This window comes from Pseudomaricurvus alcaniphilus (genome assembly GCF_011440395.1).
GTDB classification, from domain to species: Bacteria; Pseudomonadota; Gammaproteobacteria; order Pseudomonadales; family Cellvibrionaceae; genus Pseudomaricurvus; species Pseudomaricurvus alcaniphilus.
In genome coordinates this window covers 1,220,073-1,277,743 of the sequence record NZ_JAAOIX010000001.1, presented here as the reverse complement: position 1 = coordinate 1,277,743, position 57,671 = coordinate 1,220,073, and the positions used below count along the sequence as shown (strand labels likewise).

The 57,671-nt window shown below is 51.5% G+C and carries 48 protein-coding genes (2 of these 48 cut by a window edge); 42 read left to right on the top strand and 6 right to left on the bottom strand.

Annotation, left to right across the window (positions count from 1 at the left end):
* The 8 genes from G8764_RS22890 to G8764_RS05380 form a co-directional block, all read left to right on the top strand.
* A protein-coding gene (locus G8764_RS22890) for a phosphotransferase (RefSeq protein ID WP_166162592.1) crosses the window boundary here: on the top strand, positions 1-1,458 show its 3' portion. 144 nt of this gene lie to the left of the window's left edge; the window shows 1,458 of its 1,602 coding nt (coding positions 145-1,602); its start codon lies beyond the left edge, outside the window; its stop codon occupies positions 1,456-1,458.
* Between the two features lie 91 nt (positions 1,459-1,549).
* Entirely contained in the window at positions 1,550-2,737 is a 1,188-nt protein-coding gene (locus G8764_RS05410; protein WP_166162590.1) for a glycosyltransferase, read from the top strand.
* 25 nt (positions 2,738-2,762) lie between these two features.
* Positions 2,763-3,674 (top strand): glycosyltransferase family 2 protein, encoded by a 912-nt coding sequence (locus tag G8764_RS05405; RefSeq protein ID WP_166162587.1) that lies wholly within the window; start codon positions 2,763-2,765, stop codon positions 3,672-3,674.
* Between the two features lie 50 nt (positions 3,675-3,724).
* Positions 3,725-5,767, top strand: a complete 2,043-nt coding sequence (locus tag G8764_RS05400; protein WP_166162585.1) for an acyltransferase family protein — start codon at positions 3,725-3,727, stop codon at positions 5,765-5,767.
* 81 nt (positions 5,768-5,848) lie between these two features.
* The gene (locus G8764_RS05395) at positions 5,849-6,478 is read left to right on the top strand and encodes a class I SAM-dependent methyltransferase (protein ID WP_166162583.1); all 630 of its coding nucleotides are present in this window, start codon (positions 5,849-5,851) and stop codon (positions 6,476-6,478) included.
* A 138-nt stretch (positions 6,479-6,616) separates the two neighbouring features.
* The gene (locus G8764_RS05390; protein ID WP_243748548.1) at positions 6,617-7,243 is read left to right on the top strand and encodes a hypothetical protein; all 627 of its coding nucleotides are present in this window, start codon (positions 6,617-6,619) and stop codon (positions 7,241-7,243) included.
* A gap of 342 nt (positions 7,244-7,585) precedes the next feature.
* Positions 7,586-8,737, top strand: coding sequence for a glycosyltransferase family 4 protein (locus tag G8764_RS05385; RefSeq protein ID WP_166162579.1), 1,152 nt, complete (start codon positions 7,586-7,588; stop codon positions 8,735-8,737).
* Between the two features lie 322 nt (positions 8,738-9,059).
* The gene (locus tag G8764_RS05380; RefSeq protein ID WP_166162577.1) at positions 9,060-9,974 is read left to right on the top strand and encodes a sulfotransferase family protein; all 915 of its coding nucleotides are present in this window, start codon (positions 9,060-9,062) and stop codon (positions 9,972-9,974) included.
* A 125-nt stretch (positions 9,975-10,099) separates the two neighbouring features.
* On the opposite strand, the gene G8764_RS05375 is transcribed toward G8764_RS05380, so the two are convergent.
* On the bottom strand, positions 10,100-11,251 hold the full coding sequence (locus tag G8764_RS05375; protein WP_166162575.1) for a glycosyltransferase family 4 protein: 1,152 nt from the start codon (positions 11,249-11,251) through the stop codon (positions 10,100-10,102).
* Between the two features lie 184 nt (positions 11,252-11,435).
* Between G8764_RS05375 and G8764_RS05370 the strand changes: the two genes are divergently transcribed.
* The 5 genes from G8764_RS05370 (at position 11,436) to G8764_RS05350 (ending at position 19,245) form a co-directional block, all read left to right on the top strand.
* The gene (locus G8764_RS05370; protein ID WP_166162573.1) at positions 11,436-13,442 is read left to right on the top strand and encodes an acyltransferase family protein; all 2,007 of its coding nucleotides are present in this window, start codon (positions 11,436-11,438) and stop codon (positions 13,440-13,442) included.
* A gap of 95 nt (positions 13,443-13,537) precedes the next feature.
* Complete coding sequence (locus tag G8764_RS05365; protein WP_166162571.1) at positions 13,538-14,563, top strand: hypothetical protein; 1,026 nt, start codon at positions 13,538-13,540, stop codon at positions 14,561-14,563.
* Between the two features lie 106 nt (positions 14,564-14,669).
* On the top strand, positions 14,670-16,583 hold the full coding sequence (asnB, locus tag G8764_RS05360; protein ID WP_166162569.1) for an asparagine synthase (glutamine-hydrolyzing): 1,914 nt from the start codon (positions 14,670-14,672) through the stop codon (positions 16,581-16,583).
* A gap of 34 nt (positions 16,584-16,617) precedes the next feature.
* Entirely contained in the window at positions 16,618-17,733 is a 1,116-nt protein-coding gene (locus G8764_RS05355) for a glycosyltransferase family 2 protein (RefSeq protein ID WP_166162567.1), read from the top strand.
* A gap of 3 nt (positions 17,734-17,736) precedes the next feature.
* Positions 17,737-19,245, top strand: coding sequence for a pectate lyase family protein (locus G8764_RS05350; protein WP_166162565.1), 1,509 nt, complete (start codon positions 17,737-17,739; stop codon positions 19,243-19,245).
* 24 nt (positions 19,246-19,269) lie between these two features.
* Here the strand turns inward: G8764_RS05350 and G8764_RS05345 are convergent, their stop codons facing one another.
* On the bottom strand, positions 19,270-20,031 hold the full coding sequence (locus tag G8764_RS05345) for a hypothetical protein (RefSeq protein ID WP_166162563.1): 762 nt from the start codon (positions 20,029-20,031) through the stop codon (positions 19,270-19,272).
* On the bottom strand, positions 20,028-21,752 hold the full coding sequence (locus G8764_RS05340; RefSeq protein WP_166162561.1) for an arsenate reductase/protein-tyrosine-phosphatase family protein: 1,725 nt from the start codon (positions 21,750-21,752) through the stop codon (positions 20,028-20,030). Before G8764_RS05340 ends, G8764_RS05345 begins: the two co-directional genes overlap by 4 nt.
* Before the next feature lie 191 nt (positions 21,753-21,943).
* On the opposite strand from G8764_RS05340, the gene G8764_RS05335 reads away from it, so the two are divergent.
* The 6 genes from G8764_RS05335 to G8764_RS05310 all read left to right on the top strand — a co-directional run bounded on the left by G8764_RS05335 (position 21,944) and on the right by G8764_RS05310 (position 28,731).
* Positions 21,944-23,317, top strand: a complete 1,374-nt coding sequence (locus G8764_RS05335; protein WP_166162559.1) for a glycosyltransferase — start codon at positions 21,944-21,946, stop codon at positions 23,315-23,317.
* 1 nt (position 23,318) lies between these two features.
* On the top strand, positions 23,319-24,104 hold the full coding sequence (locus tag G8764_RS05330) for a polysaccharide lyase family 20 protein (RefSeq protein ID WP_166162557.1): 786 nt from the start codon (positions 23,319-23,321) through the stop codon (positions 24,102-24,104).
* Between the two features lie 82 nt (positions 24,105-24,186).
* Entirely contained in the window at positions 24,187-25,206 is a 1,020-nt protein-coding gene (locus tag G8764_RS05325) for a dienelactone hydrolase family protein (protein ID WP_166162555.1), read from the top strand.
* Complete coding sequence (locus G8764_RS05320) at positions 25,206-26,486, top strand: glycosyltransferase (protein ID WP_166162553.1); 1,281 nt, start codon at positions 25,206-25,208, stop codon at positions 26,484-26,486. The genes G8764_RS05325 and G8764_RS05320 overlap by 1 nt, the downstream gene beginning before the upstream one ends.
* On the top strand, positions 26,479-27,441 hold the full coding sequence (locus tag G8764_RS05315; RefSeq protein ID WP_166162551.1) for a transglutaminase-like domain-containing protein: 963 nt from the start codon (positions 26,479-26,481) through the stop codon (positions 27,439-27,441). Before G8764_RS05320 ends, G8764_RS05315 begins: the two co-directional genes overlap by 8 nt.
* A 27-nt stretch (positions 27,442-27,468) precedes the next feature.
* On the top strand, positions 27,469-28,731 hold the full coding sequence (locus G8764_RS05310) for a glycosyltransferase family 4 protein (RefSeq protein WP_166162549.1): 1,263 nt from the start codon (positions 27,469-27,471) through the stop codon (positions 28,729-28,731).
* Positions 28,732-28,773: 42 nt separating this feature from the next.
* Here G8764_RS05310 and G8764_RS05305 read toward each other — a convergent pair whose 3' ends face one another.
* Positions 28,774-30,003 carry a right-handed parallel beta-helix repeat-containing protein gene (locus G8764_RS05305; RefSeq protein WP_166162547.1) on the bottom strand — a complete coding sequence of 410 codons (1,230 nt, stop codon included), beginning with the start codon at positions 30,001-30,003 and terminating at the stop codon, positions 28,774-28,776.
* A gap of 171 nt (positions 30,004-30,174) precedes the next feature.
* Between G8764_RS05305 and G8764_RS05300 the strand changes: the two genes are divergently transcribed.
* From G8764_RS05300 to G8764_RS05245, 12 genes are all read left to right on the top strand, one after another.
* Positions 30,175-31,488, top strand: a complete 1,314-nt coding sequence (locus G8764_RS05300; protein ID WP_166162545.1) for a nucleotide sugar dehydrogenase — start codon at positions 30,175-30,177, stop codon at positions 31,486-31,488.
* A 5-nt stretch (positions 31,489-31,493) separates the two neighbouring features.
* Entirely contained in the window at positions 31,494-32,600 is a 1,107-nt protein-coding gene (locus G8764_RS05295) for a TIGR03088 family PEP-CTERM/XrtA system glycosyltransferase (protein ID WP_166162543.1), read from the top strand.
* A gap of 146 nt (positions 32,601-32,746) precedes the next feature.
* Positions 32,747-34,636: an XrtA/PEP-CTERM system amidotransferase gene (locus G8764_RS05290; protein WP_166162541.1), complete on the top strand. Its 1,890-nt coding sequence runs from the start codon at positions 32,747-32,749 to the stop codon at positions 34,634-34,636.
* A complete protein-coding gene (locus tag G8764_RS05285) occupies positions 34,633-35,814 on the top strand; it encodes a glycosyltransferase family 4 protein (RefSeq protein ID WP_166162539.1) in 1,182 nt (393 codons plus the stop codon). The genes G8764_RS05290 and G8764_RS05285 overlap by 4 nt, the downstream gene beginning before the upstream one ends.
* Before the next feature lie 451 nt (positions 35,815-36,265).
* Positions 36,266-37,084, top strand: a complete 819-nt coding sequence (locus G8764_RS05280) for a GNAT family N-acetyltransferase (protein WP_166162537.1) — start codon at positions 36,266-36,268, stop codon at positions 37,082-37,084.
* A gap of 14 nt (positions 37,085-37,098) precedes the next feature.
* A complete protein-coding gene (locus tag G8764_RS05275) occupies positions 37,099-37,353 on the top strand; it encodes an acyl carrier protein (protein ID WP_207951669.1) in 255 nt (84 codons plus the stop codon).
* A complete protein-coding gene (locus G8764_RS05270; protein ID WP_166162533.1) occupies positions 37,350-38,135 on the top strand; it encodes an alpha/beta hydrolase family protein in 786 nt (261 codons plus the stop codon). The genes G8764_RS05275 and G8764_RS05270 overlap by 4 nt, the downstream gene beginning before the upstream one ends.
* A complete protein-coding gene (locus tag G8764_RS05265) occupies positions 38,128-38,967 on the top strand; it encodes a hydrolase 1, exosortase A system-associated (RefSeq protein ID WP_279538400.1) in 840 nt (279 codons plus the stop codon). The genes G8764_RS05270 and G8764_RS05265 overlap by 8 nt, the downstream gene beginning before the upstream one ends.
* Positions 38,964-40,502, top strand: coding sequence for an AMP-binding protein (locus tag G8764_RS05260; protein WP_166162529.1), 1,539 nt, complete (start codon positions 38,964-38,966; stop codon positions 40,500-40,502). Before G8764_RS05265 ends, G8764_RS05260 begins: the two co-directional genes overlap by 4 nt.
* Complete coding sequence (locus G8764_RS05255) at positions 40,499-41,758, top strand: pyridoxal-dependent decarboxylase, exosortase A system-associated (RefSeq protein ID WP_207951668.1); 1,260 nt, start codon at positions 40,499-40,501, stop codon at positions 41,756-41,758. Before G8764_RS05260 ends, G8764_RS05255 begins: the two co-directional genes overlap by 4 nt.
* Positions 41,746-42,762, top strand: a complete 1,017-nt coding sequence (locus G8764_RS05250; RefSeq protein ID WP_207951667.1) for a polysaccharide deacetylase family protein — start codon at positions 41,746-41,748, stop codon at positions 42,760-42,762. The genes G8764_RS05255 and G8764_RS05250 overlap by 13 nt, the downstream gene beginning before the upstream one ends.
* 17 nt (positions 42,763-42,779) lie before the next feature.
* A complete protein-coding gene (locus tag G8764_RS05245) occupies positions 42,780-43,550 on the top strand; it encodes a sulfotransferase family 2 domain-containing protein (RefSeq protein WP_166162527.1) in 771 nt (256 codons plus the stop codon).
* Here the strand turns inward: G8764_RS05245 and G8764_RS05240 are convergent.
* Complete coding sequence (locus G8764_RS05240; RefSeq protein WP_166162525.1) at positions 43,547-44,365, bottom strand: hypothetical protein; 819 nt, start codon at positions 44,363-44,365, stop codon at positions 43,547-43,549. The genes G8764_RS05245 and G8764_RS05240 overlap by 4 nt on opposite strands.
* A gap of 13 nt (positions 44,366-44,378) precedes the next feature.
* Positions 44,379-45,440, bottom strand: coding sequence for a FemAB family XrtA/PEP-CTERM system-associated protein (locus G8764_RS05235; RefSeq protein ID WP_166162523.1), 1,062 nt, complete (start codon positions 45,438-45,440; stop codon positions 44,379-44,381).
* 504 nt (positions 45,441-45,944) lie between these two features.
* Between G8764_RS05235 and G8764_RS05230 the strand changes: the two genes are divergently transcribed.
* The 11 genes from G8764_RS05230 to gspH form a co-directional block, all read left to right on the top strand.
* The gene (locus G8764_RS05230) at positions 45,945-46,700 is read left to right on the top strand and encodes a hypothetical protein (RefSeq protein WP_166162521.1); all 756 of its coding nucleotides are present in this window, start codon (positions 45,945-45,947) and stop codon (positions 46,698-46,700) included.
* 66 nt (positions 46,701-46,766) lie between these two features.
* The gene (locus G8764_RS05225; RefSeq protein WP_166162519.1) at positions 46,767-47,057 is read left to right on the top strand and encodes a hypothetical protein; all 291 of its coding nucleotides are present in this window, start codon (positions 46,767-46,769) and stop codon (positions 47,055-47,057) included.
* Positions 47,054-47,977: an HprK-related kinase A gene (locus G8764_RS05220; protein WP_166162517.1), complete on the top strand. Its 924-nt coding sequence runs from the start codon at positions 47,054-47,056 to the stop codon at positions 47,975-47,977. The genes G8764_RS05225 and G8764_RS05220 overlap by 4 nt, the downstream gene beginning before the upstream one ends.
* The gene (locus G8764_RS05215; protein WP_166162515.1) at positions 47,940-49,088 is read left to right on the top strand and encodes a nucleotidyltransferase family protein; all 1,149 of its coding nucleotides are present in this window, start codon (positions 47,940-47,942) and stop codon (positions 49,086-49,088) included. The genes G8764_RS05220 and G8764_RS05215 overlap by 38 nt, the downstream gene beginning before the upstream one ends.
* A gap of 161 nt (positions 49,089-49,249) precedes the next feature.
* Positions 49,250-50,785 (top strand): hypothetical protein, encoded by a 1,536-nt coding sequence (locus G8764_RS05210; protein ID WP_166162513.1) that lies wholly within the window; start codon positions 49,250-49,252, stop codon positions 50,783-50,785.
* A 340-nt stretch (positions 50,786-51,125) separates the two neighbouring features.
* Positions 51,126-52,067, top strand: coding sequence for a type II secretion system protein GspC (gspC, locus tag G8764_RS05205; protein WP_166162511.1), 942 nt, complete (start codon positions 51,126-51,128; stop codon positions 52,065-52,067).
* 9 nt (positions 52,068-52,076) lie between these two features.
* Complete coding sequence (gspD, locus tag G8764_RS05200) at positions 52,077-54,080, top strand: type II secretion system secretin GspD (RefSeq protein WP_166162509.1); 2,004 nt, start codon at positions 52,077-52,079, stop codon at positions 54,078-54,080.
* Positions 54,077-55,624, top strand: coding sequence for a type II secretion system ATPase GspE (gene gspE / locus G8764_RS05195; protein WP_166162507.1), 1,548 nt, complete (start codon positions 54,077-54,079; stop codon positions 55,622-55,624). The genes gspD and gspE overlap by 4 nt, the downstream gene beginning before the upstream one ends.
* A gap of 10 nt (positions 55,625-55,634) precedes the next feature.
* Positions 55,635-56,861: a type II secretion system inner membrane protein GspF gene (gspF, locus tag G8764_RS05190; RefSeq protein WP_166162505.1), complete on the top strand. Its 1,227-nt coding sequence runs from the start codon at positions 55,635-55,637 to the stop codon at positions 56,859-56,861.
* A 26-nt stretch (positions 56,862-56,887) separates the two neighbouring features.
* The gene (gene gspG / locus G8764_RS05185; RefSeq protein ID WP_166162503.1) at positions 56,888-57,322 is read left to right on the top strand and encodes a type II secretion system major pseudopilin GspG; all 435 of its coding nucleotides are present in this window, start codon (positions 56,888-56,890) and stop codon (positions 57,320-57,322) included.
* A gap of 70 nt (positions 57,323-57,392) precedes the next feature.
* On the top strand, positions 57,393-57,671 hold the 5' portion of the coding sequence (gene gspH / locus G8764_RS05180; RefSeq protein ID WP_166162501.1) for a type II secretion system minor pseudopilin GspH. Its footprint extends 303 nt past the window's final position; 279 of the gene's 582 nt are visible here — the first part of the coding sequence; its start codon is at positions 57,393-57,395; its stop codon lies off the right edge, out of view.

Below are 57,671 nucleotides of genomic sequence, written 5' to 3'. Positions count from 1 at the left end.
AATATTCGAGTGTATTCTTGGGCTAAATTAGAGTGTTTAGACTATAAGGAAAATTACAACACACTTATTGTTGAAAATTCTCTGATGTCATTCGGTGTGGTACGAACACGAAAATTGTCTGAAAAAATTAAAGTAAACTGTCGTGACTTTCGGCAAGTGGTAATAATTTCAAGAAACCCGTTTGGTTTAGGAGTCCTTCGTGAAAGGTTGCGTCCAAAATTAGTTCATAAGCATAAAGTATATGCAAATGATGAAGGTGCATCGTGGAAAGCTATTTATAATTTATTGAGTTCTACTGGAGCAACTTCTATTTGTCGTTACGAAATGTATCCTAACGCAACTGTGCCTAGGGAAATTCTTGGGCCTTGGAGTTCAACACCTCTTAATCGGCAAGGTTTCGTTTCCTTTGTGCTTGCCAAGCTTGGGATAATGCAGAGGTTACATAATGGTTACCTCTACTTGGGGTTAATTAACTCAGGTCTATCAAATACCTACCTGGATGAAGTGTTAGACCAAATCTCGAAGAAATGGGGGGGGAATAAATGGCCGAAAGTAGTATGGTTCAGGTGCCTGGAAACCGGCTCGGTAATTTTAGAATTATGTAATCAGTTTGACGAGCGGGCAATTCTAAAAGTTACGCTATCCGCCGGTTCTGCCGGAAGCGTTGATAAACAAAAAGCATCATTAGGTGAATTTGTAGTTAATTATCCATGGGCGTCTCATTTGGTTCCCGAACAAATAGTCCAAGGAGATTGTTTAGGTGTCGGCTATTCCTTGGTTAGCAGAATGCAAGGCTTTTCTGGTAGCGAACTCTTGCATTCAGATGAATCTGTTCAGTCTATGAGTATGGCAGTTACCGGATTTCTTAGGAAATTAAAAAGTAAACACTATAAATTGACCACAGTCGATCAAACCTATTTTGATAATCATGTCGGAAATTTATTTGCCAGGATCCAGGCTTCGCCATTAGGCCGAGACAAAATAATGCGAGAGTTAGAAACCATGCTTAAAGAAAGCCTAGTTGGGAAAATTATTCCTACTGGCTTTGCACATGGTGATCTAAATGCAAAAAATGTACTTTTCGATGAAAAAGATTATCAGTTAACAGGAGTTATAGACTGGGATAGTGTAACTTATGACGAGCTACCGCTAAGAGATCTAATTCATTTTCTAGTTAGCATCTATCGTTACAGAGATGAAATTAGCTATGGCGCCGCAATAGTTAGTCTTATTGCAGGTGAAGAAAAGTTCGAAAGTGCATTGATCCTCTCTCATGCTGCAGATATGGGAGTTCCCCGAGAGTTTATTAATTCAATGCTAACTATATGCTGGTTAAGATATTTGGCTGATACGCTTACTTTTAACCAGAATGCGATAGACGATAATAGAAAAGTGAATAAACTTTTTTGGACTGCTAGTGAGCTAGTCGACAATTTGAGAGGCGAATTACCTGCCTAGTTGTAGGCTATTGTGATGGGGAAGGCACTTATTTAGAACAATCTTTTCCTTGATCTAACGAGCTCGATTTACTTCATGGGCGTATATTTACATGAAAATTCTCTTTATCGCGCCGGAAATTCCGTGGCCTTTAAACAAGGGTACCTGCCAGCGTACCTATGCCATGCTGAAAACGTTATCTTTGCATCACCAGATTACATTTTCGGCGCCAGTAGAAGACGATTACCAAAAAAAATTATTGGGGATTTCCGAACTGATAGATTCATTTGTTCCTGTTTCGGTAGATGCGATTCAGCGTAAGTCGATCCCTAAAGCTGGCGGACGTATACGGCGATTCTGTAATTTCATTAAATCACTTATTAGGTCTGAGCCTCCATTTAATTTCCAAATGCAAAATAGCTTATGGCATGACCAGTTGTATAGCGAAATACAAAAGCATGATTTGTTTTTTTGTCGTTACAGCTATTTGCATTCAGTGTTTAAAAATGTTCCAAGTTCAAAATTACTCATTGATATCGATGATCTTCAGTATCTCGCACTTTGGCGTAAAGCAGTAAGCTGGAACGCGGGCATGGAGTCTTTTCTGATTGCTGTTGAGTCGATTCGAACCCGTTTCTACGAGCGTAAACTGGTAAACCTTTGCCGGCAAGCGTTTGTTTGCTCTGAATTAGATAAGACCAGGTTTCGTAGTGAAAATGTAACTGTTGTCCGCAATGGCGTGAGTTTGTCGGGAGCAGCTAAGTTGGATGTTGAGCCTAATCCAAATACTTTACTGTTTATCGGTGCCTTTACTTATGCCCCTAACCTTGAGGGATTAAAGTGGTTTTGCCGTGAAGTATGGCCTTTAGTTAAGCGCAGAAACTCTGAAGCCGTATTGAGAGTAGCTGGATATGGAATGGATAAAGAGCAAATGAGTTTTGCACATATTGACGGGGTTATGCTAATAGGCGAGGTAGATGATTCCTCTATAGCCATCAGACAAGCAATGTTAATGATTGTGCCACTACTCTATGGAACGGGCACTCGTGTAAAAATTGCTGAGGCGTTGGGGTATGGGAGGCCAGTAGTCTCAACTATTATTGGGGCTGAAGGTTACGATGATTTTACCGAAACGGAAGGGCTGTTTAGAGTAGCAACTAATGAACAAATGGCACAGCGAATTCTGGAGCTTCTGGCAGATTCGGGCTTTTGTTTGGAGTTGGGGAATCATGCCCGACAAACTGCTATTGAACGGCTTGATTGGATTCATACAACGAAGCCAATACTATCTTTTATGTAACTCTTATACAAAGAGGCCAAGTAACATGCTCACGGTACTGTTCGCGACTTACAACGGTTCAAAAACTCTGCAGCGGTCTCTACAGAGCTTTACGGAACTAGAGAAGCCTCGAGGTGGATACAAGCTTGTTGTTGTTGATAACGCCAGCACAGACAGTACGCCGGAAATTCTTTCTAAATTCGAAGATAAACTGCCTTTGACAGTACTTCGCACTGAGCGGCGAGGAAAGAATATAGCATTGAATCTGGGATTGGAATATGTTGATGGTGATTTGGTGGTGTTTACCGATGATGATACCCAGCCCAATAAAGACTGGTTAGTTCAACATCGTTCTTTTGCAGACCAACACCATGACGTGGCTATGTGGGGCGGAGTGATTGAGCCGATCTGGCCTAGCCCCCCCCCGTCCTGGATTCTGGATCAGGTACCTTTGGGCGCCGTATTCGCGCTGACTGATCCTGACCAGACAACTGGGCCCATTAGTCCCAATATGGTTTGGGGAGGGCATATGGCTGTCAGATCTGAAGTCTTTGCTTCTGGCCACCGTTTTGATGAAAAGATTGGGCCGGCCGCCGGGCAATATACTATGGGCAGCGAAGTTGAGTTTACTTGTCGTATTGCTGAGGCGGGATATAAAAGCTGGTATCTAAAAGAGGCTGTAGTTGGCCATATCATCCGCCCCAATCAGATTAAGCGGGGTTGGGTAGTCAAACGTGCTTACAGGTTTGGCAGGCTTGCTTATTTACGAAAGCAACAAGAGGAAGGATATAACAAAAACCTGATTAAAGGTGTACCACGCTGGAAGTATGGCGCTGTTATGTATAGCACCATTAAAAGTTTTTATTTTAGAATGATTGGAAATCAGGCTGCATGTTTCCAAGCTGACTGGGACCGTCAATATCACCTGGGTTATATATCTGCAGCATGGGATAGATAGCGTAAAAGTTTAGGCCTGAATTTTTTATGAGTGAGGATTAGATAAACTAAATGGGAGTTTCACGTTATCGCCCAGAATTAGACGGATTGAGAGCTATAGCAGTTTTGGCGGTAATAATCTTCCATGCCGGTGTTGACGATTTGGCCGGTGGGTTTATTGGGGTAGATATATTTTTTGTGATATCTGGGTATCTAATAACAACAATTATCATAGGAGCACTTGAAAAAAATTCATTCAGTTTATCGACGTTCTATATACGACGAGTAAAGAGGTTGCTTCCAGCTGCGCTAGTAATGGTGCTACTCACGGTTATATTGGGCTTCTTTTTTCTAACGCCAGACAATTACACAAAGCTATCAAACAGCGCCATCTTTTCGAATCTATTCATGGCCAATATATGGTTTATGAATAACTCCGGATATTTTGACCAGCCAACACAGATATCACCACTGGTTCACATGTGGTCATTGTCAGTCGAGGAGCAGTTTTATCTTATTTTTCCAGTGCTTTTGCTCTTTACCTATCGTTATTTTAACTTCAAAGGCACAAAGTATTTGGTTTTCCTTATCACTGGTGTATCTCTCGCACTTTGTATTCTATTAAGTCCAATAAACATTAATTTTTCCTTTTACATGCTTCCAGCTAGAGCCTGGGAACTAGGCATGGGTGCTTCTCTGGCTTTGTTGCCATTGAAACATATTGAAAACCGAATGATTGCCAATTTGCTTTCTTATCTTGGGCTTTTACTGATCACTTTCAGTTTGTTCTACCTTGACCATAACGATATTTACCCTGGTCATTTGGCTCTACTCCCCACAATTGGAACTGCACTAATAATATTTACATTGATCAATAATGACAATTTCATTAAATACATCCTGTCTTCGCGGCCTTTTCGGTTAGTGGGGAAAATTTCTTATTCGGCTTACCTATGGCATTGGCCTATAGTTGTTTATTACAGGGTATATGTAAGCCAGAGGGAATTTTTTCTTCATGAAGTCGTTTTGCTGGTACTAGCCAGTATAGGTGTTGGGTATCTCTCATGGAGATATATTGAAGAGAGATACCGTTATAAAGACTATTCATATAAAAAGGTGGTTTTGGCGTCTTCGTTTTCAACGCTGCTGCTTGTAGGCCTATCGGGAATGGTTTCAATTTCGCAAGGGTTCCCTGGCCGTATTTCACCAGCAGTTGCAGCTATTACAGATACAAACTTAATGTGGGATTTCAAGTGTACGGAACGAATTGCGATTTTAGACGGTATTAATGAAGAATATTGTGTTGTTGGGTTACCTTGGGCTGATGCAGAAAATAAAGCTTTAATTTGGGGAGACAGTCATTCATTACACTGGGCGCCTTTGCTCCATCGAGAAGCTCTGCGTAATAGGGCATCAATGGTTATTGCACCAACAAAGTGTCCACCATACCTCGATTCGAGGTATGTAAAATCAAACTATCCTAAGTTTCCGAAATTTACTGAGGATTGCACCAAGAGAAATATAGCTACTCTGCGCTGGCTGCAAAACACGGTTGATGTAAATGTTGTAATTATGGCTGCAGCATGGTCCGGACATGTGAGAATGCTCTATAGCGATGATATTCCTTTTGATAACTTAGATCGACAGAAAATTAATAACCCAACGGAAATCGGTGCTCACTTAAGTGAGTATGCGTTGAAAGCGCTGTTATCAAAGATTCAAAATAAAAAGACCTTAATATTGGGTGACGTTCCTAGGCCTAATAGGGTGCTCAACGAGTGTGCTTCAGCCTCAGAAATGAGTGCGCTGTTGCGGGGAACGTGCGAGCCTTCACGTTTTGAATACCTTGTTGCGAGTGACGTACACTCTTGGCACAAGGATAGTGACGCGGTTCTGAAATTGCTTTCTGCACAATTTAAGAATACACAGGTAATTATACCGAGTGAATTCCTTTGTGATAGCAAATACTGTAAGACCTATATAAACAAGGAGTTAATATATAAAGACAATAACCATATTAGAAGAAATCTTGAAGTGAAAACCGTAGATATGATGTCCGAGGCATTAGGGATTCGTGACGCTCTTAGAAATATCTGGGAAGTGAATTCTGGCTGAATTGGGCCGATCAGAAGCAAAGCTAAAAAGAACTTAGCTAAATTGAAATTTTAATAATAAATATTTAAGGATAAAATCGTGATGAAAAATATACTATCGAATACGGCAAAGCGACTATTGGGGCATGTTGAGAAAAAATATGACCCATTTAGCTATTGGAATTCGAGGCGCGACCCTAATTCGGCTGAAGGTTTGGAAGCTGAAAGAGTAAGGTTTGACACCGATTATATACGAAAACAAGTTTCTTCTGGAATGAGTGTTTTAGAGTTGGGCCCGGGTGTTGGTCGAACTTTTCATGCTTATGAGAAGGGCACTTTAATCGAAACTATCGATATTTCCAGGCTGTATGAGAAAAAGTTGACCGAAGCAGCTAAGGCGGTCGATTTGAAGCTTAAGCAGCATTTTTTAAGTGACGACTGGCTAAAATTTCCATTTTCGGATCAGCAATTTGATGTTGCTGTATGTTTTCAGGTCTTTATACACCAACCGCCGGAAGTGTTTCACAGAAGCTTTACAGAATTCTCTAGAGTATGTAAAAAAGGTGTGATAAGTGTTGGCTTGCATGCAAATACAAAGCAATCAAACCCAGCCGAAGGAGCTCATGTATTCAGGCACGACTACCTCCACGAGGCGTCTAATAATCACAAGGTAATTAACAACCTTATTCTGCGTAATAATGTGCTCTACTTTACTATAGAAAATATTGACTAATCGTGAGAAGTGCGGCGCATGATTGAAACTAAAATGCATTTCTAAAAAGCATTTAATTAAGTGGAGTTACTGGTTGTGATAGTTTGTCATTCTCGTAAGTTCATATTTATTAAGACTCAGAAAACCGCGGGTACTTCGATGGAGATTGCGTTAAGTGAGCTCTGCAATGAAGGTGACGTAATCACACCCATTACAAAGTCTGATGAGAACATCAGGCAAGCATTGGGTTTTTTAGGTCCTCAGAATTTTTCACTAGCTCTTAGCAAATATTCAAAAAGTGACCTTCTGGATCTGGTGTTTTCGGCTAAACTTAAAAGGTTTTATAATCATATTTCTTGCGACGAGGTTAAAAGTATAATTGGGAAAGAAGTATATAACAGTTATTACAAGTTTTGCTTTGAAAGAAACCCTTATGATAAAGCAATTTCTCTATTCTATCATGAGGGAGGTGTTAAAAAGTGGGGGGCGATAGAAAATTTTATTTGTTCAGGTGGTTTAGACATTGTCAGGGGATATGATCAATATACAATTAAAAAAGTACTAGCGGTAGATGATGTTTTTAGATACGAGGAAATGGCTCAGGCATTACAGTCTATATCTTCAAGTTTGGGATTAGGGAAATGTCTGTCTTTACCGGAAAAAAAGGCTAAATCGGAATTTAGAAAAGACAAGAGGCATTATTCAGAAGTCTTATCTTCGAAAGAAAAAGAGTTAATTGATGTTATTTGGGCTAGAGAAAAGAAACTAATGAGTTATGAGTTTTGAGTTTTCTATGTCGAGAATAGTCGTTGTTTGGATTAAATTTAATTGATGCTTCAGATTAACCCTAAGCGATGATCTTAGCTCCTGGACAATTGATAAGGCAAAAAGGTATTTTAACTCGACATCATGGAACCGCTTGCTGGGTATTTATTGCCCTGTAATTGTAAGCTTGCTATCTACCAATGGTTCAGTTCGTAAGGGCCAAAATTGTATGTGTGAGCAATTCAAATGGTAAAGTCCTTCGCAGCCAAATTCCAATATTTTATTTTTCGCGTGTACATGTACCTCGATGGATCTAATTGCTGTTATTGATATAAGAACGCTCAATGTTCCGGATAAGAAAATATGAAAATCGCTTACATCGTACAAAATTATCAAGCAGCTACAGAATTATGGCTTCAGAGGCAGATTGAAATATTGCAGGAAGATATTGTTTTTATAGCTGCTACAGATAATAAAGAGCGATTTTGGAATAATAGAATACCAATCGTTAATTTATATTCGGAATACCCTTTTATAAAGAAGCTAGCTATAAAGCTGAAAATATTGAGGAAGAGAACCTCAAGAGAAAGAAATAACGAAATTCTTTTGAAAAAATCGCGCCACAAAGTTGACGTTTTATTTATCAACTATCTAACAATGGCGTATCGTTTGAGAGACGCATTAAGTCAGATTGATGTACCTATTATTATACATACGCATGGTTATGATATCACTTGGGATCTGGTGTCTGTGGATTCGGGAGAGCGCATGTATGATGAGGAATACTTAAATTTTGTAAGAGAAATTTCAAGTAGAGCGTTAATGGTTGCTAATTCAAATGAAAGTAAAAAAAGGTTGATTGCGCTTGGGGTGCCGGATTCAAGAATAGTAATTAAGTACTTTGGTGTTTCCTTAGAAATCAATGATATTGCAGCTAAGGATGTAAACTTTGTAAGAATTTTATACATTGGAAGGTTGGTAGATTGTAAGGCGCCGGACTTAGTAATACAGGCGTTTGAACAGGCGTGTGATAAAGGCTTACGAGGTGAGCTTATTATTGCTGGTGATGGTCCGCTAGCAATAACATGCAGATTGCTACAGAAGCGTTCCAAGTATAGTGATCGTATCAAGTTGCTTGGTTTGGTGAGCGCTGAAGACGGGCGGAAGTTACGTAAAGAATGTGACATTTTTACAGCTCATAATTGCAGAGGACCATTAACAAATCAGCTAGAGGCCTTTGGTGTATCTATTATAGAGGCAATGGCAGCGGGATTGCCTGTAGTTACGGGACGAAGTGGCGGTGTAATCGATTCTGTTGTTGATGGTGAGACTGGTTTTTTGTTTACTCCTGGAGATATATCTGAGCATGCAGATATGCTGTTACAGCTTGCGTTAAATGCCGAATTACGAAGGAGTATGGGTGATAAAGGTCGTAGTCGGGTGAAAAATAAATTTTCCATAGAGCTGGAAAAAGAATCTTTAATAAATCTATTGAAAATGACTGAAGGTGATTAACATACACTGCTGGTGTTATCCCTTGAATCTAAATGCTTATTTAATTGATTGTAGAACAATTTGTAGTGGTGCCTTATTCGGTTTGCAAAGTCCCAATTTTTTGTTACAAAACCCGAACCGTTATTTGAAACTAATGGAGCGATACGAATACCACTTGTATTTGGTCTCACTTGCCCGGTTGGATAAAGCATTTTCAAGGGGGGCGTTACATTTTCGAAAGTCAGTCGTTGATGGCTGTATTGTTTGTGATTAGAAAAGTTTCCAGAGGAAATAATCGGAATCACATATTGTTCAGGGCGTTACTTTGTTTCAGAGGTAGTTGATGTCTTCTAAAGTTAAAAAGTTTGTGCGCATGGCTGGTTTCGGTTCTTCCGAACGATATCCGGTTTCTCGTGGAGAGGTCGTTTCTCCTGTTTTTATCATTGGATCTGGTAGATCTGGAAATACTTTATTGCGCCGTATTCTTACGTCTACACCCGAATTGTATATACCGCCAGAGACCTATGTATTGGGCGCTTTGATAAAAAGTTTTCCCGCATATAGAAACCTAAAGTGGGAGCAAATATGTTTATTGGTCTTAGGTTCGTTTGCAACTAGCGAAGATTTTGAAAGTTTTCCTAGCCCTTACCTCCGAAAAATATATTTGGAATTGATTGCTTTACCTAAGGATGAGAGGTCTCTTGATCGGATTTTGATAGCTTTTTATGAATTTATGGCCAAACATGCGAAGCCATCTGCGGTACGATGGGGTGATAAGACGCCTATGAATTCAGATTTTCTAGACGATATAGATTTAGTGTTTCCAAGAGCTCAATATGTTCATATCGTGCGGAATGGCTTTGATGTTGTAGCGTCTTATCTAAAGATGGGCCGATACACTGATCCAGTCGAAGCTGCTGATCGATGGGTTCGCGCGACTAAGGCTTGCCACACATTTGCAAAGAAAAATAGCGATAGAGTAATTGAAGTATCTTATGAAGACCTTGTCAGCAGCCCTCATGGAATAGTTCCCTTTATCTGTAAGTTCTTGGGACTGCGCTATTCGATTGATATGATAGATGGTCCGGTTCACGTCTCTGAATTGGGAGATATTGATTCAAGACCGCACTATAAAAATGTGCAAAAGCCTATCGGCACAGAATCAATTAACAAGGGACGGAAAGAGTTGGGTCAGAAGCTCGTTGACCGGTTAAGCCCGTTGCTTGCAGAACAGATGGGGGTGTTTGGTTACGAGTAGAGCAGTGACTGTAAATTGAGTATGCTCCTATTTTTTTAGTTATTTTTAAGCATAGCCGGCTGACAGTTTTTTGCTAAAAAGTAATGCGCTGAGGAAGAGTTTTCATTTTTTATTATGGTGGCTATTTAGTTTTTAGGATTTAATGCTAAATCCCTGTATTTGTCGTCAACCCGGCTCCAGTTTATTGCCGCATTGAAATCCTGACGGGCTCTTACAAGGCATGCATCTCCCATTGTTTTCCGTTTATGGGCTGAGTTCACTAATTCCAATAGCGCAAGAGATAGTTCTTGTGGGTCATTGCAGTTGACAACAAGGCCTTCTATACCTTGTCGAATCATATAGGGTAACTCTCCGACACGGGTAACTACCATGGGTAATCCTGTTGCCATCGCTTCTAACGCAGCGTAAGGCAGGCCTTCTGAGTCTGAGCATACAACATAGATGTCACCAGTTCTTAGAAATGATGGGATGTCTCTAATATGGCCTTTCAGGAATACTTTATCACTTAGCTCCAGCTGTTTTATTTGCTGTGTTAATTTATCGCGCTCAACCCCCTCACCTGCAATCTCAATTTGAAAATTAAGCTGTTTCATCTGTATAGCTGCCAAAATCAATAGATCGAAGCGCTTTTGCTTGGTTAGCCCCCCACAGGAAATAATCTTGATTTGGGAGTTTTTATCTTTCTGACGGATGGTTGGGGGGTGAAACTCTTCAATATCGACGCCATTTGGGATTACGGTGAAGAATTTCTGTGAGATACCGACTAAACTATTAATGTCATTGGCGTGATATTGGCTCACGCTTAGTCCAGAATCAAATAACTTTAAAAAGGCTTTTCGCTCATGAATACCCGTTCGTGCGTGAGAGAGGGGAATGTGTCGCTTCCAGCTGCGTAAGGAGCTGCGGTCAGTCACAATAGGCAAGTGCATCGTGAAAAGTTTATGGGCGGTCGTGTCTTTAAATCTATTGGAGTTAAGGGCCAGTTGCCGCAAGCTTTTGGCTGCGGCTTCAAAGTCGATTACGTCCGGACTGATGTCTTGAATAAGCTGATCCATTACCTGGCCTAATTCGGCGCTTCCAAGTCGGTCATAATCGATTGGGTGTATTTGAACGCCTTTGTTCGCTTGAGCTTGGACCAACTCACCTATGTCGGGATTGGGGTTAATCGCCAGGTGTATATCCCATCCGCTGGCGGCCAAGCGGTCAATCAGTCCTGTAAGGTATTTATGCGCGCCCCCAAAGGCTGCGATCAAACGATGGACGATTAGTATTTTCATGAAGCTCTGTGTTTGATATGCATCGGTCTACTATAGACTAATAAGTCAACATCAGCCTGTGAACAATGTTTAATTAGTGGAATTGATAATTCAGTAAGTAAAAGTGTATATCAAAATCCATTGATTGTGAGCTAAACTTTGCATCTAGTTATTGATTCTGTCCATCTTCCAGAAGGTTTTTCGTTTGTCTACTGAACTATCAGTCGCTAAGTCTGCTTTTAGAGCAGATATTAACGGTTTACGTGGCTATGCCGTGTTAACGGTAGTGCTTTTCCATTTTGGTGTCGCCGGGTTCGACGGAGGCTTTGTTGGCGTAGACATATTTTTCGTCATATCAGGCTTTTTAATGACGTCCATTATTGTTGGGAGGCTGAATCAGCAGCGTTTTTCGCTGCTTGGTTTCTATCTGTCACGCGCCCAGCGAATTCTACCAGCCTTGATTGTACTCTGTGGGTTATTGATATTCCTCGGCTGGTACATTCTACCGGCTCCTGAGTATGAAAGGTTGGCTGCCCATGTAGCATACAGCCTGACTTTTCTTTCAAATATCGAGTATTACCTGGAAGCAGGCTATTTCGATGTTGAATCTGAGCAGAAATGGTTGTTGCATACCTGGTCGCTGTCGTTGGAGTGGCAGTTTTATATGCTCCTGCCATTGATTCTCTGGGGGTTGAGTGCTCTAAGGTTATCACGTTGGACTTTGATCGGTATATTTGTACTTGGCACGTTGGCCTCGTTGTGTGCATCGGTTTTTTTGACTGATAAAAATCCCAGTATGGCTTTTTATCTTCTTCATACCAGGGCTTGGGAGTTGTTGTTTGGCGGGCTGCTGGTGTTCGCGCCACGGATTCGTGAGATCGAAGCGCGTTGGCTGGAGTGGTTTGGTTTCGCATTAATGGGTTATGCGGTGCTATTTATGGATGAAAACTCTTCCTGGCCGGGCTGGCGAGCGCTATTTCCTGTGGTGGGCGCGTCCTGCGTTCTGGTGGCCCGTCGTCAGCAGTCGCTGCTGACAAATAATGTGTTGATGCAATGGCTCGGTGGTTCATCCTACTCCATTTATTTATACCACTGGCCGGTCGTAGTATTTTTAGGATACCTGACAGTACTTGAGGTTCATCTCTGGTTGTGGCTAGGGGTTGTAACATCTGTATTGCTGGGGTGGCTCTCCTTTAACTTGGTGGAGAATACCTCGCGGCGTTGGTTGTCTCACCGACGGTTAATTAGCTCTTTCGTTAAGCTGGCGGTACCCGCTGCTGTAGTATTGGCTGCTGCAGTTTGCGTGCATCGACTGCAGGGAGCGAATTGGCGTTTGCCTGACGCAGTAGAACTTATAGCAGCAGAGGCTGAAAATGGAAATCCAAGAAATGAGTGTCATGTAAATAGGGGAGCCTCTTCGCCATCTTGCAGGTATGGCGGTGACCAGATCGGTGCTGTAATAGTCGGAGATAGTCATGCAGATGCAGTGGTTAATGCGTTAGCAGTAGCAGCTCCGGAGGGGACTGGCGTTATCCAGTGGACCTATTCCGCATGCAAAACTATGGAGGGAGTGGTGATGACATCACACCCTCATGATCCTTCAACCTACGATTGTAAGGCATTTAATCATTGGGTTATGAATGAAGTGAAAGCACAGGGGGTAACAAATGTACCCCTTGTCATTGTAAATCGTTCAACTTCAGGCCTCGGTAGACCGGGCGATATATTGCGGGGACTTGATGCACGTAAGCCGGGCTTTCATTTTGGTGAGCCCTACAATACGGCGGATATGGCTTTTCTAAAAGATGTCCAAGAGAAGATGGTTGAGACCTCGTGTAAATTTGCTCAATTTCGACCGCTGTATCTAATGAGGCCTATCCCGGAGATGCCTGCAAATGTTCCGATCACGATGTCGCGCTGGTTGGCTATGGGAAAGAAAGGTGAAATCAGCCTAGATCTGGATGCTTATCGACAACATCACGCGTTTATTTGGTCGGTACAGGATGAAATTGCTGCACGATGTGGCGCGAAAATCTTAGATCCATTACCTTACCTTTGCGACGCCGAACGTTGCTATGGATCTAAAAATGATATTCCTCTCTATTTTGACGATGATCATTTAAGTGAGTATGGTAATCGTTTGTTGGTGGAGATGTTTCGGGAAGTATTTGCCCCGGCGGTAAGCCATAAGCAACTCTCACAATTCGAATGATCTGTATCTTGTCCTAGTGTGATACTCTACATAACCGTTTTACATTTGCGCTCAGAACCCGGCCTGTACGGGAGGGCCTATTTTTCTGGAGATAAATGAAGAAGTCGTTTTTTGCTGTTCTGGGTTTGCTTATGCTGCTCGCCTGGGCTCATCAGAGAGGTGATGAAAAGCCTGAACCTGCACTAGAAGAGATGCTTGCAGACGAGGATTTCTCTCGTCTTGATCCGCGTTTTGCCAAGCTATTGAAATTCCCCAATCTGCACGCGTACCTCTCCATGAATAATTCCAAGCATGTGTGTAATTACACGCGTGTTTGTGTAAACAAAGGCCAAGCCAACCGGCATTTTAGCTATGATCCAGAAGAGAACGCGTTCAAGCTTGATACTTTAGGTGACTCGGATATTAGCGCGAAGTGGCAGATTCGAAAGTATTTTCCGGAGCTGAATAAGTCTAATTCAACCAAAGTCAGCTTTCAGTGGGAATTTAAGTATGGTAGTGGGTATTTGGAAACGGGGTTGCTGAAAAATTACAAAGCGTATCAGTTAAGTAATTCGGCTGAAGGGCTGATGTTTGAATACCAGCACCGCTTTAGTAAAACTGATGGTTCGGCGGTGGCGCTGCCAACAAATCGTTATTACCCAAAAATTACTTATTCGGAATCTACAGACAGGGATCCACTTTCATCCAGGGGTCCACAAAAATCACAGGTTTCTGGCAAGATGATTGACAATTGGCAACCGGGCGGAGACACGGCAGCCGGAAGAAGAGACTCTCCCTTTACCTCCGCGGACCACATGAGCACCGCTACAGGCAAGCACTCGCCCTTTGTTATTCGTGCGAACATCTGGACTCGGGTAACCACAGAGTTTCAATTCGAGAACAACCAAATGCGCGTTTGTATCTGGATGAGTGATGAAGAAACTCCCCCCGCCTTAGTGTTGGCTTCCGTAAAGGAACCGGGGAAATGCTTTTTACTCAGTAATGACCTGGAGGCACACTCCCTCAGTTTCCAGAATTGGTGGCTTGAAATGAACAGCTCCCAGGATGGTAAAGTCCCGGGGCTGGTGTCCTGGCACAAGAATTTTATCGTGTATAAAGACGCTAGTATCCCGCTTGAGTGACGCTGGTCGGCGCTGATGGAACGGGGAGGGGCCAGGCGCCAGCTAGTGGTAATTATCCCCCCCCTGAACTATCCTTTCAGCATTCTTTGTCTAAAGCTTTTAACCTATGTGCGGAATTGCCGGTCTTCTATACAAAGACCCTCAGGCCACTGTTGCCGAATCAACCATACAAGCCATGTGCGCTGCCATTGTCCACCGGGGGCCGGATGATGAAGGCATTTTTGTCTCCGGGCCGGTGGGCATGGGCATGCGTCGCCTGTCTATTATTGACCTGGAGGGCGGGCATCAGCCCATGTTCAGTGCCGGCGGCAAGCTCGCCCTCGTATTTAACGGTGAAATCTACAACTACCGGGAAATTCGCGCCGAATTGCAGCAGTTGGGCTATGAATTTCAGACCTTGTCGGATACCGAAGTGCTGGTGCACGGCTACGACGCCTGGGGCGAGGACCTTTGCCAGCGCCTGAATGGCATGTTTGCCTTCTCCGTCTGGGATGAGCGTACCTGCACCCTGGCTATTGTGCGTGACCACATAGGTATTAAGCCGCTCTACCTCTACGAAGATGCCCATATTATTGCCTGGGCTTCGGAGGTTAAATCCCTACTGGTGTTGCCCCAGGTTAAGCGCGCGGTGGATAAGACTGCCTTGTGTGAGTATTTGCGCTTTGGCTATGTGCCTGCGCCGCGCACCCTGTTCGCGGGTATTAGTAAGGTCATGCCGGCGACGCACCTGAAAATCAGTGCTGATGGTATTGCGAGTTCCTGCTATTGGGATTTGGACATCAAGCCGCGCGAACAGTCCGAGGCGGCCTGGAAAGATGAGCTTGAGGCCTGCCTGGATGCCTGTGTCAAGCGGCAGATGGTGAGTGATGTGCCGTTGGGTGCCTTTTTGTCCGGGGGTATTGATTCTTCCGCTATCGTGGGGGCGATGGCGCACAGTGGTATTGCGGATATTAAAACCTATGCCATTGGCTTCGGTGCCGAGGATGCCTTCCATAATGAGCTGGATAAAGCCCGGGCGGTATCCGATATATTCGGCACGGATCACCATGAGATAGTCGTGGAGCCGGATGCAGCAGTCTTGTTTGAGCAGCTGATTCGTCAACTGGATGAGCCAGTGACCGATACCTCTTTCCTGGTAACCTACCTGGTGTCCCGGTTTGCCCGTGAGTCGGTCACCGTCATTTTGTCCGGTGTCGGCGGGGACGAACTCTTTGGCGGTTATCGCCGCTACCTTTGGCCCGATATTGGACGCTACCTGAACTGGATGCCGATGTGGTTACAAACCCGGGTGGTGAGGCCACTGGTAAATCGTTTGCCGGTTGATCGTGGTTCGCGCATCAAGGCCTTGTTTCGCTATCTGCGCGGTTATTACGCCCATATCGACCAGCCCGATGGTCTGCGTTACCAGGGTTATGTTCAGATATTTGCTGATGAACAGCTGGACCAGATTTTTGCTGCCGGGGTGAATGATCATCTCCAGGGGTACAAGCCAAGGCAAGTCGCCGACTATTACGAGCAGGCGCCGGGCAATGACCCATTGAGCAAGATGTTGTATGCCGACTTGAAGACAGCACTGGTCGACAGCCTGCTGGCTTTCAGTGACAAGATGTCGATGGCGGCCTCACTGGAGGCAAGAGTGCCGCTGCTCGACAAGGAGTTGATTGAATTAGCAGCGCAGATGCCATCCTCCCTGAAAATTGCTCCGGGGCGCAAGCTTAAGTATTTGCTGAAGCAGGTAGTGGCCGACAAGCTGCCGGATGAGATTATCAACCAGCGCAAGCAAGGCTTTGGCACGCCGGTCAGTCGCTGGTTGCGGGGTTCATTAAAGCCCCTGATGGAAGAATTGCTTGATAGCGAGCGCTTGCGCCAAAGAGGCTATTTTAATCCTGTCGCAGTCAAGGCTTTGATAGACGACCATATGGCGCAGCGGGCGGATAATTCAGAACATATTATGGCGCTGATGACGTTTGAGATCTGGCACCGAATATATATTGATGAGGAGCAAGACATTGCTGCTTGAGGTGATTTTTTGGCTTTCATTAGCATTGATTGCTATGACCTACGTGGTTTATCCGCTGCTGATGTGGATGGCAGGGCGCTTGAGCCTGTCGCGTGCAGCCAGTGTACCGGCTCGGGAAATTGAATATTGGCCCTGTGTAACCCTGGTTATTGCGGCATATAACGAGGAGAAGGTCATAGCCCAGAAAATCGACAACTCCCTGGCGCTGGACTACCCGGTTGGCAAGCTGGAAATCATGGTGGTTTCGGATGAATCGACCGACCAAACCGACGCTATCGTACGCTCCTACCAGGAGCGTGGCGTAGTGCTGGCGCGGCAACAGCCGAGGCGGGGTAAGTCGGCCGGCCTCACCAATGCGGTGCCTGCTGCCAGTGGTGAAATCCTGGTGTTCAGCGATGCAAACTCCATGTATCGGCCCGATGCCATTAAGCACCTGGTTGCGCCTTTTGCCCGCGAGAGTACCGGTTATGTGGTGGGGGCACAGACCTACGTCTCAGCGGATGACACCTCTGTTTCCCGGTCTGAACAGCTGTACTGGAATATCGAGCTGGCGATGAAAGCCGGGGAGAGTGCAGTTGGTTCGGTGGTTGGCGGTGACGGCGCAATCTTTGCGCTGCGCAAGCAATTGTTCGAGCCGTTAAAGGATGATGACCTGAGTGATTTCGTGACGCCGCTGCGAATTATTGTCAAAGGCTACCGCGGGGTTTTTGAGCCGAAGGCTATTTGCACGGAAGAGACCGCCCCGGACTACGGCGGTGAGTTCCGGCGCAAGGTGCGTATTGTCAACCGCGCCTTGCGCACTGTGTTGCGAGTGCCCCAGGCTCTTAATCCACTGCGGGTCGGGCTGTTTGCCCTGCAGTTGTTTTTTCACAAAGTGGTGCGCTGGTTTGTGCCCTATCTGCTGATTTTGTGCCTGTTTTCTAGCCTTATTCTGACTTTGGCCGGGATGGGGTGGATATATTTTCTCGCCGTGTTAGCCCAGTTAATGGGGTATGGCCTGGCCTGGCAGTTTAGTAGAAACCAGCAGACCTCACTGCCACTGGCCAGCGTTTGCTACTATTTTTGCCTCGGGAATATTGCTGCCCTGCAGGGCACTTTGGGTGTAATGCTGGGTAAAAATATCACTATGTGGACACCGGAGCGAGGGTAAAAAATGGCGAAGACTGTTCGGCTGCCGGTCTCTTTAGCTTTTATAGTATTTTATTTTTTATCGTTTTTGAGTACAGCCAGCGCATTACCAGCATTTAAGGGCGCGGAAGGATTTGGCTCAGATAACACTCACGCCCGTGGGCGAGAGGTCTGCCGTGTTACCCGTCTCGACGATTTAGATTTGGGACAGCGGGTAAGGTATCTCCAGCCAGGCCAGTTCAGGTATTGTCTTGCAAAGGCAGCGGAGGAGGGGGGCGCTTACATCATATTTGATGTGTCCGGAATCATTTCACTGAAGCGTAAAGCTGTGGTTCCCTCCAATGTCTATATCGCGGGTCAGACATCAACGGGTGGGATAGCTGTTAGTGGCAACTCCATTGAAGTTGATAGCGCACAAAATGTTGTCATACGGCACCTTCGTCACCGTGAGGCAGCTCATAAGGGCGACGCGTTCAACATTAAAAAGTCTAGCAATATCATTCTGGATCATGTATCAGTTTCATTCTTCCGCGATGGGGCTGTGGACATCATTGATAATTCCCACGATATCACCGTGCAATGGAGCCATATGGGAGATGCCATTAGAAGTGGCAGTAAAAAAGAACCTTACCACGGCCAGCCTAATCTATTACGAACAGGCGTCGATAGAATTTCCCTGCACCACAACTACTATACCCATATTCACTCTCGTACCCCTCTGGTCCAATACACCTGTAAGCCGGGCATGCTGATCGAGTTTTCAAACAACCTGATTTATAACTTTCGTAAATACCCCTCTCGTTTTGACGCGCCAAACGGGCGTGGCAATGCGGTAGGCAACTACTATATTCCGGGTGTAAACACCCACGGCGATTCACCAACAGGCTTGAGGCCGGTGATGACGGGCAGGAATAACTTTTCACTTTTTGTGCAAGACAATATCGTGGAAAGTGGCAAGGGTCACGATGCCAGCGCCATGCCGGGCCGTGGCCAGGACATCTGGCGCGGACCACCGGCAAGCTCCACCGGTTCGCGGACGCAAGATTCAGATGCTGAAGAGTTGATTATGGGCCTGGGTCAGGGGCAGTTAGGTCCGACAGAAGGTCAGTTTAATCAATTGCGACACCGGGTAGCGGAGATCCCTGAGATTACGCTGTATCCGGTTAGGGAAAGTGCTGCACTGGTATTGCAGCGGTTCGGAGCCTTGCCGAGGGACCGGACTGATTGGCGCCTGGTTGAAGAGTTGAATCAGCGTACCGGCGAGTGGAAATTTGTGAAACCGGATGACCAAAATGTGTATATAGGCGAACCGCTACAGGATTCGGATCAGGACGGTATGTCCGATGCATTCGAGGGTCAATATGGTGGTGATTTACAGCCCCATGATCACGATTTGGATCCACTGTATGAGAATATAGAGGTTTACCTGGACTCACTTGCTGCCCAGCTTCTGCAGCACGCAAAGCCAGTAACTATCGAGCTGGCCGTCCCGAAGGCACCTGAAAAATCCTGTATTTTCGGGTTTTGTCTTTGAATCGGGTCGGCAACAGGGATAGATTTAGCGTGTTGCTCTTGCGAGAGTGCGGTTGAGCATCAAGCCTGCCAGGGAGCGTTTGATGCTTTTCAATGGGCCGCGGACATGACTCATGCGGTCGTTCAGCACTTCCAGTGTAGCTTCAATAAGCGCCTGCGCCTGCGACTTATTCAGGAATTGAAACGCGACCGGTGTTGGCGGCGCGACCAATAGGGATCGCAATGTCGGGTAAAGCCAGATAGACGCGAAGCGCTCGGCGTAAAGAATCAACTCACTCAAGCCCAGTGGCTCCAGGCAGATGGAATCAATATCGGCCAGAATCAACTCGTCGCCACCCAGCACCAGGTTTTCGCTCAAATCGCCTTTAAACCCCAGTGCCAGGGGGAAGTTGCTGTCCAGTAGCTGCTGTAAACCAGGGGTCATAATGACTGAGCCTTCAATCCCTCGTAAAAAGTCGGCATCGGTGTTGTGTTGGTAGCAGGCTTCAAAAAACTTCTTTGCTAACGACAGGTCGGACAAGCGCAAGAGCCTGGCCAGGGGCAGGTTGGGCAAATACTCCATGCGTATCTCACAACCGGCCAGGTCGACGGCCAGTGGTTCGGGAACACGCACATAGGTTGAGAAATTCCGGTAAAAAAACGTCAGCGCCTGATCAATATATTGGGTGTTCTTGCGGTCCTGCTCGGCGCCCTGGTTACTATAGGCCTTGGAAACATAGCGCTGGCCCTCTTCATCCGTTTGTAATTTTACGCATTTATAGGCGTTTTGTTTGAGAATCCGATTCATAGGGCATCGGCATAGAGTTGGTCCAACGCCCGGGTGATGCGCCGATAGGTGTATTTAAAGGTATCCAGGTCGTGGGCGTAGGGGTCACTGATTTCGATATCACCCTCGGGCAGCAGGTAGCCGAGGTAGGCGACCTTGTGCATGGCGTGCGGGTACAGTCGCCGCAGCGCTTGATAATTTTTATCGTCGAACACCAGGATCAGGCCCGCCTGATCAACCCGGCTGCGATCCAGTAAATCCGAGCGGTGTTGGTTGAGGTCAACATTGAAGCTTCGAGCCGCTTCAATCGCCAACTCTGGCGCGGGGCGCTTGTCTTCCGGGTGCACGCCTGAGGATAAAATAGACTTGTTGCTGGTTTTTTGTGCGAGATAGGGGGCGGCAAACGCACTGCGACAGATATTGCCATAGCAGACAATTTCAACCTGCGAGGCGTCCCGGAACAGGCGCACAATCCTGTTTGCCTGCTGGCGCCGGTACCAGGAAACGCGTTGCATACTCTTCTTTATAAGGGATTTGAGCTTGCCAACCAGTTCACTGGCAATAATACCCAATTCGCCCAAGCCAGGTTTGAGGTCGTCCATGGCGAAACTGTCAATGCGGTCGCGGCCAGTTACGATATGGCCCAGCTCCCTGAACACCTGGGTCATGGGCACAGAGGCTTTCGGCGGCGGCTTCTGCAAGCGCGCCGCCAGATTGTCGGCCATCCAGTAGAGATCGCGCAGCAGGTTGCGTGAATACACGCGAGGGTTGTAGTCGGGGTCAAATTCGGTTTTGCCTTCGACCCTCTGTTGATAGAGAAACAGAGGGAAGTTGGCGCCGGCGGCGATGGCCAGCGGCAGTGAGCCCCAGAAGCGGCCATTGATTTCGATAAAGATCCACTGGCCGGTACTGGTATTAAGCTTGTATTCCACCATGGCTACGCCAGAGTAGTTCATGGCGCGCATCAACTGTTTGGTGGCAGTAGCGAGGATCGGGTTCAGTTCCATACTGCGGCGATACGAGCTGGCACCGCCATCCAGTGGCTCGTGAACCCGAATATGCTGGAACGCAAACAGTATCTTGCCTTCCAGGGCAAGTACCTCGACCCCAGCACCAGTGCCGAAAAAGTACTCTTGCAAGAGCGCTTGTTCCCAGTCCCTATGGCGGACCACAAAGGCATCCAGCGACGCTTGATCCTTTATGTGCTTGACTTCACGGCGAATGGAAAGCTTGTCGTCCGCTAAAGAGGAGGGTGGTTTGGCCACCAGCGGGAAGCTGATACGAGGGGCTTGCCCCGCTTGATAAGTATGCAGGTCGATCGTCTGCTGTCGGGGAACCATCAGCCCCAGGGATTCAGCCAGTCGCGTACTTTCGATTTTATTGAAGGCAATATCAAAGGCTTGCTGGTTGAGTGCATAGGGTCGGGTACAGCGACTCAATGATTCCCGGTATTGCTGCACCAGCATCGCTGATTCGTCGTTGGTCGGGATGACCAGGTCGAACCCAATTTCAGTGGCGAGGCGACAAACCGCTTCGTTCCAGCCTTGATTGTCCCCTTCTTCTGCGGGTAGTTGGTGGTATTGACTGACGTAGCGGGAACGCAGGGCCAGGTCGTCTGGCGGGCACATGGCTACATGCACTTCGATGCCAGCCCTGCCCAGTGAGCGGGCCACGCTTAAAAATGCACGAATATCATGGCCAAGTACCAGCACCCGGTGATGAATTTTTGGGGTTTCAGGCATAAGATTTTAAGAAATTACCAAGGCGTACTGGCCTAAAGCTCATTTTTGTAAAGGATACAGTCTATAATAGGCGGCGTAGCCTGATTTTGCCGTATTTTTACCCCGCTTGTCATGCCGGGCCGTAAAAAGTCGTCGTAAACGCAAGGTAACTATAGTGGTAATGCCAGAGACTTGACAGTGATTTTCTCCCCATGAAACGCGTTTTAATGCTTGCCTATTACTTCCCGCCGATCGCCGCCAGTGGTTCATTGCGCCCGCTGGGGTTTTGTCAGCACCTGGAAGAAAATGGCTATATCTCCCACATCGTTTCCACGGATCCCCAGGACGCACACCCGCCGGTGAACCAGGACGCCGATTTATTGGAGCGCATTCCCACTGCGGCCCGGGTTGACCGCCTGACTCATCCCAACCGGCTTCGGCAGCTGCTGGAATTGCGCGATGGACTCAGGGGGGGGGAGTCGCAGGCTCAAGCAGTGACACAAGCCGTGGCTGGCGACAGCGCCAACGTGGAGGAAAAACGGCAAGGGTTGTTTGGGCGCATAAAAGCCGCAGTATTGAACCGCTTGTTTTTGTTCCCGGATCATCAAAAGCCCTGGATCAAAGCAGTGGAAAAGCATGTGCTGGCGCTACCGGCCGATGCACGGCCGGATATTGTTTTTGCCACGGGTAACCCCTGGTCCGGTTTGGTTGCGGGTATGCGGGTTGCGAAAAAACTGGGGGTGCCATTTGTCGCTGATTTTCGAGATCCCTGGACGCGCAACCCCAAGCCGGCGGTTTCTGAGGCCATTCACCAGCTGTCGTGCAAGCTTGAACAGCAAGTGGTTGAAGCGGCGGATCTGGTGATCGCCAATACGGAATCTTTAAAGCAACAGTTTATTGACGATTACCCTGAAATCGACGGCAAGGTCAAAGTGTTGACCAATGGTTACGGCGAACATTTGATCGACCTGCTGGCATCTGTAACCGGGCCGGAGCTGTCCGCACCCTATGAGCTCTGTCACTACGGCTCTGTGTATGAGTTGCGCAAACCTGACCGGCTGTTGGAGGCTATTTCAGGATTAGTGGAGCAGGGGCGACTTCAACCAGGCCAACTCATTGTCCGCTTCAGGGGGCATTGGGGGGTAGAGGATGCTGATTGTAATGCTCTGGCTGACGCCCTGGAACAGGCGGGCTTTATTTCCAGGGAGCCAGCGCTGGCGCACCAGGATTATCTTAAAGCGATGAAGCAGTCGCAGTATTTGCTGATTTTACAGCAGGACTTTCCACTGCAAATTCCCGGCAAGCTCTATGAGTACATTGCAACCGGGAGGCCGGTTGTTATGATTGGTGGCCGCGGGGCTACTGCTCAATTGATCGAAACGAACGGGCTGGGGTTGACCCTGGAAAACGAATCGCAAGCACTGGCGGAATTTCTATCGGGGCTGGCGCAGGGGCGCTGCGAACTGCACCCGCCGACTCCAGACGCTGTGAGTCAATTCGGCTACGCCAGCTTGACCCGGGAGTTGGCGAGCCACTTTGATCAGTTATTGCAGCGTGAAGATGGAACCAACATTACATTGAGGTGATATGAAGCATTTGTTGATTTTAACCTGGGTATTGGGCCTGGGTTTGTCCGCTGGAACATCGGCAGAGATCCTGTTTGAGAGCAGTTTTGAGTCCGGCGCGATCAGTGAAGACGAGTGGATTATCGATATCCAAAAGCAATGCAGTATCGGGGTCGACAAACAAATGGCGCGCAGTGGCCGGGCCAGTGCCCGTTTTGAAGCGGGCCCGGGTGCGCGCTGCGAAATCCTGCCCTGGTTTTACAGTAACTTTGTCACTGGTCAATTGCGCGAGCCTTATAATGAGGATCGCTGGTATGCCTTCAGTGTCTATCTGGACGAGAACTGGGAATACAACGAGCGCAACGAAGTGATCGCCCAGTGGCATGCCTCCAAGGATGTATTCCTGAATGAGTCCGGCGGTCGGGGGCCACCGTTGGCCCTGCGCATACTGGGCAATGTCTGGCGGCTAACCTATGGTTGGGATGCCGACTTCCGCAGCAAGAAGGGAGCGAAGGCCATATACCCTTTGTGGGTGGGGGCGATCGAGCCGGGCAAATGGACCGACTGGGTATTCCGGGTACGCTGGACCCGAGGTGGTGACGACGGATTGGTGCAAGTCTGGAAGGACGGGGTAATGGTGTCGGATCACCAGGGCCCGATCGGCTATAACGACATTCGTGGCAACTACCTTAAACTGGGCTCGTACCATCCGCGCACGGATCGTGTGGTATTTATTGATGAAGTCCGGGTTGGGGATGAAGACGAGTCCTATGAGTCGATGAAGCCACGCAAAAACGATGAGCCCTAGTCTCAGACCCTCCATTAATAAAGTTGTTTTGGCCCTGACAGTGGTTTGTTCCCTCGGGGCCGGAGTGGTATTTGAGTACAAAATGGGGTGGCTGGATGCTGTTCAGACTTACCGTCACCGGCCGGACGCCCTCCCCGAACTGCCGGTAAACCTTAACTCCCGATCCGGTCTGCGCTTGCTTGAGCCGGGCACCCTGCCGTTTGAGCCTCAAGAGCGGCTGTTGTGGCGCGAACAGGTGCGCAGTCGAATCCTTGACCAGATTAATGGTCCGCTTATTACTGGTAGCCCTGTTCGCTATCGAGTAGAAGTAGAAACCGAGCGCAATGGGCTGCTTCAGCAGCATCTGACGCTAACCGGCTTTGACGGCCAGCTATTGCCCGCCCGACTTTTTATGCCCGTTGCGGCTAAAAACAGCCCGGCGGTTTTGTTGGTGCCTGGTCATGTGGGCAAGGGCGAGTCGGGCCTGTTGCAGTTGACGGAAGAGCCGCAGTCCTACCAGCATGCTGCTGCACGAGCACTGGCCGCAGCGGGTTTTGTGACTCTGGTTTTCGAGTTGCGCGGGTTTGGCTATCTGGGTGAGCCGGAATTTCCCGAGCACCGGGCGGTTGCTTATAACGCTTTGCAGCGCGGAGAATCCTACAAAAGCCTGATTCTCAAGGATACGGCCACCGCCATGGCATTATTGCGCCAGTTACCGCAGGTGGATGCGGCGAGAACTGCCATTGCCGGGGCGTCTTACGGCGGTGAAATAGCAGTGCAGTACGCCGCGCTGGACGAGCAGGTTGCGGCGGTGAGCTTTCATTCCTACGCTGGCGGCAGGGGCAGGGTGGGTGCCCTGGCTGCTAAGGCCGAATTGCCGCATTTATGCCACATTTTCCCGGCGGTCGATGACTGGATGGCGCAGGAGCACTGGTTTTGGTTGTTGGCGCCCCGGCCTGTGCAGGGCATTCGGGGCCAGTCCAACCAGAAAGGCTTTGTAGAGCGACATGAGCTCTATGCCAGCGGCTGGGAGAACAAGGAAGAATTAAAACTGGAACTGGCGCCCGGCGGTCATGAATTTTTTGTTGACTCTGCGGTCGCTTTTTTCAAGGCCAGGCTCTAGTGAGTTCGGCCGTGGCGGGAGATGGCGAGCATGACAAGCGCTGCCTGATGGTGGCTTTTCACTACCCGCCCTGCAGTACCAGCAGCGGTTATCTCAGAAGCGAGAAGTTTGTGCGCTATCTGCCGGAGTTCGGCTGGCAGCCCGAGGTATTAACCGCCGGGGTTGCCGCCTATGGTGACGGCTCGGAGCAGCACAAGCCATTGCCGCACGTGCACCGTACCTATGCTTTCGATGCCCGCGACAAGCTGTCTTGGCGGGGAAAATACCTGGAGCTGCTGGCCTTGCCCGACCGCTGGTGGAGCTGGCTGCCCGGAGCCATATGGCGTGGCCGGCAATTATTTCGGGCAACCCATTATCAGCTTATTTGGTCGACTTACCCCACGCCGACCACACTGTTGGTCGGTTACGGCCTCAAGGTCTTGACCGGGCGCCCCTGGGTTGTGGATTTGCGTGACCCAGTGATTGATGAAATCCACCCGCGCGGGCGCTTAAAGCGCTGGGCTTTCCGCAAGATTGAGGCCTTGGCCGTGAGGCGTTCAGATACACTGGTCACTACGACCACCGGGGCCCGCCAGCTCTATCTGACACGCTACCCCATGTTGGATGAGAACAGGGTTCACTGTATCGGCAACGGTTTCGATGAGGCCGATTTCGTCGGCCTGCCGGCGATATCGACTCGCCCAGCAGCCGGGGTAAAAAAGCTCAGGCTGATCCATAGCGGTACACTTTATCCCGTTGAGCGCAATCCGGTGCCGTTCCTGAATGCATTGGCGCGGCTAAAACAAGAAGGCTGCTTGGCCAGCCAACCTTTTGAGGTGCTACTCAGGGCCACAGGGCACGATGACTGGTTACGTGGCTTGATCGCGGAGCGGAACCTGGGGGAGTGGGTCCGATTGGCCCCCGCCATTGGCTATCGGCAAGCTCTGCAGGAAATGGTCGAGGCCGATGGATTGCTGGTATTCCAGGCGGCCAACTGCCCGGCCCAGATTCCGGCAAAGCTCTATGAATATTTGCGCGCTGGAAACCCTGTGTTTGCACTTGCCGATGCGGTTGGTGATACAGCATCCCTGCTCCGGGAGGGCGGTGTGGCATTCCTGGTAGACTTGACAGATGAGGAGGCCATTGCAAAGGTGTGGGTTGATTTTATCGAAAGGTTAGCTGCTGGCAGTATTTCTGCTCCGGATCAGGGTTGGGTCGCGGGTTTTAGTCGTCGGCGGCGCGCACAAAGCCTGGCGGCTGTATTTGATCAACTGCTGGAGTCAGGTCATGGGTTTGAATAACAAGCGCTGGGCAGTTCTCGTGTTAGCGCTGATGTCTATTATCGCCTTTGCGGTGGTGCGGCACGCGGGGAGTGGCAAAAACGGGACCCTGGTGCGCAATAGCCTAATCGCCCAGCCACTGCCGGAATCGGCTTTTAGCTGGAAACCAGGCGCAGAGCCTGCCGATTTCAAGCTGGAAACACGAGAGCCCGAGACCTGGATGCAGCAAAGAATTGCTGCTATTGATTACGACAGCGATGGCATAGGGCAGGTAAAAGCGGTTATCAGCGCGATGCACGCTCAACCATTTGTGGGTCATGCCATTCAGAAAGACCTGCGCAGCACCTGGCGTTTGATCGCCGAGCATGGGTTGGGTTATTGCGCGGATTATTCCAAACTCTTTACCGCACAGATGCTGGCTGCAGGGATTCCTGTGCGTGAATGGGCGTTAGGCCATAAGGATTTTGGCAGTGGCCATACCTTCAATGAGGTGTATATTGATGGACAGTGGATTTTTGTCGATAGTTTCAATGGTATGTTGATCCAGGACCGAGAGACCGGGGCCATGCTGTCGGTGTTGCAGTTCCGCAACCGGCTGGCACAGAAAAATATCGACAGTATTGAAGTCATCAAGTTAACTGACCCGCGCTATTTCTTTCAGACTCGCGAGGAGGCGCTAAACTACTATGCACGCTCCAGCGATTTCTTCTACCTGATGTGGGGTAACAATGTCTTCAGCTACGATTCCCACCCGGTGATACAGCGAGCGGCAGATATCGGCCGGCCGCTGGAAAGGCTGGTTGCGATACTGGTTAACCAATATCCGCAGATCAGGTTGCTGGAGACGGAAACCAATAGCGCTGCGATTGCCGAGATGAGAAACCTGCGTCTTGTTTTGTATTCGTCCTTGATCGTCGAGTTGTTGCTGGGTCTTTGTTTGATCCGGTTGTGCTGGAAAATCTGGCGAGACAGATAACAATATTTTAAAGCTTCAGGAACAGCCATGAAAATTCTATTCCTTTCCCAGCGTTTTGTGCTGCCCATGGATACCGGCGGTAAAATTCGCACTGGCAATATTCTGCGTGAGCTCAACAAGCTGGCACAAGTGACGGTTATCAGCAATGTCGAGTCGCCTAAGGATGACCCTTACCTGGATGAAATGCAGGCTCTGTGCCACAGGTTTATCCCGGTGCCCTGGAAAGAAGCTGAGCGCTATTCACTGAAGTTCTATGCGTCGGTGCTGATGAAGAAGTTTTCCCGTTATCCGGTCTCGGTGTTGAATGATTATTCGCGCGCGCTGGAGAATGCACTGCTTAGCGAGCTGGAATTGCATGATTATGACTTGCTGATTTGCGATTTCTTGCAGTCATCCCTGAATGTGCGCCAGGTGAGTGGCATTCCTACGCTGTTGTTCCAGCACAATGTGGAAGCCCAGATTACCCAGCGCCACCTGGAGCGAGCCAGTAATCCTGTCGCGCGCCTGTTCTGGTCCATCCAGCACAAGCGCATGCTGCGGCATGAGAAGGCCATGTGTCGCTGGTTCGATGGGGTAATAGCCGTGTCGGATTCGGACAAGTCCATTATGGAGAACTGGTATGGAGCGACACACGTTTATACCATTCCTACCGGTGTGGATGTGGACTTCTTTAAGCCACTGCCCGACGTAGTTCAGGAGCAGCGACTGGTCTTTACCGGCTCGTTGGACTGGTTGCCCAACGAAGATGCGCTGGTGCATTTTATCGAGAGTATATTTCCCGAGATAAAGGCGACTTTCCAGGATGTAAAATTGTTGGTGGTGGGGCGTAAACCGCCGCCCCGGCTGGAGCGCCTGGTGAATGGGCGAGCGGATATCGAATTGACCGGCTGGGTTGACGATACTCGTCCGTATATAGCAGGAAGTGCTGTCTATATAGTGCCCATACGCATTGGCGGTGGTACCCGCATGAAAATCTATGAGGCGCTCGCGATGGGTAAGGCACTGGTGTCAACCACTATTGGCGCCGAGGGATTGCCACTGGTTGATGGCGAGCATTTCCTTAATGCCGATGAAGATGGTGATTTCGCCAAGGCGGTAATCGGCTTGTTGCAAGACGAGTCCAGGCGCTTGGCCCTTGGGGATAATGCTCGTAACTACGTGGTGGAACATTTTGGCTGGAGCAAGGTGGCCCAGACATTTCTGGATGTTTGCCAAACCGTTGCCAACGACCGCTCTGGCGGCGAGCAGATCAAGTCCAGTTCAAGTGGTGAGGTCGAGGGCATTACCTGATCGCTGGCCAGAGCGATTGACGCCGGAAAGGCAGTCCAATCGTCAGAGACTGTCGCTCTTGAAGCTGCGGTTGTTGTTTCCTCTCAGCGCCTTGGGGACAGCTCCATGGAAGACATTGTTTTGGAATGTCCAGCTTGGTTGGGCCTGACGCGTTGTTGTTCCTACAGAAATGATTGCTTTTTTCAGCCCGACACCAAATACCGAGTTTTTTACGACTAACCCTTGCAGGCCGTCCTCAGCTCGTATGCCCGCCCCGCATTGATAGATTTTTGCATTGTTAATGCTGACCTGCGCGTTGCCGCGATTGCCGCGCAACCTGAAAGCCATCTCGCAATCATAGACTTCGATATTATTCAGGCGGATATCAATTTTTTCTTTGAGGTTAAAAACCGCCTTGTTGGTTATATAGGCATCCGCTTTCCAGCCATGGGCGCGCAGGCCATCAATTGTCAGTCTCATTCGCGTCGTATTTTCCCAGTTATTTTTAACCACCTTGGTGTCGATGGCATTTTCGCCGGGGTATTGACGCTGGCTAACCGGGAGGTGGGCCGTTGCCCGCCAGCCCGCATTGAAATCCTCCGCCAGTGGTCCCGTCCAGAAATAACTATCTTTGATAATGATGTCATTACTCATTGCGCCGGATTTTCGGGCTGGATCAGCCTGGAAACTGTCCCCGGAGGTATGGTGTATTTCGGTATTTGCAATGGTCAGGCGCTGGGTATTGCTAGCGGCGATGCCGTGGGCATCTTTCTGCTGCTCAAAACTGCCGGCGAGAAAGTGGTGAATCAGGAGGTCGCGTATCTGGATGTCCTGGCTGTCCTGAATGTCGACGCCATCGGCCGCGCCGTTGCGTACTGTCAGGTGTTGTAAGCTTATGTGGCGGGCGTTCCGGATTCGAATTGCGTCCCGCTTTTCCTTGTTGCGGTCGATCGTCAGGTGCTGGATAGACAGGTAGTCGCCGCTGATTTCGAGGCCGCCTATCTGGGCCGGCCCATCCATGCCATAGGTAGCCAGCTCGATTGGACGCTCCGCTTCGCCACGGCCAGACAGGCGCAGGCTTTCAAACCAGCGGTCACCGCTGCGCAGCAACAGCTTGTCCCCAGGCTGCAGTTGTTGGCGACCGGCCTTTGCCAGTGTCTGCCAAGCCTCCAGAGGGTTCGCTCCGCTGTTTCGATCATTGCCCCAAAGGCTGTCGACAAAGTAACTGGCGCCGAGGCTTGGCCAGGGGGTTGATAATAAGGCTATAAAAATCAATAACTTAAAGTTATTCATGGGTTTGTCTTGGGGCTCGGATAAGCGGGAGGCACGAGGCTTAAAGTCTGGCTTGAAACCCTGTAAGATTGCAAGGCTTGATTAAGCGGCATACTGGCCAGAGTAAACTATACTTGCTTTGAATAGATGCAATCATCTGCGTTATTTCTAACACATGGACAGAGAAGAACCTTGAGAATCAGCATTTTTGGATTGGGGTATGTGGGGGCCGTTTCGGCGGGATGCCTGGCGGCGGAAGGCCATACAGTGATTGGGGTGGACCCAAACAGTACTAAAGTCGACCTGATCAATGCCGGCAAGACCCCGATCATCGAGCAAGACCTGGAAGAATTGATCGCATCCGGGGTCGCTGAGGGCCGCTTGAGCGCCAGCTCTGATGTGCGTGCAGCGGTTAACAATTCCGAACTGTCGATAATTTGTGTGGGAACACCCAGCCAGTCCAATGGCAGCCTTGATTTGAGTTATGTGCGTCGGGTGTGCCAGCAAATCGGAGAAGCGTTGCGATCCAAGGGCGACTTCCACGTAGTGGTGGCCCGCAGTACCATGCTGCCGGGCTCAATGATGGGGACAGTAATTCCGGCGCTGGAGGAGGCCTCCGGTAAAAAGGCGGGCCAGGACTTTGGTGTTTGTAATAACCCGGAGTTTTTGCGCGAGAGCACGGCGGTGCACGACTTTTATCATCCGCCGAAAACCGTGATTGGTGAAACTGACGAGCGTAGTGGTGGGATCCTGGCCAGCTTATACGAAGCGCTGGATGCACCGATGATCCGCACCGACGTGGCCACCGCCGAGATGGTGAAGTACACCGATAATGTCTGGCATGCACTGAAAGTCGGGTTTGCCAACGAGATAGGTAATATCTGCAAGCAGGTCGGTATCGACGGCCATGCGGTGATGGATATTTTTTGCCAGGACACCAAGCTCAACCTGTCCCCCTATTATATGAAGCCAGGCTTCGCGTTTGGCGGTTCTTGCCTGCCGAAAGATGTGCGGGCTATGACGCACAAGGCGCGTATGCTGGACCTCGATGTGCCTATTCTCAACGCTATTCTGCCCAGTAACCGCAACCAGATAGAGCGCGGCCTGGAACTGATTATGGCGCAAAACCGCAAGAAGATCGGGGTGCTGGGCTTTTCTTTCAAAGCGGGTACGGACGATTTGCGCGAGAGCCCGCTGGTAGAGGTGATTGAACGCCTGCTGGGTAAGGGCTTTGATATCCGTATTTATGACAAGAATGTTCGTATCGCCAGCCTGGTGGGCGCCAACAAAGACTATATCCTCAATCACATACCCCATATTTCCAGCCTTATGACCGATAGCATCGGTGAGGTATTGGAACACGCTGAGGTTATTGTTATCGGCAATGGTTCGGCCGAGTTCAGGTCGATTCCTGAGCAGCTCCGGGATGACCAGCAAGTGATTGACCTGGTGCGTGTGGGGCCGCAGACTTCCAACGACTATTCTTACCAAGGCATCTGCTGGTAGGTTCCATGGCAGTGCCCAAACCTATCCATGTAGCGCATGTGGTTCATGCGCTCAAAGCTGGTGGCCTCGAAAATGGTCTGGTCAACCTGATTAACCACATGCCGGCAGAAGCGTTTCGTCATACGGTCATCTGTATGACTGACTACGATGATTTTGCCAAGCGCATTCGGCGCCCGGATGTGGAGATTCACTGTCTGCACAAGCAGCCGGGAAAAGACCTGGGCTGGTATTGGCGCGCAGGGAAATTGTTGAGGAAAATTCGCCCGGATATTGTGCATACCCGTAACCTGGCCACCATTGAGGCCCAATGGGTGGCTTTTCTGGTGGGGGTAAAGGGGCGCGTTCATGGTGAACATGGCTGGGATATGTACGATTTGGGTGGCAGCAATGCCCGCTATCGTACCTTGCGCAAGCTGGTGAAGCCCTTTATTCATCGATTTGTCGCGCTCTCCGGTGAAATTGAAGACTACCTGGTGAACGGCGTCGGTGTTGTGCCTGAGAAGCTGTACCGTATTTGTAATGGCGTCGACGTTAGCCGCTTTCAGCCCGTTGATCGATCCAGCAGGCCTGAAGCGGGAGTTGTAATTGGCACTATCGGGCGCATGCAGGCAGTCAAGGACCCGCTGAACCTGGTTGAAGCCTATATTCAATTACGGGGTATGACGGAAATACCGATTCGCTTGCATATGATTGGAGATGGGCCGCTACACGGCGATGTGGTGCAGCGCCTGGAGCAGGCTGGGGTTATGGCCGATTGCTGGATCCCCGGTCACCGGGAAGATACCCCGGCCTGTTTCGAGGCCATGGATATTTTCGCGCTGCCTTCCCGGGCCGAGGGCATTTCCAATACCATTCTGGAGGCGATGGCGGCTGGTTTGCCGGTCGTGGCAACGGCTGTCGGCGGTAACGCTGAGTTAGTTTCTGCAGAGACTGCACAATTGGTAGCAGCCGGGGACAGTACAGCCCTGGCCCGGGGGCTGCAGTATTTTGTCGAGCAGGGGCAAGCTCGTGCAGGGGCTGGGGCACAAGCGCGTCAGCGTTGCCTTGAACAGTTCAGTCTGGAGGCTATGGTCGCCAGGTACGAAGCTCTTTATCGATCTTTGGTGGCTTAAATCAGCATATTAAAGTGACTTTGTTTATACTCTGTAGAGGCTCTGCAGGCGCTTTTAGGAACGGTCTTGCCTGCTGCCAGGTTGGCCCTTTGCCAATGCTTTCGCATTGGTATCCCCATTGGATTTGAACGGATAGCAAGCTAGTTATGTGTGGAATTGTCGGTATTGTGGATATGCGCTCGGCGCGTGAGATAGATGAGGGCTTGCTGCAGCGGATGAACGAGTCCCAGTTTCACCGCGGTCCGGACCAGGGCGGGCTGCACTGCGAACCGGGGGTGGGGTTAGGGCACCGAAGACTTTCCATTATTGATTTAAGCTCCGGTAAGCAGCCTCTCTATAACGAGGATCACTCGGTTGTCGTTGTCTATAACGGTGAAATTTATAACTTTCCCGAATTGACTGATCGGCTGAAAGGGCTGGGCCATACATTCCGTACCCACTGTGATACGGAAGTGATTGTCCACGCCTGGGAGGAGTGGGGCGAAGACTGTGTGCAGCAGTTCAGGGGCATGTTCGCCTTTGCGGTTTGGGACCGCAATCAGCGAACGCTTTTTATGGCTCGTGACCGCTTGGGTATCAAGCCTTTCTATTACGCAGAGCTGGGCGATGGCTTTTTTATTTTTGGCTCCGAGCTCAAGGCGCTGATGATGCACCCGGGGCTGGATCGCTCCATGGATCCGCTGGCGGTTGAAGACTATTTCTCATACGGCTATATACCGGAACCTCGCACTATCTTTCGCCAGGCAAAGAAACTTGAGCCCGGCTTCAGTCTCACCCTCAAGCAGGGCGAGGGCCTGAAAGAGCCTCGCCAGTATTGGGATCTACCTTTTGCCCCCGTGGCTGCCGGCTCTGAAGCCAGTGTTGGTGAAGAATTGATCTATCGCCTGAAAGAGGCTGTGGATATACGCTTGGTCGCGGAAGTTCCACTGGGGGCTTTTTTGTCGGGAGGGGTTGATTCCAGTGCGGTCGTGTCATTAATGAGCGAGCTGGATCCTAACCCGGTCAACACCTTTTCCATTTCCTTTGGCGACCCCAAGTACAACGAGTCGGCCTTTGCGCAGCAGGTTGCAGAGCGATTTTCCACGGCCCACAACGTGGCCCAGGTGGATCCGGATGATTTTGACCTGATCGACAAGTTGGCCGGTCTCTATGATGAGCCCTATGCGGACAGTTCGGCAATGCCGACCTACCGGGTTTGCGAGCAGGCCCGCAAGCATGTCACTGTCGCCCTGTCTGGCGATGGCGGCGATGAAAACCTGGCGGGCTACCGCCGCTACCGCTGGCATATGAATGAAGAGCGGATTCGCAATTTAATGCCCGCAGGCTTGCGGCAACCGTTGTTTGGGGCGCTCGGACGCTATTATCCAAAGGCCGACTGGGCACCTCGTATGCTGCGTGCCAAGAGCACCTTCGAAGGTATGGCCCGTGATTCTGTCGAAGCGTATTTCCATACCGTGACTATTTACACCGATGCGCAGCGACGGCAGCTGTTTAGCGCGAAAATGAACCGGGATTTACAGGGCTATCACGCACTGGATGTATTTCGTAAACATGCGGCCAATGCCCCCACCGATCACCCATTGTCTCTGGTACAGTACCTGGATTTCAAAACCTACCTGCCGGGGGATATCCTCACCAAAGTAGACCGGGCCAGCATGGCTCATGGACTGGAAGTCAGGGTGCCCATTCTGGATCACAAGGTCGTAGAGTGGATGTCGGGGTTGCCACCGGAGCTGAAGCTTCGCAACGGTGAAGGCAAGTATATATTCAAGAAATCCCTCGAATCACGCTTGCCCGCGGACATCCTGTATCGTTCGAAAATGGGCTTTGCGGTGCCTCTGGCGAGCTGGTTTCGCGGGCCGCTCAAGCAAAAGGCGGAGCAGGCACTGCTGGGCGATCGCTTGCTGGATACCGGATTGTTTGATCGCAACTACCTGAAAACAATCCTCGAGCGACACCAGTCGGGGCGAAGTGAATTCAGTGCTCATATCTGGAGCCTGCTAATGTTCGATGCGTTTCTGGGTAATATTCGTTGAAGATACTGCTGTTCTCGACGCTTTACCCTAATTCGGTCCAGCCGCTGCACGCGTTATTTGTGGAGCAGCGGGCCTTGCAGCTGCGCCGGGATTACCCCGATGTGGAGTTGCAAGTGGTTGCTCCGGTACCCTGGTTTCCGTTTGCGAGTCAACGTTTTGGTCGCTACGGAGAGTTCGCACGCATTCCCCGGGTGGAGGAGAGAAGTGGTATTCGGATCCACCACCCGCGCTACCCGGTCGTGCCGAAAATTGGCATGAGCTGGGCGCCGGCACTGATGGCGCGCTGTAGTCGCGCTTGTTTGCAACAGGTTCAGGACTCCGGGTTCGACTTTGACCTGATTGATGCCCATTTCCTGTACCCGGACGGTTTGGCGGCCTTGAAGCTGGGCAAGGCATTCAATAAACCGGTGGTTATTACTGCACGCGGTAGTGATGTAATGTTTCACCAGACCTTTAAAAAGCCGGCGCATCAGACTCGAGATGCGTTGCCCCAGGCCGATGCCTTGATCGTAGTAGCGGACGCCCTGCGCCAGCACTTGTTAGGGCTGGGCTATACACTGCCGGAAACCCATGTGCTTCGCAATGGTGTCGACTTGAGCCGATTTTCTCCGCAGCCTTCAGCGCAGGAAATCCGCGAAGAGCTGGGCATAAAGGGCCATTTACTGATCTCAGTTGGCCGCCTGGCGGAGCTCAAAGGCCATGAGCTCACTATTGAGGCCCTGGTTTCATTGCCGGGCGTGTCGCTAATGCTGGTCGGCGATGGGCCGGAAGAGTCCGCGCTCAAAGCTCTTGCCGAGCGTTTGGGGGTGGCTGACCGGGTCTTTTTCCTGGGCGGCAAACCACAGCAAGAATTGGCCCGCTTTATTTCCGCCGCGGACATCAAGGTGTTGGCCTCCAGTCGCGAAGGCTGGCCCAACGTATTGCTGGAGGCCATGGCCTGCGGTACTCCGGTGGTTGCGACTGCGGTGGGCGGTGTGCCTGAAGTGTTAAGTGCTGGCAGCGGCGGCGTTCTAGTAGAGGACCGCAGTGCGGCGGGCTTGGCGGCGGCGATAGGGCGCTTGCTCACAGATATGCCGGATCGGGCCAGTGTGCGCGCCTATGCGGAAAGATTTGACTGGAGCGAAACCAGCCGTGGGCAATACGAGCTTTTTCAGCGTCTTATCAAGGCGGCTGATTAGTTTATGTCCGTCCGGAAATACTGTTTTTTGTCATCCCCGTGCAGGCGGCGGTCCGGCGTCCCTGGGCCCAATAAGTACTTGAGATTTATGGATTCCCGCCTGCGCGGGAATGACATTAAAAGGATTCTACTTAGTTTATGGGTGGTCGCTAGTTAATGTTTACCAATAAACGCTGGTTGTGCAGGAGCCATAGATAATTGACGATTCCGTGCTACCAGAAAGCCCACTGGTAATTATGCGCATATTAAGTATTGCAGAGTATGCCGAATTAAATAACCAGCCCCTGCGATTTGAACAGCAGCCGGGTTGGCTGTCGCTGCTGCACAAACACTGTTTGTCGAATACGGAGGCCCGGATATACACACAACAGGGCGCCGAGAGCCAGTCAGCATTGCCAGTTTACCGAAGCAAACAGCGTATTTTGGGCCTGAATTTATGCAGGCTCGAGGGGTTGACGGGGCTCTATAGTAGTCACTATTTGCCACCGGTCACGGATGTTGCGGCGCTAAAGGAACTGCTGCACGACATACTGGCAACGGAAAATTGGGATGTGCTGCGCTTTTCGGCAGTGGATGAGGGTGGTGATTTGCACAGGGCATTAACCTCATTGGCCGGGCAGGAGGGCTGGACCTTGACTTGCAGGCCAGATTTTGAACACTGGTATTTGCGGCTTGATAGTGCAGACTGCGATGGCTATTTTGCCCAATTGCCGGGCGCTCTGCGCAGCACACTGAAACGCAAGGGGGCAAAGGTATCCAGCCAGTTTCAGGTGCTGTTCGACTGCTGTGACCAGCCGGAGCAATTGGCCGTTGCCCTCGATGCCTACCAGCAGGTATATGCCAACAGCTGGAAAAACCCGGAACTCTACCCCGACTTTATTCCCGAGCTGTGTCACTGGGCTGCCCGCCAGGGTTGGTTGCGGCTGGGTGTTATGTACCTTGACCGTACGCCGGTAGCAGCACAAATATGGCTGGTTCTGAATGGCGAGGCGTCGATCTTTAAATTGGCCTATGACGACGCCTATCAGCAGTGGTCTGTCGGCTCACTGCTGACTGCCTTTATGGTACGGCGAGCTTTGAATGAAGATAATGTTACCAGTATTGATTATGGCAAGGGTGGCGAGTCGTATAAAAAGGACTGGATGTCGGGTTGTCTGCAAAGAGTACAACTTGAATGTTATAATTCGGCAACCCTGGCCGGTCGCGTGATGGCATTAAGACACGCCTATTTACCCCGCTTGCGCGATCGCCTGCTTGATAGAACAACCTGACAATGGAATGCATTTTGAACGATTCAGACTCTCTCGCCTTGGCCAAATCCCTGTTGGATCAGGTTTTACCTGCTACAGATGTCAGCCAATGGCGGGAAAAAACACCTTTGCTGGGGGCTTTGCCCGACTTTGATTCCATGGCAATGGTGGCTCTTATTACCATGGTGGAAGACAGCATGGGGGTTATCGTCAGTGACTCGGATATTCGCGCGGAGGACTTCGAAACCCTGGGCTCTGTCGCCGCCTGGATAGAGCAGCTGAAATCATGAGCTTGTCAGGGCATTTTGTTGCTGCTGAGCCAGGGCGGGTGTTTGTAACCGCCTGGCAAGCCGGTCCCATTAACGATGTTGCCGTGATTTGCGTGCCACCCGCACTGGAAGAGCTGAATGCCAGTCGGCGCCAGCTGGTGGTCCAGGCCCAGGGGCTGGTCTCGGGAGGTGTCGACGCATTTATTATGGATTATTTTGGAACTGGCGATAGTGAAGGGCTGGACTACGAGGCCAGCTTCGAGAGTTGGCAGCAAAGTCTGCAAGCCGTCTTCGAGTGGGTGCTAAAGCTCGGTTACAAGTCAATAATCCTCTGGGGCGTTCGCATAGGTTGTTTGGTGATTGCGGATTTTTTAACGCAAAAGCCCCGTAGCGAAGTGGCGGGGATCCTGTTCTGGCAGCCGTTGGAGTCGGGCAAGCATTGGATTACCGCCTTGCAGCGGCTGCAACTCCTGGCGAGAAAACGTGACAAAAACGACCAGGAGTTTGAGGTCGCCGGCTATCAACTATCAGAGGCGCTGCTTGAACCGGTGAGGAATTTCGAATGGGGGCAATACCAGGCCTGCCTGCAACAATATCCTCTGGAAATCATATTGGTGTCGCCCCCGGCCAACCTGTCTGAGCGCATGCAGCAAATATTTTCTTCCGCCCGCTCAATTAACCAGGTGGCGGGCACACCCTTTTGGTCTATTCCGGAATCCCCGGTGAACAGGGTGCTCGAGTCACAGACCTTAATGCAATTACAGGCTATGGCCAGTACCGACAAGGCAGGACAGAATGCTTGAGCAGGCCATAACACTAACCTGTGAAGGTGCGCCAATGCTGGCGATTCTGCACTCCCCACCACCAGAGTTGGACCGCAAGATAGGTGTGGTAGTGGTTGTTGGTGGCGCCCAGTATCGTGTCGGCAGTCATCGTATGTTTGTCAGCCTGGCCAGGAACCTGGCCGCTGCCGGTTGTTCAGTATTGCGCTTTGATCGCCGCGGCACCGGCGACAGCTGGGGAGAAGACCCCGGTTTTGAAGATTGCAACGAGGATATCCAGACGGCTGTGCGTGGCTTGAAGGATGCGGTACCGGGGTTGCAAGAGATTCACCTGATGGGGCTTTGCGATGGCGCAACCGCTGCAGCCATTTGTTATTTTCCCGACGACGAAATAGCCGGTTATGTGATGATCAATCCCTGGATAAGGAGCCCGCAGACACAGGCGCGGGTTTTACTGGATCACTACTATAAAAGCCGTTTTATGGATCGGGAATTCTGGCGGGAACTGTTTGCCGGCAAGGTGCATTTGCTCCAGTCAATTAAGGAATATATTAACTTTTGGCGCAATAGCCGGTCACATGGGTTTGTGATGCCGACATTGCAGTCTGAAATATTTTATCGCCTCAAACGTGTCAATAAGCCGGTTCTGTTTGCACTGTCAGAGAACGATATTACCGGGCAGGAGTTTCTTGTCGGTGCCAGGGTAGTCTCCTGGAAAGACTGGCTGCAAAATGATCCCAGGGTAACGCTGGTGCAATTTGAAAACGCAGATCATACCTTTTCCATACCCGCTTCATTGGACAAGCTTGCCAGCGTCTGTCGAGACTGGCTGATAAATTCAATTAAATCATGAGCGGGGCACTGTATCAGTTATTTTCAGTGTGGCTGGAAAGCTGCCCGGAACGCAGCTGGCTGAAACATCAGGCGCTGGAGTTCAGTTATTCCAGTATCAGCGCCCAGGTTAACCAGTTGACTGGCCAGTTAGAAGCTTCGGGTTTGCGTCCGGGTGACCGGGTCGCGATTTATATGGCGAAATCGCCCGGGTTGGTGGTCGCATTGCTTGCCTGTTCGCGCATGAACCTGGTAGCGGTGCCGGTGCACATGGTTCTTAAAGGTCCCCAGCTTAACTACATTTTGAGCAATTCTTCTGCGGCTGCACTGATAATCGATGAGCGCCGGCGAGACTATGTTACATCCGTTTTAAGTGCCGACGCGCTATCATGGCTGGTCTGTTATCGGGAGGAGGACGATAGCAGCGGCTTTTACTGCGAAGCCCGCCAGTCGGTAGATGCAACCGAACCGTTACCCGCCAGGTTTGCAGAGGCCGAGTTGCTGATTTATACCTCCGGCAGCACTGGCAGCCCCAAGGGGGTGGTTGTATCACGCAGTAATATCAAGCAGGGCGCGCAATCGGTATCTGAGTACCTCGGGTTGGATTCCGATGACCGGGTTCTTTCGCTGCTCCCCTTGGCTTTCGATTACGGGTTTAATCAGCTGAGTTCGTCACTGTATAGTGGGGCCGCGCTGGTGCTGATGGATTATTTACTGGCCGCCGACGTGGTCAGGCAGGTACAGCAACATAAAATCACGGTCATAGCCGCAGTGCCTCCGCTATGGATCAAGCTGTTGGGCGCTAACTGGAAAGACGGGGCAGGGGCATCTGTGCGTTTGCTGACCAATTCCGGTGGCCGATTGCCGGCGATGGTGCAGAAATCCCTGTTAGCTGTCTTTAACCAGGCTGACCTGGTATTGATGTACGGCCTGACCGAGGCCTTCAGGTCGACCTATTTGCCCGCGGACTTACGGGAACAATGCCCGGATTCTATTGGCGATGCTATTCCAGGGGCGGAGCTGTACATTATTAACGAGCGGGGCGAGCAGGCGGCAACCGGCGAAGCGGGGGAGTTGGTCCATTGTGGTCCGCTGGTAACCCTGGGGTATTGGGGTGACAGCCAAATGTCAGAGCTGCGCTTTCGCAGCCCGCCGGTCCAACCTGCCCTGCAATCTGAATCTGGCAAGGCGGTATGGTCTGGCGACCAGGTTTATCGCGGGGACAATGGCCTTATTTATTTTATCGGTCGCGAGGACGGCTTGATAAAGTCGTCCGGATATCGCATCAGCCCCGAAGACCTGGAAGAAGTTGCCTACTCCCTGCAAGGGGTAAATGAAGTGGTGGCGCTGGGAATAGATGATTTTGCCCTCGGGCAGCGTCTCGTTATGGTGATAGGCACATCTGTTGCCGAGTTGACCGCGGAGATGGTAATCCGGCATATGAGAAGTATACTGCCGGAGTACATGGTGCCGCACCAGATTGAGTTCTGGCAAGACCTTCCCCGAACTCCATCCGGTAAATTTGACCGTGTGGCCATCAAGGATCAATTGACATGAATACTTCAGGGTTGCTCTCTCTGAACGATGCTCACCCTGCCATGAGGCACTTTGCCTGTAAAGGCGACGAATTGTACCTGGCAGGTAGAGCGGTACAAGCCTGGGTGGAAGAGGCGAGCAGCACACCGGTGTATCTCTATGACACCTCGGTTGTGCGTAGCCAGATTGGGCGTTTGCGCGATTGCTTACCCTCCGGGGTCAAGATCAGTTACGCCATCAAGGCAAATCCGTTCGAGCCCTTGGTGCAGCGGATCAACCAGTGGGTGGATGGCTTTGATGTGGCGTCTCTGCAGGAGCTGGAGTTGGCGTTGCGGCAGGGTGTCCCCCCGGAGCATATTTCCTTTGCCGGGCCCGGTAAAAGTACAGATACTTTAAAACGGGCAATTGAAGCCGGAATTATAATCAACCTGGAGTCTGTGACTGAAATAAAACGCTGCGTTGATCTGGGCAGTGAGCTCGGTCTTCGGCCCCGGGTCTGTATCCGGGTTAATCCGGGGCTGGATGTGCGTGCGTCCGGTATGAAAATGAGCAGTTCGGAAGGCAGTCCGTTTGGCATTGATTTTATCCAGCTGCCCGAGATTCTCAAAGATTTCCCGGTTAGTAGCCTGGAGCTACTGGGGTTGCATGTCTACGGCTGCTCGCAGCAACTGGATGCCGAGCGACTGTTGGCCTATCTGGCCGCGGTACTTGAGCAGTTTAAAACCCTTGCGTCGATCTTTCCGGTGCCGCTCAGGCAAATTAACCTGGGCGGCGGCTTTGGTATTCCCTATTTCCCCAAGGACCAGCCGCTGGATCTCGAATTGGTAGGGCAGGGGCTTGCGGAGTTGTTTGTGCAACACCAGGGCTGGCTTGACGGCACTGATATCAGGATGGAGTTTGGCCGTTTTTTGGTCGGCGAGGCCGGTGTTTATGTGTCTCGGGTGCTGGATATTAAGGAGTCGGGTGGTAACACTTACGTTATCGTCGATGGCGGCATGCATCACCATCTGGCCAACGCCGGGCTACTGGGGCAGGTAGTGCGCCGTAATTACCCGATCGCGGTGGCCAATAAAATGAGCCGGGCTGTGGTGCAGCGAGTAAATATATGCGGTCCACTGTGTACGCCGCTGGATCGGGTGGCCACAGCCGTGGATTTACCCGCGCTGGAGATTGATGACCTGATTGCGATCTTTAGCTCAGGGGCTTACGGGTTGACGGCAAGTCCCACAGGGTTTCTCAGTCAGCCATCGGCGCTGGAGATATTGTGTCAGCCATAAATCGGTTTGAGTCGCTGTTTGATCCAATCAGGTTGATCCACTCCGATGGTCAACCCAGCTTGTCTGTGGTGGTCGATACGGAAGAGGAATTTGACTGGTCGTTGCCGCACAATCGCCAAGCCACGGCTACCAAAGCCATTCGCGAAGTCGAGCGAGGCCAGGCAGTATTTGATCGTTATGGGTTGAAGCCCTGTTACGTTATTGATTATCCCATCGCCAGCAATACGGAGGATAATGCGGCACTCCGGGACATCCAGCGAGAGGGCAGGTGCGTAATTGGAACCCACTTGCACCCTTGGGTGACACCGCCTCACGAAGAGGAAGTTTGTAGTTTTAACAGCTTTCCCGGCAATCTTGCCCCTGAGCTTGAACGGCAAAAACTCGAGGTGATGACGAGGGTTATTAGCGAAAACTTCGGTCGCGCACCGATTTGTTACAAGGCCGGGCGCTACGGCGTGGGGCCTGCAACGGCGCAGTCTCTCTATGAGCTGGGCTATCGAATAGATTTAAGTGTGACCCCCGGATTCGATTATGCACCACAATCCGGGCCCGATTACTCACGAGCGCCCAATTTGCCCTTTTGGTTTGGACCTGGGCTCAACATGTTTGAGCTGCCCTGTAGCGGTGGTTTTTGCGGGCTTCTGGGCGCCAGGCCTGAAAGGCTCTATCAGGCCATCACTTCTTCGCCAGGCATGAAGCTTCGAATCCCCGGTATTTTTGCTCGCCTGGGTTTGCTGGAGAGGATTCGATTGTCTCCTGAAGGTTTTACCCTGGAAGAGATGAAGCGAATTACGCGCTATCTGCTAAAAGCGGGAGTTCGTCACTTTACCATGAGTTTTCACAGCCCCTCCCTCGTGGAAGGCTATACTCCTTATGTAGCTACGATTGGGGAAAGGCAGGCTTTTCTCGATCGCATCGATAGCTATCTTGAATTTTTCGCCACGGAACTAAATGGGGCTATGACTGATCCGGAAAGTCTGTATCAGCGATTGAAGCCCCAATAAACTGAAGAGCAGCAACAGTGATTGTAAGTGAACAGCATAAATTTGTTTTTGTTGAGATCCCGCATACGGGCTCCCACTCGGTAAGTAACGAATTGACCGGCTTGTACGGCGGCAAGGCCATTGTGCGCAAGCACGCCAATATTACCCAGTATATGGCGTGGGCGAAGGGTGAGCAGAAGGGTTACTTCAAGTTTGCCACGGTCAGAAACCCCCTGGATTATATGGCCACCATGTATGAGAAGTACCGCAGTAATCACAAGGGGCAGTACACCAATGAGAAGGCCTTGTTGAAAAATGGCGGGCATGTCACTGGTGAGCATCTAAAGCACTTTGATTATGTGCACAACCAGGGTGGCAGCTTTGAGGGTTTTATGAAAACCTTTTTCGACAAGGTTTATAACAACTGGTTTTTGGTGGGCAGTCACCAATTTGATTATGTGATGAAATTTGAAAACCTGCAGTCTGAGTTCGCCCATGTGCTTGGGTTGATTGGGGTTGAGAAGGTGAGAGATATTCCCCATATCAATCCCACCAAAGGCAAGCGCCCCTTTGAGGAGTATTACACTGAATCATTGAAGGACCTGGTGCTGAGGAATTATGGTCCGTTTATGAAGAAGTGGGGCTATGAGTTCCCACTGGGGTGGCAAGCCAGCGAAATTCCTTCTGCTTGTGATTTGCGCTTCAGGTTGAAGGATACGCTGGTTGACCGGACCGCCAGTCTGGTCAAGCTGGATCCGGATTCGCCTATGGTCAGTCGCTGTAAAAAGCTGGTCGATGCGGTGATTTAAGGTTTCCGGCGGGCAAGAATGGCTAATAATCCAGCAAAAGCCAGCAGGGCCAGGGGGATCAACCATTTGGCAATATAGGCAAACTTCTCCATCAGGCAGGTGGTGGGCTGCCGGCTCTCCGGTGGGGCTTGACGAAATTCGTTATGTTCCGGAGCAAACAGTTTATACAGCCCGTTATTCACGACCGGCGTCGGGTTCCAGTAGTAAGGAATGACCGACTCAGGGTTGGCTTCAGCGGTCTTCAGATCGAAAGGAATAACACCACCATAATCCGGGTCGAGAATGACCCAGTCGCCATCGCTTGTTTGCGCTGCGGCGAGCGCGTGCCCCCCTAGTGAAACATAACCCGTGGTGATTCCCTGCTCATCGAGATAGTCCGCCAGGGCCATGGATTGCTGGCCGCAGCGTCCGGTGGCCCGCTTTAAGGCTTTAAAATAGCTGCAGAATTCGTAATCCATAAATGTTTTTGGATCGATATAGCTCAGCGCATAGAGAATATAGTTCTCCCAGGGTGGCACCTGCATCCGGTAGTGGGCGAGGCCTTTAACGTCTATATCCCCGGGGGGTATATGGGCGATACCATAGTGGAAAACGCGAGTAGCCTCGGTAAAAAACGCCAGTGTCGGCTCGGCGCGGTTAGAGAGTTGTTGGAGTTGGGCGATGGATTCTTTATAGGTGGGTGTATTGCCACGGGCAAAATCAGCGTAATCGCTGCCGATTTCGGGCGAGCGGAGCGGCACAATAAGACCCGTGATATTCAGCACTAACAGGAACAGGGCAACAAGCAGGCTGAGTAGAGAGAGAGACTTCATCATCGCGTGTTTTGCACTAGGGTATGTTTTTCACAAGGCCTGGGCCGAGCAGGTTGGCTATGGGTAGAGGTAATTTTTGCCAGATCTTGGTAGCTAGTGCAAATTTGGAGTTTTGCGGGTCTATTCGGACCGCTTCCTGTCCCTGGGGGGTCCACTGGTACCAGTAAAGCTGCTTTTCTTCCGCGCCCCACTGCTTTTTAAAGCGGTAGGTGGGGGACTCCTTGTTGCTGCGGCCAAAATCAAAAAAACGACAGCCTTTTTCGATGCTGCAGCAGAGCGACTCCCAGTAGAGCAGCATATTCACACTGAAACGATTGAATTCTCTCAGGCTGGAAGCCCAGGGGATTTCCATGGTGTCACCGTGCCGGATAAGAAAGGCCGCCGCAACCGGCTTTTTTTCCAGGTAGACGATGACCAGCGTCGAGGCCAGCGATGATGTTTCGAGTAACGCCTTAAACCAGTTGCGGCTGTATACGGGGGTGCCCAGGTCACGCATATTGCGGGCGAAGACAGAATAAAAGTCATCCAGTAACTCTACGCCTCCCCGTTTTGCAATAGCCCCTTCTTTTGTGGGGCGGCGTACTTGCGCCCTCAATTTGGATTTAATGGACTTCATGAGCAAGTCGCCGGACTCAGGCAGTTCCAGAAGCATGGCAATTTTGTGCGTTTGCAGGGGCCAGGCGCAGTCCGTCAATTGCTGATCCTGGCGCAGGGTCAGGTGTTGCAGCTGGTTTAATTTGGCCCATTCACCGGCGGCGCTGAATAACTCTTTAGCTGCCATTGGGTGGTCCGGGCTGCAGATCATGCCACCATAGTTGACAAAGGGCAGGGATACACCGAAATGGCCAAACAGCCGGCTTTTCATTTCAATCAGAGGCAGCACGGCTACCAGTTGATTTTCGTGGTCTGTCACCGCCAGATAGTGCGGTTTGTGGCCAAATTGTTGTTGGATGACCTCCCGGAAGGACCAGCGAAAATAAACACAGTCCGTGTGAGATCGAACAAAGTTGTCCCACGACTCAGGGTCATGCCACGTTTTGGCCTGGTACGTGTTGGTGTATGGAGCTGCGGCAGTCATTAAATTGCTTTTTCTTGAGATGTTTGGGGTAAGTATAGACAGGTACTACGCATTCTCGGGTGCTTTTGGTACCAAGCCTCCAAATTGGTGCGGCGCATGGAAGTATAGCGGAATTTTGTTATGGTGTTTGTGTGTCTTTTACGGGTGGCACCGCTTATAGGCAGTAGAGTCTTGCATGTAGTATAGGGCGCCAATATAGTTGTATACCCAACCTGCGTACGAACGTCGAAACAAACCGAAAACATGAGGTGTCAATAATTTTTACACCCCTTCCGGTTTGTGTCCGAAGACGGCAGGGTGGCTATTGTAACTGCTTGTCAGGAAAGCACTTTTTTATAGCGGTATGGAATTTGCAAAGAAGTTTGCATTAATATTGCCAAAATGCGCCGTAGTGTATTGACCAGCTGCCAGATTCCGATAGGTGGGCGTACAGCTGTTGAACTATACTGAACATGTAATTTCATGTGTGGGCGTCGGAGCCAATCAAATTCAGGGATTTCTTTAATGAGCGACCAAAGAGACAAGAAAAGTGTAGCGGTAGAGCCGAAAGAGGCTGTTGCTGGTTCCCGGCGTCGTTTCGCCAAATCAGGGCTTATGGGGGGCGCTGTTTTGATGTCGCTGTCCGGTCGATCGGCTTTTGGTACGAGCTATGGGTTTAGTCAGAATTGCAGTGTGGATACGCTATACTCAGTCTACAACGGCGGCTCTCAATACGATTTCGACGTTACCCAGTGTGAATATGGCTGCACCCCCGGTTTTTGGCAAGACCCGGCACAAGATGCCCCTGCCAATGATGCGGCATGGGCCAAAGTTGCGATGCTAACTGGCTGGACTCAATCAACGCCTATCGAGGCAGTTTTTTCTGCCATCAGCAGTGAGGCTTATGGCCCAGGGTTTAAAGATAAAAACAAGCTCAAAGGCATTACTTTAAATGGTATTCTCAAGCTTAATACTGGAGACGCTTACGTCAAGCAGTCGGTTCGTCACGGCCTCGCAGCAGTGCTGAACTCCGTTATGATGGGCTTTTACTATTCCAACGGGTATTCAGCGCAATCCATTATTGACTGGTTTAACAGCGCATGGACAAGTTACTTGAGTGATCCAACCAACAGCTTGTATCAGAACGAATTAGACACTATTCACACTACATTTAAGTCCTTGAACGAGAGAAGTTGTCCGCTCGGTGCAGGTAATGCGACTGAAGCGGCAAAAAATCCATTCTTTAACGATGACTTTCGGGCTAAAATTAATCAGTATTAACTGGCAATCTGCGGGAATTGCTATACATTTCAATTACGTATATCAATTCCCTCATTTGGTTAGCCATTGCAATCGCTCGCAAAGAAATCCGTTAATCTCTGCCCGGGTATTCACCTAACGACCTTTGGAAAGGAAACCATCCTTTTCCACGAAGGTACTGGTGATACTGTCCTGCTCCATCCCTACGCGGCATCCCTTGTGTACTTGTTGCAAGCATCAAATGCGGCTGTTGCGGTTGGTGATTTAATTCGCAGCCTGGCCTCAGAGCAGGACTTTGATCTGGATGACGAGTTTTCATCCCACGCGACGTCACTGTTGATGGAGCTATTGCGGCAGGACGTGATTTATTTGCAATGAGTCAATTAATTTCTTGCTTGCCCAAAAAGGAAGTTTTTCAGCGGTTGCGTCACGGCGGCCTAAGTCTTCGTACGGGGCCGTATGTATATCGTATTACTACATCGCTTCCCGAAGTGTGCAAGGGTATCTGCGACCTCTATGGCGACCACGAAGTACCAGATGACGATGTATACACGAATTTCGATATAAGCCTGAATTATCCTTCGCGGTGGCGGCGCCTGATCCGCCCCAAAGTCATCTTTAACTTTGACTATCAACAGCCGTTTGCCCCCATTGCGCCCGATCAAGCTTATGCATTTCTGGAGTGGGGAATGAACTGGTGTGTCGCCCAGTACACCAACCAGTATTTGAAGTTGCATGCCTCGGTGCTCGAAAAGTCAGGCCAGGCCCTGATTATGCCGGGTAGCCCGGGTGCGGGGAAAAGCACCCTCTGCGCGGCGTTGATGTTGGCCGGCTGGCGCCTCCTTTCCGACGAGTTTGCGTTGATTTCACGGGATGACCTGAGTTTGACGGCCCTGTGCCGGCCAATCGGGCTGAAGAACGAATCCATTGAGCTTGTCCAGGGGCGTGAAAAGGGGCTGGTGATGGGGCCCCCAAGCCGAGGAACTCACAAAGGCACCGTTGTGCACCTTAAACCGACCCAGTCATCGGTAGAGGGTGTCGATAAACAGGCGCAGCCGGCCATTATGCTGTTTCCAAAATATCAGGAGGGCGCTGAAATACGCCTCGATGAGCGGTTAAAAGAAACAGCCTTTATTGTGGCTGCGCAGCAGTCGTTTAATTACAGTTTGCTGGGGCGGGAAGGTTTTGAGTTAATGGAGGGGTTAATTGACCGCTGTCGCTGCTTTGATCTGAAGTTTTCTGATTTGGATGAGGCTATAGGTGCAATTGACTCACTGGTTGAATCCACCGATGTTTAACTATCCAGTTCTGGTTGATCTTATACGCGAGCCACAGAAGGCTTCTCAACTGGATATGAGGGCCTGGGAAATGGTGATTTCCCAGGCCAGGCGCGCCGGCCTGTTCGTCATGCTGGAAAATTATCTGAGCTCCAGATGCCCTCAAGTCCATATTCCCGCTGATGTGGCAAGGGTTATACGTGCCGAGCAATGCCTTGCGGAAAAACAACAAATCTCGGTGCGCTGGGAAGCCACTAAGTTAGTCCGAGCTCTGCAAGGGATTGGTTTAAAGCCGATTTTTCTCAAAGGCGCTGCCTATATTTTGGCCGATCTCGAAGTGGCCAGAGGCAGGCTGTTATCGGATATCGATATCCTGGTTCCAGTGGCCGAGATTAAGGCGGTGGAGTCGTGCCTGGCTGCAAATGGTTGGCAGCCAAGCCAGTTGGATGAGTACGACCGACACTATTTCCACGCCTGGATGCACGAGATACCGCCGCTCGTTCATATCAAGACAAATACCACCCTGGATGTTCACCATACGATTCTCGCATTGACCGCGAAATTAAACCCAAATGCAGACTTGTTAATAGAAGACGCCGTCAAAGCGCCTTTTGAGGGAGCATATGTCTTGGCGCCAGTTGACATGGTGTTGCACAGTGCGGCGCACCTGTTTCATGAAGGTGAATTGGAGATGGGGCTGAAAGGGCTAATTGATATTGAGCGATTACTGGCCGAATTTACCCGCAAAGACCTTTCTCTTTGGGATGAGCTGGTACTCCGTGCCAGGCTGCATCAATTAGAGCGACCACTTTATTACGCGTTACATTACTGTGAGCTGATCTTAAAGCTGGAAGTGCCGGAAAAAGTGCTGCAGCAGATTGGGTCAAAACCCGGGAGATTTCAGGGTAAATTAATGGATTTTTTGTACCTGCGAGCCCTGATGCCAGACCACCCACAGGCAGATTCACTGTTTACTTCCCTGTCGCGATTTTTGCTGTATGTGAGGGGGCATTATCTACGCATGCCCATCCGCGTGCTGGTGCCGCATTTACTGAAAAAGTCCTGGTTGAAGCACAAGCGGAAAAAGCAAACTCGGCAAATTGTCGGCAACGCACCCACCGCGCAAAATTGATGAGGAATTGGACGCTGTAGCAAATCCTTTGCCCGTTTCCTGAGTTGTAATCACGTTACAGCTATTAAATTCCCCCATGATACTAGTCCTTCGCAGACTATGTCAGAGCCAGCACAGGGCAGTTTGGAGGGGCTTATTACTGACGTAAACCTGGTTCGTTTATGAAATCAAATAATTCGATAAGTGCACAACTGGTCGCTGTATTTTCAGGTTGTATCGATAAACTGGACGCCCTAATCGACTGGCGCTACCTCTTTCCTTGTCTCCTTATCCTGGTATCTTTTTTATGTTTGCCAATCGTCTGGAACGGCAACGAAGAACAATACTTCCAGTTGGCTTTGCGACGAGTCGCCCCGGAGGGGTTTGGGCCCTACGATGCTGCATTTGATACGTCTAAAGCCAGGCTGGTATTTGAAACCATTCTCGGCCTGATTATTCAGCTGACTGGCTATGAGGTCGCTCACCAGATCGCCCGGGTGATCAATATTATCGCCCTGGCTCTGGGTTTGACCGTCTTTTTTAGCGCACTTAAATTCTCCGTGTTCAAGGTCATTGCGGTCATAGTGCTGTTTGATTTGGCCGGCCAGGAGTTCTTTGCCGGTGAGTGGATTTTTGACACCGTTGAGTCCAAGACCTTTGCCTATGCCGCGGTTTTCGCCGCGCTTGGTTTCGGTCTGCGCCAGCGCTGGGTGCCGGCGGTGGTGTTTGCTGCCATCGCCACCTACATGCATTTTCTGGTTGGCGGATTCGGTTGTGTGGTACTCATTTTACTGGCCAACAGGTATGTCGGTCGTTGGCAGCTGGACTTGCGACTATTGCTGGGTTATTCGGCACTTATCCTGCCGTTGCTGGTGCTGTTGTTTATTGAGCAGTACGGCGGCTCCGCCAGTGTTCGTTTTAGCGATATTGCTGATATTTACGCGGAGCGGGTGAGCCATCATGTGGTGCCATTTGCGTCGCTCTATGCTTTTAGCAAGTGGTTGCCGGGGATCATTTTTACTGCGTCCGTCGGGCTTTTTATGTTGCTCACACGGGACTGGGCACAGGATAAAGCGCTGCACGATAGCGTTTTAATTCTCCTGGCTTATTTGTTTTTGGCGCTGGTTGTCGCGTTTTTTGACCGGCATGACCACACCTTTGCCAAGTTTTACCTGTTTCGGCCGTCTTCGCTGATTCTGTTGCTGGCGATTATTGCAGCGCTTGCCATGTTTTTTTATCGAAGCGACGGCAACAGCCTGCCGCTATTGAAGGTTACGCTGTTTGTCATAATCCTCAATTACCTCGGTGTCGAGCTGCTGGAAAAGATAAAAATTATTCGCAGTGAAGAGGTCAGTGCCAACAGCCTGGCCATCATCGATGCGGTAGACCAGTATGTACCCCCGGGTGAGGTTGTGCTGATCGAGCCGGAATACGCCCACACCGAGTCTTATAGCTTGCACAGGCGCCTGGCGCGGCCGACTTTGGTAGCCTGGAAATTTCTCCCCACCTACCCGGAAGATGTGCTGGAATGGCATCAGCGGCTGGAGTTCCAGGAGAGGGTGTTCTCAGGGCAGTGTTCCGGTCCCCTGAAATACCCGACGGCTTTTTTACTCACCTTTTCCAAAGCTGCACTTGAGCGAGTGATGCCCTGCGGCGAAATCCTATGGCAATCGGCGGAAGGCAGCGCGTTGCTCAAGCTGGCCCCGCAAACGCCCTGAGCACCGACAGGTTGTTCGGCGAGCTACCCCGGTTCAGCCCGATTTCCGCCCACTCGCCCACATTTGCCCAAGTTGGCGGCTGGACCGGCTTGCCCTTTCAGCAATACTCGGTAAAATTCAGCAAGTTAGGCTATCCTAATACCGATTGGGGTGAATTACGGCAATAGCCGGGCCGGAGTGACAGCGCGGTGCATTTGACCAGGAATCCCGCCAATTTAGCCGCTGTTAAAAACCACCGTCTTATACCGTTGTCTCAGGCAGCTGCTAAGGCTGGTAGCTCAGGCCACGTATTCACGCCTCTTATTCAAGCCACTATTACAAGACACCATTGCAAAACACTATGCAGTTAGAGCGGTATTTTCAGACACTTTCCGTCTTTCGGGCGCTGGCAGCGAGGCTGGTGGCCAGCGGGGCCCTGAAAACACTGCTGATTGTGCTCTTGCTTCTATTTATAGCGCGCTCGTTGGCCACTGTGTTCTGGATCGCCTTTGCGCCCACCACAGAGGGCGCACCGCAATTGGTGGCGGCTAACCTGGGCCTGACCCAGTACCGCGGTGAGGTTCGCGCCCCGATCGATATCGAGCAACTGAAGAGTATCCGTATTTTTGGTGTAGCCCGGCAACTGGTGCAGGCACCGGAGCCGGTGGTGGACGATATTGAGTCGCGGGCGGTGGAGACCCGGCTCAAGCTGACCTTGCAAGGCTTGATGCAAGGCGACAGTGACAACAGCGGCGGGGCGATCATTGCCAGTAATCAGAAACAGAAGTTCTATCAGGTGGGTGAATTCCTGGAGGTGCAGGGCCGGGTCAAGTTGGCCAAGGTGTTGGCGGACCGGGTGATTCTGGAGAATAACGGTCGCTACGAGTCTCTCCGCTTGTACGAAGATGAGTGGTCTGCAGCCACCGAGATAGTCAGCAACGAGTTTTTGCCGGATGCCGATGCCGGCCAGTTGGAGCGGGCACTTCCCCTGGAGGAGGTGGAGAGCATCAGGCGGGATATTGACCAGCGCGGCCTCAAGGCGCTGAGTGAGCTGATCAATTTTCGCGTGCAGATGCAGGGTGGGCGCATGTTGGGTTACCGCATTGCACCGGGCCAGGACGCCAGGTTATTTACCGAGCTGGGCCTGAAAAATGGCGATATCGTCACCGCCATCAATGGCATCGAGTTAAGTGATGTGAGTCGGCTGGCGTCGGTTATGAAGGAACTGGAGTCGGCCACCTCGGCGGATTTGGCTATAGTGCGAGGGGATGAAACCCTGGACCTGAGCGTAAATATAGAATAGGAATAATTTGTGTTGTATCTAGTCAGGCAGGTGGCGCTGGGCGCCGTATTGTCCCTTGCGCTCGGGGTTGGTGTGCCGCTGCAGGCAGCGCCGGAGCAAACCTGGACGGTCAATTTTAAAGACTCGGACATCCAGGAGGTAATCAAGTTTGTGGCGGAGGTCACCGGCCGCACCCTGGTTGTCGACCCGCGGGTCAAGGGCCGGGTGCAGGTGATCTCCGCCCGGCCCATGAACCAGGCCCAACTGTACGAACTGTTTCTGTCGCTGCTGGAAATTCACGGTTTTACCGCGGTTGAGGTGGGCGGCATCACCCAGGTAATCCCCGTCAAGAACGCCCGCACCAGCGCCACCCGGGTTATGGAAAGCGGCGCCGCCGAGGGCGAAGCGCAAATCACCCGGGTGATTCAGTTAAAGAATATCGAGGCGGTCAAGGTGCTGGCGGTGATTCGGCCGCTGGCGCCCCAGCACGCCCATATCGCCGCCTATGATCCCAGCAATGCGCTGGTGATCACCGATACTCCCCAGAACATTCGCCGCATTGAAGCCATTCTGCAGCACCTGGACAAATCCTCACTGGCGCACACCGAGTTGATCCCGCTGGAGTACGCCCAGGTGGATGAGATCGTCAAAATCCTGGAAAAGCTCGATGCCGCCAGCAGCAAGGAGGCGGCCGGGTCGAAGGTCAAGATTGTCGCCGATACCCGCTCCAATGGCATCCTGGTCAGCGGCGATGATATGCAGCGCCGCCGGATAAAAGACCTGGTCCAGCGCCTTGATTTTCCCCAACCGCAGGGGGGCAATGTGCGAGTGGTGTATCTGGAGTACGCCCGCGCCGAGCGGATTGCCGAGGCCCTGTCGGGGGTGTTGCAGGGCATGTCCAAACTGGCGAATGTGGAGAAAGGGGCGGCGCAAAAGGCTACGGTTGAAGCGGATGAGGATACCAACTCGCTGTTGATTACCGCCGACGTGGAGGTGCTGCAGTCCCTGTTATCGGTGATCAAACGGCTCGATATACGCCGCGCCCAGGTACTGGTCGAGGCTATCGTGGTGGAGGTCAATGATACCGGTTCAGAGGAGTTGGGTATTCAGTGGTTGTTCCAGGACAATAACAAGGGCTTTGGTGCGTCTACGGTGAGCGGTCGCCAAGGGCTGTTAACCGGAGCGGCTGACGTACTTCTCAACGACGGTGATCGGTCAAAATTGTTTACTGCCCTGGCGGATGTTGCCGGGCAGACGTTTGGCATTGCCGACACGGGCGCTACCGACTTCATGGTGTTGTTGCGTGCTCTGCAAGATGCTTCAGGGGTTAATATTCTCTCCACCCCCAGCATACTCACCACCGACAATAATGAAGCTACCATATCAGTAGGCGACAACGTGCCCTTTGTGACAGGTAGCTACACCTCAACCAGCGACAACTCTGGTTTGACCAATCCCTTTCAGACCATTCAGCGGGAGAACGTCGGCATTATCCTGAAGGTCACACCCCATGTTAACGAGGGCGACAGCATTGTGCTGGATATCGAGCAGGAAGTGTCCAGTATTCTCAATAACTCTACTGTGGACGCCGCGGACATCATTACCAGCGAACGGAAAATAACCACCCAGATTATGGCGGAAGATGGCGAGGTGGTGGTACTGGGCGGCTTGATCAAAGACGATGTGCAGATCAATGAAACCCGGGTGCCCCTGCTGGGCAGTGTGCCGGTGCTGGGTCGCCTGTTTCGCTCGGAAGACAACACCGTGGTCAAGCAGAACCTGATGGTGTTTATTCGCGCCCGGGTAATCCGCAATCGCGAGGCGCTGTCTGGCGCCACCGCGGAAAAGTATCGCTATATTCGCGAGCAGCAGGCCCAAAGCCGCAACCGTGGCAGTATTATGATCAATGGCAAGGAGTTGCCCATCTTGCCAGAGTGGCAGGACCCTCGGCCCGACAGCAAGTCCGGGGCCCCGGCGGCGGCGACGGAAGCCGCCGCGGAGGAAGTGGCGGTCGAAAGCGAGCAGGGAGAATGACCGGGATGGTGGAAAGCCCTGCGCCCGAGTTGCAACTGGAAGAAGTCGCCGACGAAGCGCTGCAGGGCCAGCCGGAGCTGCTGGCCGAAGCCGACGAGGTGGGCTTGCCCTACAAGTACGCCGCCAGTCACGAAGTGCTGCTCAAAGACGGGGTTCTCTATCACACTGCGAAATTGACGCTGCCGGTGATACTGGAGTTGCGCCGCTGTTTTGCCCACAGTTTCAAGTTGCAGGAGGTGGGCGAGGAGGACTTCAAGCAGCGCCTTACCCGCCACTATCATGTGGGCGACGATGCCGCGCGCCGCGCCGTGGATGACCTGGATGCGGAAATCGATCTGTCCCAGTTGGTGGAAGAAATGCCGGAGGAGGGGGATATCCTGTCCGACAGCAGCTTTGCCCCGGTTATCCGCCTGATCAACGCCATCCTGTCCCGCGCTGTGCAAGACCAGGCGTCCGACGTGCATATCGAGCCGTTTGAAGATCGGGTCGCAGTGCGTTTTCGGGTGGATGGGGTGCTCAGTGAAGTGCTGGCCCCCAAGCCCGGCCTGGCGGCGGTGCTGGTGTCGCGCCTTAAGGTGATGGCACGGCTGGATATTGCCGAAAAGCGCCTGCCCCAGGACGGCCGCATCACGGTGCGGCTGGCCGGGCACGCGGTGGATGTGCGCATGTCCACCATTCCCTCGGCTTACGGCGAGCGGGTGGTATTGCGGTTGCTGGACAAGCAGGCCGGACAGCTGCTGATCGACCAGCTGGGCATGCCGGCGGCATTGCAGCGCGACTTCGCCGCGGCCCTGAAAAAGCCCCATGGCATTATCCTGGTCACCGGCCCCACTGGCTCGGGCAAGACCACGACCCTCTACGCCGGCCTCAGCCACATTAACGATCGCAAGCGCAATATCCTCACCATTGAAGACCCCATCGAATACCTGTTGCCGGGAGTGGGCCAGACCCAGGTCAACCAGAAAGTGGAGATGACCTTTGCCCGGGGGCTGCGGGCCATATTGCGCCAGGATCCGGACATTGTCATGGTGGGGGAAATCCGCGACAGCGAAACCGCCGCCATTGCGGTGCAGGCCAGTCTCACCGGGCACCTGGTGTTGTCCACTCTGCACACCAACACCGCCATCGGTGCCATCACCCGCCTGCTGGATATGGGGGTGCAGCCGTTCCTGCTGTCCTCCAGCCTGGAGGCGATCCTGGCCCAGCGGCTGGTGCGGCGCCTGTGCCCGGAATGCAAGAAAATGCACCCGGCCAGCGCCTCGCAGCGGCAGCTGCTGGACCTGCCCGAGGGCTGTGAAATCGGCTCCCCGGTGGGCTGTGCCAAGTGCGGCCACAGCGGTTACCGGGGGCGCATGGGCATCTACGAACTGATCGTGGTGGACGAAGCCCTGCGCCAGTTAATCCACGATCGCAGCGGTGAACAGGTACTGCTGGAGCACGCCCGCAAACACAGTGAAGCACTGGTGGCGGACGGCCGGCGCCAGGTCCTGAGTGGTGCCACCAGCCTCGAAGAAGTGTTGCGCGTCACCCAGGTGGCGCGTTAGGAGTCAGGGCGTGGGAGCATACAGTTATCGAGCGTTAAATGAGCGCGGGCGAGTGGTCAAGGGGGTGGTCGAAGGCGACTCCGAGCGCCAGGTGCGCGGCCAGCTGCGTGCCAGCCAGTTAAAAGTCATCGAGGTAAAAGCCGCCGCCTCCCGCCAGCAGCCCGAGGCCAGCGGCGGCAGCAGCTGGCGCCTTGGTTTGCTGCGCAAGATCAACCACCGCGACCGCACCCTGATTACCCGCCAGCTGGCATCCCTCATTACCTCGGGCCTGCCACTGGACGAGTGCCTGAAAGCGACCGCCCGCCAGCAGCGCAAGAGCCACGTCAAGGAAATCCTGCTGCAGGTGCGCGCCCGTATCGTCGAGGGCAACACCCTGGCCCGGGCCCTGGCGGAAAGCCCCGGCTCGTTCGATGAAATGTACCGCGCCCTGGTGCGCGCCGGGGAAACCGCCGGCTACCTGGGGCCGGTCATGGAACAGCTGGCCGACCACACCGAGGCCAGCCACTACGCCCAGCAGCGTTTGCGCATGGCGATGATCTATCCACTGGTGCTGCTCTCGGTAAGTGTGCTGGTAATCGGTTTGCTGATGACTTTTGTGGTGCCGAAGATTACCGGCATTTTTGCCCACAGCCAGCGCGAGCTGCCGGCGCTCACCGAGGCGTTGATCGGCCTCAGTCACTTCGCCGTGGACTATGGCCTGTGGCTGCTGGTTGCCGTGATCGCCTTGATCGTGGGCCTGCGCCGTATGCTGCAGGTGCCGCGCTTGCGCTTGCACTGGCACCGGTGTTTACTGCGCATCCCGATCCTGCGCGGCATCATTATCGAGTCCAATTCGGCGCGCTTTGCGGCGACCCTGGGGTTGTTGGTGTCCAGCGGTGTGCCGCTGCTGGACGCGCTGCGCATCGCCGGCCAGGTGCTCAGTAACCTGGTGATGAGAAATGCCGCCGGTGACGCGGCCCTGGCGGTGCAGGAGGGGGGCAGCCTGAACAAGGCGCTGGACCAGTCGGGGCTGTTTCCGCCGCTGCTGGTGCAGATGGTTTCCATCGGCGAAGCCAACGGCGCCCTGGCCGAGCAGTTGGGGTTTGCGGCGCGCAACCAGCAGCGCGAACTGGAGCTGATGCTGGCGACCGCGCTGGGGATTATGGAGCCCATGACGGTGGTAGTGTTGGGCGGCATAGTGACGGCGATTGTGCTGGCCATCCTGCTGCCCATCTTTGAATTAAATACATTGATCTAAAGCGAACGAGAGTAGTGGTTATTGCGATGAAGAAACAATCCGGATTCAGTTTGATAGAGATACTGGTGGTACTGGTGATTATGGGGCTGCTGATCAGCATCGTGGCTCCCAATGTGCTGGAGCGCTCGGACGACGCCAGAATCCAGAAAGTACGGGCGGATTTCAAAGCCATTGAAACCACCCTGAAACTCTATCGGCTGGACAACTTTGTCTACCCCAGCAGCGAGCAGGGGCTGCAGGCACTGGTGGAAAAACCCACTATCGATCCTGTACCGCGCCAATATCGCAGCAGTGGCTATCTCGAGAGTCTGCCCATCGATCCCTGGGGGCGGCCGTATCTGTATTTGAGCCCCGGGGAAAACCGCGAGTACGACCTCTACACCCTGGGTGCCGATGGTGTCAGCGGCGGTGAAGGCCAGAACGCCGATCTCGGCAATTGGGATGTACCGCCGCAACAGTGAGGCTGGCAAACCCGCTATCGGGTCAACTCCTGCAACAGGGTAAACAATGGCGCCTGTCACCGAGGCTGGTTTGAATACAGTCGCTGGTGGTCGCTGCCCATCACGCCGGCTGCGGGGGTTCAGCCTTATCGAACTGCTGGTGGTGCTGGTGGTAATCGGGCTTGCAGTGGGCATGGTATCGCTCACCATCACCCTGGATGAACCCGCCGCAGTGGTGCGCGAGGAGAGCGACGGGTTCGCCGAAAAAATGCGCTTTGCCCTGGACGACGCCATCTTCAGTGGCGAAACCCTGGGGTTGTATATTGTGCCCGGCGATTTGCAGCAGCCCTGGCGCTACGGCTGGCTGCGC

What these genes read in the sequence shown, in the direction of transcription:
- G8764_RS05310 (WP_166162549.1), top strand. Translation starts at nt 27,469, where the DNA reads ATGAAAATTCTATTCCTTTCCCAGCGTTTTGTGCTGCCCATGGATACC.
- G8764_RS05355 (WP_166162567.1), top strand. Translation starts at nt 16,618, where the DNA reads ATGACCTACGTGGTTTATCCGCTGCTGATGTGGATGGCAGGGCGCTTG.
- G8764_RS05395 (WP_166162583.1), top strand. Translation starts at nt 5,849, where the DNA reads ATGAAAAATATACTATCGAATACGGCAAAGCGACTATTGGGGCATGTT.
- G8764_RS05305 (WP_166162547.1), bottom strand. Translation starts at nt 30,003, where the DNA reads ATGAATAACTTTAAGTTATTGATTTTTATAGCCTTATTATCAACCCCC.
- G8764_RS05340 (WP_166162561.1), bottom strand. Translation starts at nt 21,752, where the DNA reads ATGCCTGAAACCCCAAAAATTCATCACCGGGTGCTGGTACTTGGCCAT.
- G8764_RS05330 (WP_166162557.1), top strand. Translation starts at nt 23,319, where the DNA reads ATGAAGCATTTGTTGATTTTAACCTGGGTATTGGGCCTGGGTTTGTCC.
- G8764_RS05230 (WP_166162521.1), top strand. Translation starts at nt 45,945, where the DNA reads ATGAGCGACCAAAGAGACAAGAAAAGTGTAGCGGTAGAGCCGAAAGAG.
- G8764_RS05345 (WP_166162563.1), bottom strand. Translation starts at nt 20,031, where the DNA reads ATGAATCGGATTCTCAAACAAAACGCCTATAAATGCGTAAAATTACAA.
- gspG (WP_166162503.1), top strand. Translation starts at nt 56,888, where the DNA reads ATGAAGAAACAATCCGGATTCAGTTTGATAGAGATACTGGTGGTACTG.
- G8764_RS05390 (WP_243748548.1), top strand. Translation starts at nt 6,617, where the DNA reads ATGGAGATTGCGTTAAGTGAGCTCTGCAATGAAGGTGACGTAATCACA.
- G8764_RS05350 (WP_166162565.1), top strand. Translation starts at nt 17,737, where the DNA reads ATGGCGAAGACTGTTCGGCTGCCGGTCTCTTTAGCTTTTATAGTATTT.
- G8764_RS05240 (WP_166162525.1), bottom strand. Translation starts at nt 44,365, where the DNA reads ATGATGAAGTCTCTCTCTCTACTCAGCCTGCTTGTTGCCCTGTTCCTG.
- G8764_RS05290 (WP_166162541.1), top strand. Translation starts at nt 32,747, where the DNA reads ATGTGTGGAATTGTCGGTATTGTGGATATGCGCTCGGCGCGTGAGATA.
- G8764_RS05325 (WP_166162555.1), top strand. Translation starts at nt 24,187, where the DNA reads ATGGGGTGGCTGGATGCTGTTCAGACTTACCGTCACCGGCCGGACGCC.
- G8764_RS05365 (WP_166162571.1), top strand. Translation starts at nt 13,538, where the DNA reads ATGAAGAAGTCGTTTTTTGCTGTTCTGGGTTTGCTTATGCTGCTCGCC.
- G8764_RS05385 (WP_166162579.1), top strand. Translation starts at nt 7,586, where the DNA reads ATGAAAATCGCTTACATCGTACAAAATTATCAAGCAGCTACAGAATTA.
- G8764_RS05235 (WP_166162523.1), bottom strand. Translation starts at nt 45,440, where the DNA reads ATGACTGCCGCAGCTCCATACACCAACACGTACCAGGCCAAAACGTGG.
- G8764_RS05410 (WP_166162590.1), top strand. Translation starts at nt 1,550, where the DNA reads ATGAAAATTCTCTTTATCGCGCCGGAAATTCCGTGGCCTTTAAACAAG.
- G8764_RS05220 (WP_166162517.1), top strand. Translation starts at nt 47,054, where the DNA reads ATGAGTCAATTAATTTCTTGCTTGCCCAAAAAGGAAGTTTTTCAGCGG.
- G8764_RS05210 (WP_166162513.1), top strand. Translation starts at nt 49,250, where the DNA reads ATGAAATCAAATAATTCGATAAGTGCACAACTGGTCGCTGTATTTTCA.
- G8764_RS05380 (WP_166162577.1), top strand. Translation starts at nt 9,060, where the DNA reads ATGTCTTCTAAAGTTAAAAAGTTTGTGCGCATGGCTGGTTTCGGTTCT.
- G8764_RS05405 (WP_166162587.1), top strand. Translation starts at nt 2,763, where the DNA reads ATGCTCACGGTACTGTTCGCGACTTACAACGGTTCAAAAACTCTGCAG.
- G8764_RS05335 (WP_166162559.1), top strand. Translation starts at nt 21,944, where the DNA reads ATGAAACGCGTTTTAATGCTTGCCTATTACTTCCCGCCGATCGCCGCC.
- asnB (WP_166162569.1), top strand. Translation starts at nt 14,670, where the DNA reads ATGTGCGGAATTGCCGGTCTTCTATACAAAGACCCTCAGGCCACTGTT.
- G8764_RS05400 (WP_166162585.1), top strand. Translation starts at nt 3,725, where the DNA reads ATGGGAGTTTCACGTTATCGCCCAGAATTAGACGGATTGAGAGCTATA.
- G8764_RS05265 (WP_279538400.1), top strand. Translation starts at nt 38,128, where the DNA reads ATGCTTGAGCAGGCCATAACACTAACCTGTGAAGGTGCGCCAATGCTG.
- gspE (WP_166162507.1), top strand. Translation starts at nt 54,077, where the DNA reads ATGACCGGGATGGTGGAAAGCCCTGCGCCCGAGTTGCAACTGGAAGAA.
- gspC (WP_166162511.1), top strand. Translation starts at nt 51,126, where the DNA reads ATGCAGTTAGAGCGGTATTTTCAGACACTTTCCGTCTTTCGGGCGCTG.
- G8764_RS05260 (WP_166162529.1), top strand. Translation starts at nt 38,964, where the DNA reads ATGAGCGGGGCACTGTATCAGTTATTTTCAGTGTGGCTGGAAAGCTGC.
- G8764_RS05295 (WP_166162543.1), top strand. Translation starts at nt 31,494, where the DNA reads ATGGCAGTGCCCAAACCTATCCATGTAGCGCATGTGGTTCATGCGCTC.
- G8764_RS05270 (WP_166162533.1), top strand. Translation starts at nt 37,350, where the DNA reads ATGAGCTTGTCAGGGCATTTTGTTGCTGCTGAGCCAGGGCGGGTGTTT.
- G8764_RS05375 (WP_166162575.1), bottom strand. Translation starts at nt 11,251, where the DNA reads ATGAAAATACTAATCGTCCATCGTTTGATCGCAGCCTTTGGGGGCGCG.
- G8764_RS05255 (WP_207951668.1), top strand. Translation starts at nt 40,499, where the DNA reads ATGAATACTTCAGGGTTGCTCTCTCTGAACGATGCTCACCCTGCCATG.